The organism is Methylobacterium sp. J-070 (assembly GCF_022829385.1).
Taxonomy (GTDB): domain Bacteria; phylum Pseudomonadota; class Alphaproteobacteria; order Rhizobiales; family Beijerinckiaceae; genus Methylobacterium.
On the sequence record NZ_JAKSXX010000110.1, the window covers coordinates 54474 to 111934 of the forward strand.

At 71.8% G+C, this 57461-nt stretch carries 48 protein-coding genes (2 of these 48 cut by a window edge); 23 read left to right on the forward strand and 25 right to left on the reverse strand.

Annotated elements, in window-relative coordinates; all coding sequences use genetic code 11:
* The 7 genes from MKL01_RS08410 to MKL01_RS08440 form a co-directional block, all read left to right on the forward strand.
* Positions 1-150, forward strand: partial view of a glutathione S-transferase family protein gene (locus tag MKL01_RS08410; protein ID WP_243904760.1) — the final stretch only. 507 nt of this gene lie to the left of the window's left edge; the window shows 150 of its 657 coding nt (coding positions 508-657); the start codon falls outside the window, past its left edge; its stop codon occupies positions 148-150.
* Between the two features lie 325 nt (positions 151-475).
* The gene (locus tag MKL01_RS08415; protein ID WP_243904761.1) at positions 476-949 is read left to right on the forward strand and encodes a formate dehydrogenase subunit gamma; all 474 of its coding nucleotides are present in this window, start codon (positions 476-478) and stop codon (positions 947-949) included.
* A complete protein-coding gene (locus MKL01_RS08420) occupies positions 946-2505 on the forward strand; it encodes a formate dehydrogenase beta subunit (protein ID WP_243904762.1) in 1560 nt (519 codons plus the stop codon). Before MKL01_RS08415 ends, MKL01_RS08420 begins: the two co-directional genes overlap by 4 nt.
* 10 nt (positions 2506-2515) lie before the next feature.
* Positions 2516-5389, forward strand: coding sequence for a formate dehydrogenase subunit alpha (gene fdhF / locus MKL01_RS08425; protein WP_243904763.1), 2874 nt, complete (start codon positions 2516-2518; stop codon positions 5387-5389).
* Between the two features lie 4 nt (positions 5390-5393).
* On the forward strand, positions 5394-5687 hold the full coding sequence (locus tag MKL01_RS08430; protein ID WP_243904764.1) for a formate dehydrogenase subunit delta: 294 nt from the start codon (positions 5394-5396) through the stop codon (positions 5685-5687).
* 366 nt (positions 5688-6053) lie between these two features.
* Positions 6054-7715 (forward strand): OFA family MFS transporter, encoded by a 1662-nt coding sequence (locus MKL01_RS08435; RefSeq protein ID WP_243904765.1) that lies wholly within the window; start codon positions 6054-6056, stop codon positions 7713-7715.
* A gap of 76 nt (positions 7716-7791) precedes the next feature.
* The gene (locus MKL01_RS08440) at positions 7792-8709 is read left to right on the forward strand and encodes a LysR family transcriptional regulator (RefSeq protein ID WP_243904766.1); all 918 of its coding nucleotides are present in this window, start codon (positions 7792-7794) and stop codon (positions 8707-8709) included.
* A gap of 22 nt (positions 8710-8731) precedes the next feature.
* Here the strand turns inward: MKL01_RS08440 and MKL01_RS08445 are convergent, their stop codons facing one another.
* Positions 8732-8908, reverse strand: coding sequence for a hypothetical protein (locus tag MKL01_RS08445; RefSeq protein WP_243904767.1), 177 nt, complete (start codon positions 8906-8908; stop codon positions 8732-8734).
* Positions 8909-9251: 343 nt separating this feature from the next.
* On the opposite strand from MKL01_RS08445, the gene MKL01_RS08450 reads away from it, so the two are divergent.
* A complete protein-coding gene (locus MKL01_RS08450) occupies positions 9252-9596 on the forward strand; it encodes a response regulator (RefSeq protein ID WP_243904768.1) in 345 nt (114 codons plus the stop codon).
* Positions 9597-9654: 58 nt separating this feature from the next.
* Here the strand turns inward: MKL01_RS08450 and MKL01_RS08455 are convergent, their stop codons facing one another.
* The 9 genes from MKL01_RS08455 to MKL01_RS08495 form a co-directional block, all read right to left on the reverse strand.
* Positions 9655-10902, reverse strand: coding sequence for a hypothetical protein (locus MKL01_RS08455; RefSeq protein WP_243904769.1), 1248 nt, complete (start codon positions 10900-10902; stop codon positions 9655-9657).
* 87 nt (positions 10903-10989) lie between these two features.
* Positions 10990-12513, reverse strand: a complete 1524-nt coding sequence (locus MKL01_RS08460) for a lipopolysaccharide biosynthesis protein (protein WP_243904770.1) — start codon at positions 12511-12513, stop codon at positions 10990-10992.
* A complete protein-coding gene (locus MKL01_RS08465) occupies positions 12510-13733 on the reverse strand; it encodes a glycosyltransferase family 4 protein (protein ID WP_313901444.1) in 1224 nt (407 codons plus the stop codon). The genes MKL01_RS08460 and MKL01_RS08465 overlap by 4 nt, the downstream gene beginning before the upstream one ends.
* A 110-nt stretch (positions 13734-13843) precedes the next feature.
* Positions 13844-15091 (reverse strand): glycosyltransferase family 4 protein, encoded by a 1248-nt coding sequence (locus tag MKL01_RS08470; protein WP_243904772.1) that lies wholly within the window; start codon positions 15089-15091, stop codon positions 13844-13846.
* Positions 15072-16208, reverse strand: coding sequence for a glycosyltransferase family 4 protein (locus MKL01_RS08475; RefSeq protein WP_243904773.1), 1137 nt, complete (start codon positions 16206-16208; stop codon positions 15072-15074). The genes MKL01_RS08470 and MKL01_RS08475 overlap by 20 nt, the downstream gene beginning before the upstream one ends.
* A gap of 73 nt (positions 16209-16281) precedes the next feature.
* Positions 16282-17508 (reverse strand): glycosyltransferase, encoded by a 1227-nt coding sequence (locus tag MKL01_RS08480; protein WP_243904774.1) that lies wholly within the window; start codon positions 17506-17508, stop codon positions 16282-16284.
* Positions 17505-19715, reverse strand: coding sequence for a GumC family protein (locus MKL01_RS08485; RefSeq protein ID WP_243904775.1), 2211 nt, complete (start codon positions 19713-19715; stop codon positions 17505-17507). Before MKL01_RS08485 ends, MKL01_RS08480 begins: the two co-directional genes overlap by 4 nt.
* Positions 19716-19726: 11 nt before the next feature.
* Entirely contained in the window at positions 19727-20896 is a 1170-nt protein-coding gene (locus tag MKL01_RS08490; RefSeq protein WP_243904776.1) for a glycosyltransferase, read from the reverse strand.
* Between the two features lie 367 nt (positions 20897-21263).
* On the reverse strand, positions 21264-22352 hold the full coding sequence (locus tag MKL01_RS08495; RefSeq protein ID WP_243904777.1) for an acyltransferase family protein: 1089 nt from the start codon (positions 22350-22352) through the stop codon (positions 21264-21266).
* Between the two features lie 387 nt (positions 22353-22739).
* Between MKL01_RS08495 and MKL01_RS08500 the strand changes: the two genes are divergently transcribed.
* The 7 genes from MKL01_RS08500 (at position 22740) to MKL01_RS08530 (ending at position 31271) form a co-directional block, all read left to right on the forward strand.
* Positions 22740-22994 carry an acyl carrier protein gene (locus tag MKL01_RS08500; RefSeq protein ID WP_243904778.1) on the forward strand — a complete coding sequence of 85 codons (255 nt, stop codon included), beginning with the start codon at positions 22740-22742 and terminating at the stop codon, positions 22992-22994.
* The gene (locus MKL01_RS08505; protein ID WP_243904779.1) at positions 22991-24154 is read left to right on the forward strand and encodes an acyl-CoA dehydrogenase family protein; all 1164 of its coding nucleotides are present in this window, start codon (positions 22991-22993) and stop codon (positions 24152-24154) included. The genes MKL01_RS08500 and MKL01_RS08505 overlap by 4 nt, the downstream gene beginning before the upstream one ends.
* A complete protein-coding gene (locus tag MKL01_RS08510) occupies positions 24154-25110 on the forward strand; it encodes an amino acid--[acyl-carrier-protein] ligase (RefSeq protein WP_243904780.1) in 957 nt (318 codons plus the stop codon). Before MKL01_RS08505 ends, MKL01_RS08510 begins: the two co-directional genes overlap by 1 nt.
* Before the next feature lie 4 nt (positions 25111-25114).
* Positions 25115-26086: a DUF1839 family protein gene (locus MKL01_RS08515; RefSeq protein ID WP_243904781.1), complete on the forward strand. Its 972-nt coding sequence runs from the start codon at positions 25115-25117 to the stop codon at positions 26084-26086.
* A gap of 8 nt (positions 26087-26094) precedes the next feature.
* Positions 26095-28530 (forward strand): glycosyl hydrolase 2 galactose-binding domain-containing protein, encoded by a 2436-nt coding sequence (locus MKL01_RS08520; protein ID WP_243904782.1) that lies wholly within the window; start codon positions 26095-26097, stop codon positions 28528-28530.
* Positions 28520-30310 (forward strand): alpha/beta fold hydrolase, encoded by a 1791-nt coding sequence (locus tag MKL01_RS08525; RefSeq protein ID WP_243904783.1) that lies wholly within the window; start codon positions 28520-28522, stop codon positions 30308-30310. Before MKL01_RS08520 ends, MKL01_RS08525 begins: the two co-directional genes overlap by 11 nt.
* 136 nt (positions 30311-30446) lie before the next feature.
* Entirely contained in the window at positions 30447-31271 is an 825-nt protein-coding gene (locus MKL01_RS08530; protein WP_243904784.1) for an alpha/beta hydrolase, read from the forward strand.
* A 291-nt stretch (positions 31272-31562) separates the two neighbouring features.
* Here MKL01_RS08530 and rpmG read toward each other — a convergent pair whose 3' ends face one another.
* The 6 genes from rpmG to MKL01_RS08560 all read right to left on the reverse strand — a co-directional run bounded on the left by rpmG (position 31563) and on the right by MKL01_RS08560 (position 37004).
* On the reverse strand, positions 31563-31730 hold the full coding sequence (gene rpmG, locus MKL01_RS08535; protein ID WP_020092568.1) for a 50S ribosomal protein L33: 168 nt from the start codon (positions 31728-31730) through the stop codon (positions 31563-31565).
* Between the two features lie 106 nt (positions 31731-31836).
* Positions 31837-33024, reverse strand: a complete 1188-nt coding sequence (locus MKL01_RS08540; protein WP_409566219.1) for an MFS transporter — start codon at positions 33022-33024, stop codon at positions 31837-31839.
* The gene (locus MKL01_RS08545) at positions 33021-33764 is read right to left on the reverse strand and encodes an NUDIX hydrolase (RefSeq protein ID WP_243904785.1); all 744 of its coding nucleotides are present in this window, start codon (positions 33762-33764) and stop codon (positions 33021-33023) included. The genes MKL01_RS08540 and MKL01_RS08545 overlap by 4 nt, the downstream gene beginning before the upstream one ends.
* Positions 33721-34185, reverse strand: a complete 465-nt coding sequence (locus MKL01_RS08550; RefSeq protein ID WP_243904786.1) for a DUF983 domain-containing protein — start codon at positions 34183-34185, stop codon at positions 33721-33723. Before MKL01_RS08550 ends, MKL01_RS08545 begins: the two co-directional genes overlap by 44 nt.
* 23 nt (positions 34186-34208) lie before the next feature.
* Entirely contained in the window at positions 34209-36530 is a 2322-nt protein-coding gene (rnr, locus tag MKL01_RS08555; protein WP_243904787.1) for a ribonuclease R, read from the reverse strand.
* A gap of 135 nt (positions 36531-36665) precedes the next feature.
* Positions 36666-37004, reverse strand: a complete 339-nt coding sequence (locus MKL01_RS08560) for a hypothetical protein (RefSeq protein WP_243904788.1) — start codon at positions 37002-37004, stop codon at positions 36666-36668.
* 162 nt (positions 37005-37166) lie between these two features.
* Here MKL01_RS08560 and MKL01_RS08565 point away from each other — a divergent pair, with 162 nt between their 5' ends.
* From MKL01_RS08565 to MKL01_RS08575, 3 genes are all read left to right on the forward strand, one after another.
* The gene (locus MKL01_RS08565; protein ID WP_243904789.1) at positions 37167-40235 is read left to right on the forward strand and encodes an FAD-binding and (Fe-S)-binding domain-containing protein; all 3069 of its coding nucleotides are present in this window, start codon (positions 37167-37169) and stop codon (positions 40233-40235) included.
* 11 nt (positions 40236-40246) lie between these two features.
* Positions 40247-41155 carry a ketopantoate reductase family protein gene (locus MKL01_RS08570; protein WP_243904845.1) on the forward strand — a complete coding sequence of 303 codons (909 nt, stop codon included), beginning with the start codon at positions 40247-40249 and terminating at the stop codon, positions 41153-41155.
* 389 nt (positions 41156-41544) lie between these two features.
* Positions 41545-42861, forward strand: coding sequence for an APC family permease (locus MKL01_RS08575; protein WP_313901442.1), 1317 nt, complete (start codon positions 41545-41547; stop codon positions 42859-42861).
* Here MKL01_RS08575 and MKL01_RS08580 read toward each other — a convergent pair whose 3' ends face one another.
* From MKL01_RS08580 to MKL01_RS08600, 5 genes are all read right to left on the reverse strand, one after another.
* Positions 42862-43425 (reverse strand): SAM-dependent methyltransferase, encoded by a 564-nt coding sequence (locus MKL01_RS08580; protein ID WP_243904847.1) that lies wholly within the window; start codon positions 43423-43425, stop codon positions 42862-42864.
* Between the two features lie 394 nt (positions 43426-43819).
* Positions 43820-44134 carry a plasmid stabilization protein gene (locus MKL01_RS08585; RefSeq protein ID WP_243904790.1) on the reverse strand — a complete coding sequence of 105 codons (315 nt, stop codon included), beginning with the start codon at positions 44132-44134 and terminating at the stop codon, positions 43820-43822.
* Between the two features lie 17 nt (positions 44135-44151).
* On the reverse strand, positions 44152-45768 hold the full coding sequence (locus MKL01_RS08590; RefSeq protein WP_243904791.1) for a hybrid sensor histidine kinase/response regulator: 1617 nt from the start codon (positions 45766-45768) through the stop codon (positions 44152-44154).
* A gap of 345 nt (positions 45769-46113) precedes the next feature.
* Entirely contained in the window at positions 46114-48087 is a 1974-nt protein-coding gene (locus tag MKL01_RS08595) for an AI-2E family transporter (RefSeq protein ID WP_243904792.1), read from the reverse strand.
* A gap of 78 nt (positions 48088-48165) precedes the next feature.
* The gene (locus MKL01_RS08600) at positions 48166-48546 is read right to left on the reverse strand and encodes a response regulator (protein WP_243904793.1); all 381 of its coding nucleotides are present in this window, start codon (positions 48544-48546) and stop codon (positions 48166-48168) included.
* A gap of 185 nt (positions 48547-48731) precedes the next feature.
* Here MKL01_RS08600 and MKL01_RS08605 point away from each other — a divergent pair, with 185 nt between their 5' ends.
* On the forward strand, positions 48732-49391 hold the full coding sequence (locus MKL01_RS08605) for a glutathione S-transferase family protein (RefSeq protein ID WP_243904794.1): 660 nt from the start codon (positions 48732-48734) through the stop codon (positions 49389-49391).
* Positions 49392-49398: 7 nt separating this feature from the next.
* Here MKL01_RS08605 and MKL01_RS08610 read toward each other — a convergent pair whose 3' ends face one another.
* Positions 49399-50316, reverse strand: a complete 918-nt coding sequence (locus tag MKL01_RS08610; protein ID WP_243904795.1) for a pyridoxamine 5'-phosphate oxidase family protein — start codon at positions 50314-50316, stop codon at positions 49399-49401.
* An 8-nt stretch (positions 50317-50324) separates the two neighbouring features.
* A complete protein-coding gene (locus MKL01_RS08615; RefSeq protein WP_243904796.1) occupies positions 50325-50951 on the reverse strand; it encodes a glutathione S-transferase family protein in 627 nt (208 codons plus the stop codon).
* A gap of 98 nt (positions 50952-51049) precedes the next feature.
* Here MKL01_RS08615 and MKL01_RS08620 point away from each other — a divergent pair, with 98 nt between their 5' ends.
* From MKL01_RS08620 to MKL01_RS08630, 3 genes are all read left to right on the forward strand, one after another.
* Entirely contained in the window at positions 51050-51946 is an 897-nt protein-coding gene (locus tag MKL01_RS08620; protein WP_243904797.1) for a LysR family transcriptional regulator, read from the forward strand.
* Between the two features lie 193 nt (positions 51947-52139).
* Entirely contained in the window at positions 52140-53057 is a 918-nt protein-coding gene (locus tag MKL01_RS08625; RefSeq protein WP_243904798.1) for an amino acid ABC transporter substrate-binding protein, read from the forward strand.
* Positions 53058-53139: 82 nt separating this feature from the next.
* Positions 53140-54381, forward strand: coding sequence for an MFS transporter (locus tag MKL01_RS08630; RefSeq protein ID WP_243904799.1), 1242 nt, complete (start codon positions 53140-53142; stop codon positions 54379-54381).
* Between the two features lie 8 nt (positions 54382-54389).
* Here the strand turns inward: MKL01_RS08630 and MKL01_RS08635 are convergent, their stop codons facing one another.
* Together MKL01_RS08635 and MKL01_RS08640 are read right to left on the reverse strand one after the other, a co-directional pair.
* Entirely contained in the window at positions 54390-55631 is a 1242-nt protein-coding gene (locus MKL01_RS08635; RefSeq protein ID WP_243904800.1) for an NAD(P)/FAD-dependent oxidoreductase, read from the reverse strand.
* Positions 55628-56575, reverse strand: a complete 948-nt coding sequence (locus tag MKL01_RS08640; RefSeq protein ID WP_243904801.1) for a LysR family transcriptional regulator — start codon at positions 56573-56575, stop codon at positions 55628-55630. Before MKL01_RS08640 ends, MKL01_RS08635 begins: the two co-directional genes overlap by 4 nt.
* Positions 56576-56756: 181 nt before the next feature.
* On the opposite strand from MKL01_RS08640, the gene MKL01_RS08645 reads away from it, so the two are divergent.
* A protein-coding gene (locus MKL01_RS08645) for a class 1 fructose-bisphosphatase (protein ID WP_243904802.1) crosses the window boundary here: on the forward strand, positions 56757-57461 show its 5' portion. Its footprint extends 351 nt past the window's final position; 705 of the gene's 1056 nt are visible here — the first part of the coding sequence; the start codon lies at positions 56757-56759; its stop codon lies off the right edge, out of view.

Genomic DNA, 57461 nt, shown 5'->3' on the forward strand with positions numbered 1-57461 from the left:
TGCACCCGCTTCCGCACCTACGATGTCGCGCTGCCGCCCCGGGCCGCCGCCTATCGCGACACGATCCTGCACTGGCCGCTGATGATCGAGTGGGCCGAGGCCGCCGCCGACGAGCCGGACGAGATCGAAGAGCTGGAAATGGAGTTCTGATCCGTCCGAGGACCGTGGGATCGCGCCCCGTCGATGGCAGCGGGGCGACGCGACGACGGTGCGGTTGCACCATCAGCCGACGGACAGACATGCAATTTCTTGCAGGGCACAAATTTATGTTGCGGCGCACACAAGAAAATACGAGCGCTGCGGTGAGCTGAAAACGCAAGCCCGGACAATATCTTAACGGCTCGCCTTCGAGCCCATGATCTCCGGTGACAGATCGACAGACGTCCTTTGTCGAGCAACCGGACTGCGCGATTGAAGCCAACCGGCATTTCTGTTCCTCTTCGCATTAGAACAGGAACAGACTGGGCTGGAAACCATGGCGCGTCACGAGCCCTGGAGCGCCGACCGCGCTACCGGGATCATCGCCGAACACACCCATCTCGAAGGGGCCACGCTGCCGATCCTGCATGCCCTGCAGGAGACGTTCGGCTACGTGGATTCCGGCGCGGTCCCGCTGATCGCGGACGCGCTGAACCTGTCGCGCGCCGAGGTGCACGGCTGCATCACCTTCTACCACGACTTCCGCGCCCACCCCGCGGGCCGCCATGAGGTGAAGCTGTGCCGGGCCGAGGCCTGCCAGGCCATGGGCTCGGACAAGCTCCACCGGGAGATCCTCGGCCGCCTCGGCTGCGGCTGGCACGAGACAACCGCCGACGGCAACGCCACGGTGGAGCCGGTCTACTGCCTCGGCCTCTGCGCCAACGGCCCCGCCGCGCTGGTGGACGGTGAGCCCGTCGCGCACCTGACCGCCGACGCCCTCGAAGCTGCCCTCACGGAGGTGCGCCAGTGAGCGTCACGCTCTACGTTCCCCGCGACGCCGTCGCGATCGGGCTCGGCGCCAACAAGGTCGCCCGCGCCCTGTTCGCCGGCGCCGAGCGCCGCGGCCTCGACGTCACCATCGTGCGCACCGGCTCCCGCGGCCTGACCTGGCTGGAGCCGATGGTCGAGGTCGGCACGCCCGAGGGGCGCATCGCCTACGGCCCGGTGAAGCTGGAGGACGTCGACGCCCTGCTGGAGGCCGACCTCGCCACCGGCGGCGACCATCCCCTGCGCCTCGGCGACCCCGAGAAGATCCCCTACCTCGCCCGGCAGCAGCGCCTGACCTTCCACCGCTGCGGCGTGATCGACCCGGTCTCCGTCGCGGATTACCGGGCCCATGGCGGCTACCGCGGCCTGGAGGCGGCGCTGAAGCTCGATGCCGAGGGTATCGTCGCGGCGGTGCGCGATTCCGGTCTGCGCGGCCGGGGCGGTGCCGGCTTCCCGGCCGGCATCAAGTGGAACACCGTGATGCTCGCCAAGGCGGACCAGAAGTACGTGGTCTGCAACGCCGACGAGGGCGATTCCGGCACCTTCGCCGACCGGATGATGATGGAGGGCGATCCCTTCAACCTCATCGAGGGCATGACCATCGCGGCCGTGGCGACCGGCGCCACCCGCGGCTACATCTACCTGCGCTCCGAGTATCCGCAGGCGTTTGCGATCCTCAAGGAGGCCATCGCCAACGGCATCGAGGCCGGCGTGCTCGGCGACGACATCCTGGGCTCGGGCAAGAGCTTTCACCTTGAAGTGCGGCTGGGCGCCGGCGCCTATATCTGCGGCGAGGAGACCTCGTTGCTGGAGAGTCTGGAAGGCAAGCGGGGCATCGTGCGCGCCAAGCCGCCGATCCCGGCGCTGAAGGGCTTCCTCGGCAAGCCGACACTGGTCAACAACGTCATGACCTTCACGGCCGTGCCGTGGATCCTGGAGAACGGCGCCAAGGCCTACGCCGATTACGGCATGGGCCGCTCCCTCGGCACCCTGCCGATCCAGCTCGCCGGCAACATCAAGCATGGCGGCCTGATCGAGATCGCCTTCGGCATCACCCTGCGGCAGGTGATCGAGGATTTCGGCGGCGGCACCCGTTCGGGGCGGCCGGTCCGGGCCGTGCAGGTCGGCGGGCCGCTCGGGGCCTACTTCCCCGATCACATGCTCGACACGCCGCTGGATTACGAAGCGATGGCGGCCAAGAAGGGCCTCGTCGGCCACGGCGGCATCGTGGTGTTCGACGACACCGTCGACATGGCCGCCCAGGCCCGGTTCGCCTTCGAGTTCTGCGCGACCGAATCGTGCGGCAAGTGCACCCCGTGCCGGATCGGCGCGACGCGGGGCGTCGAGACGATGGACAAGGTGATCGCCGGCATCCGGCCGGAGGCGAACCTGAAGCTGGTCGAGGACCTCTGCGAGGTCATGACCGACGGGTCGCTCTGCGCCATGGGCGGGCTCACGCCGATGCCCGTGATGAGCGCGATCACCCACTTTCCCGAGGATTTCAGGCGCGCCGGCGATCTGCCGGCCGCGGCCGAGTGAGGAGGCGTCGATGGGCCTGATCAAGGAGATCGACTACGGCACGCCGATCCGCGTGGCGGAGCAGACCGTCACCCTGACGATCGACGGCATGGAGGTCACGGTTCCGGCCGGCACCTCGGTGATGGCGGCGGCGATGCACGCCGGCACCCAGATCCCGAAGCTCTGCGCCACGGATTCGCTGGAGCCCTTCGGCTCCTGCCGGCTGTGCCTCGTGGAGATCGAGGGACGGCGCGGCACACCCGCGTCCTGCACGACCCCGGCCGAGAACGGCATGGTGGTGCACACGCAGAACGACAGGCTCCACAAGCTCCGCAAGGGCGTGATGGAGCTCTACATCTCCGACCACCCGCTGACCTGCCTGACCTGCGCGGCCAACGGCGATTGCGAGCTGCAGGACATGGCCGGCGTCGTCGGCCTGCGCGACGTGCGCTACGGCTACGACGGCGACAACCACGTCGCGCCGAGTGCCGAGAAGTACCTGCCGAAGGACGAGTCGAACCCGTACTTCACCTACGACCCGTCGAAGTGCATCGTCTGCAACCGCTGCGTCCGCGCCTGCGAGGAGGTGCAGGGCACCTTCGCGCTGACCATCGCGGGCCGCGGCTTCGACAGCCGCGTGGCGGCCGGCCCGACCAACTTCTTCGAGTCGGAGTGCGTGTCCTGCGGCGCCTGCGTGCAGGCCTGCCCGACCGCGACCCTCCAGGAGAAGTCGATCCACGAGTTCGGCCAGCCCGAGCACGCGGAGGTGACGACCTGCGCGTATTGCGGCGTCGGCTGCTCGTTCAAGGCCGAGATGCAGGGCGAGCGCGTCGTCCGCATGGTCCCCTACAAGGGCGGCAAGGCCAACGAGGGCCATAGCTGCGTGAAGGGCCGCTTCGCCTACGGCTACGCCACCCACAAGGACCGCATCACCAAGCCGATGATCCGCGAGAAGATCACGGATCCGTGGCGCGAGGTCTCCTGGGAGGAGGCGATCGACCGCGCGGCCTCCGAGTTCAAGCGCATCCAGGCGCAATACGGAAAAGACTCGGTCGGGGGCATCACCTCGTCGCGCTGCACCAACGAGGAGGCCTACCTCGTCCAGAAGCTGGTGCGTGCCGCCTTCGGCAACAACAACGTCGACACCTGCGCCCGGGTCTGCCATTCGCCCACCGGCTACGGCCTGATGTCGACGCTCGGCACCTCGGCCGGCACCCAGGACTTCAAGTCGGTCGAGCAGTCCGACGTGATCCTGGTGATCGGCGCCAACCCGACCGACGGCCACCCGGTCTTCGGGTCGCGGATGAAGCGGCGCCTCCGCGAGGGTGCGAAGCTCATCGTGGCGGATCCGCGCAAGATCGATTTGGTGAAATCGCCCCACATCAAGGCCGACTATCACCTGCCGCTGAAGCCCGGCTCTAACGTCGCCTTCATCAACTCGCTGGCGCACGTGATCGTCACCGAGGGGCTGGTCGACGAGGCCTATGTCCGCGAGCGCTGCGACCTCGCCGAGTTCGAGTCCTGGGCCCGGTTCATCGCCGAGGACCGGCACTCCCCGGAGAACCAGCAGCAATTCACCGGCCTCGACCCGGCGGAGGTCCGCGCGGCGGCCCGCCTCTACGCCACGGGCGGCGCGGCCGGCATCTATTACGGGCTGGGCGTCACCGAGCACAGCCAGGGCTCGACCATGGTCATGGGCATGGCCAACATCGCCATGGCCACCGGCAACATCGGCAAGCTCGGGGCCGGCGTGAACCCGCTGCGCGGCCAGAACAACGTCCAGGGCTCTTGCGACATGGGCTCGTTCCCGCACGAGCTCACCGGCTACCGCCACGTCTCGGACGATGCCACCCGCGAGAGCTTCGAGGCCCTCTGGGGCGCCAAGCTGGACGGCGCGCCGGGCCTGCGCATCACCAACATGCTCGACGAGGCCGTCGAGGGCGGCTTCAAGGGCATGTACATCCAGGGCGAGGACATCGCCCAGTCCGACCCCGACACGCACCACGTCACCTCGGGCCTGATGGCGATGGAGTGCATCGTCATCCAGGATCTGTTCCTCAACGAGACCGCCAAGTACGCCCACGTCTTCCTGCCGGGCGCCTCGTTCCTGGAGAAGGACGGGACCTTCACCAACGCCGAGCGCCGGATCTCGCGGGTCCGCAAGGTCATGGCGCCGCTCGGCGGCTACGGCGACTGGGAAGGTACGGTGCTGCTCTCGAACGCGCTGGGCTACAAGATGGAGTACAGCCACCCGTCCGAGATCATGGACGAGATCGCGTCGCTGACGCCGAGCTTCACCGGCGTCTCCTACGCCAAGCTCGACGAGCTGGGCTCGGTGCAGTGGCCCTGCAACGAGAAGGCGCCGCTCGGCACGCCGATGATGCACGTGGACCGCTTCGTCCGCGGCAAGGGCCGGTTCATGATCACCGAGTTCGTCGCCACCGAGGAGCGCACGGGGGCGAAGTTCCCGCTGATCCTGACCACGGGCCGGATCCTGTCCCAGTACAATGTCGGCGCGCAGACGCGGCGCACCGAGAACTCGCGCTGGCACGAGGAGGACGTGCTGGAGATCCACCCGTTCGACGCGGAGCTGCGCGGCATCGTCGACGGCGACCTCGTCTCGCTGGAGAGCCGCTCGGGCGACATCGCCCTGAAGGCCAGGGTCTCGGAGCGGATGCAGCCCGGCGTGGTCTACACCACCTTCCACCACGCCAAGACCGGCGCCAACGTCATCACCACCGACTACTCGGACTGGGCGACCAACTGCCCCGAGTACAAGGTGACGGCGGTGCAGGTCCGGCGGACCAACCGGCCCTCCGACTGGCAGGCGAAGTTCTACGAGGAGGATTTCTCGCTGACGCGCATCGCCAATTCCCAGGATACCGCGCTCGACGCGGCGGAGTGAGGCGATGAGCGCTGTCAGACAGGAGGACAAGCTCCTCCGCATGGCCAACCAGATCGCGAGCTTCTTCCGGTCCTATCCGGAGGAGGAGGCGGTGGCGGGGGTGCACAAGCACATCGTGGCGTTCTGGACGCCCAAGATGGTCTCGAAGCTCGAGGCCGCCTTGCCCGAGATGGGCGACCGGGCCGACATCCTGGTGCAGCGGGCGATGCTCGGCGCCGAACCGCAGGCCGAGAGTCCGGTGCGTCCGGCGACCCGCGATCCGCAGAAGCTCGGCGAGGGCGCGAGCGACGCGGGCTGACGGGCTACGTTCCGGTTCGGGAGGACCCGAAGCCGCCTGCACCGTGATTCCGGGGCGCCAGAGCCGAAGCCGGCGGAAAACGTCGCTAGTGCAAAGGCTTGGCCTATCCATGCGCTGGGATCCCGGCTGCCGCCGCGAAGCCCCCGAGATGACGGGCTGGCTGGCAGGGCGCTAGCAAGCGACTTGTCCGCGCGGATGGCCGGCGTCGGGGATGAGACCACATCTATCCCAGAAGCGTATGCAGAATGCGCAGGACGGGATTAAATGTGTCCACGTCTCGATCTGCGCGCTGGCACACTGCACACAAATCGCGCATCTTCCCCGGCCGAGTGGCCCGCGTACGTGGCCGCCGTGGAGGAGTTCATCATGGGAGCCGGAGTCGCGGGCGCGGTCGCGCCTGATGTGAAGCCGAATGTGTTGTCGCGCGAGCGGATCATCGCCAAGCCGGGCTTCAACCGATGGCTGGTGCCGCCCGCGGCGCTCGCGATCCATCTCTGCATCGGCATGGCCTACGGCCTGTCGGTGTTCTGGCTGCCGCTGAGCCGGGCGCTCTCGGTCGGCCAGCCCGCCCCCGCCGCCTGCCCCGACATGGGCGTGATGACGGCCCTGTTCACCACCACCTGCGACTGGCGCGTCAGCGACCTCGTCACGATCTTCTCGATCGGCATCGTCGTGCTCGGCCTGTCGGCCGCCCTGTTCGGCGGCTGGCTGGAGCGCGCCGGGCCGCGCAAGGCCGGCATCGCCGCCGCCCTGTGCTGGGGGGGCGGCTTCCTGATCGGCGCGTTCGGCGTCTACCTTCACCAGCTCTGGCTGGTCTGGCTCGGCCTGGGCCTGATCGGCGGCATCGGCCTCGGCCTCGGCTACATCTCGCCGGTCTCGACGCTGATCAAGTGGTTTCCCGACCGCCGCGGCATGGCCACCGGCATGGCGATCATGGGTTTCGGCGGCGGCGCGATGATCGGCTCGCCCCTCGCCGACGGCCTGATCAAGACGTTCCGGAGCGCCGACTCGGCCGGCGTCTGGCAGACGCTCGCGGTGATGGGCGTGGGCTATCTCGTGTTCATGCTGGGCGGCGCCTTCGGTTACCGGGTCCCCCCCGCGGGCTGGCGCCCGGACGGATGGACGGCGCCCGCCGCCAAGAACGCCATGATCGCCTCGGGGCACGTCCACCTGCGCGATGCGCACAAGACCTTCCAGTTCTGGATGATCTGGCTCGTCCTCTGCCTCAACGTGTCGGCCGGGATCGGCGTGCTGGCGCTGGCCTCGCCGATGCTCCAGGAGATCTTCGGCGGATCGCTGATCGGGTTGCCGGGCACCGGCTTCGCCGCCCTCGATGGCGGCCAGAAGGCGCAGGTCGCGGCGATCGCGGCGGGCTTCGTCGGCCTGCTGTCGCTGTTCAACATCCTGGGCCGGTTCTTCTGGGCCTCGATGTCGGACCGGATCGGCCGCAAGCTCACCTACGCGACCTTCTTCGCGCTGGGCGGCCTGCTCTACGCGGCCGCGCCCTGGGCGGCGGGGATCGGCTCGCAGGCGCTGTTCGTCGGGATCTTCTGCGTGATCCTGTCGATGTACGGCGGCGGCTTCGCGACGATCCCGGCCTACCTCGCCGACGTGTTCGGCACGCAGTTCGTGGGGGCCATCCACGGGCGCCTGCTCACCGCGTGGTCGACCGCCGGCATCGTCGGGCCCTTCGTGGTCACCAAGATCCGCGAGGCCCAGGCGGCAGCCGGAGTCCAGGGCGCCGATCTCTACGGCCGGACCATGTACGTGCTCGCGGGGTTCCTGGCGGTCGGGTTCGTCTGCAACCTGCTGGTCCGGCCGCTGGCCAGCCGCTGGTTCATGTCGGATTCCGAGCGCGCCGCCCTCGACGTCCGGGCGGGCGCCACGGCCTCGGGTCCGTCGGGCTCCTTCGGCATCGGCCGCGGCGGGTTCGACCTCGGTGCCGCCCTGGCCTGGGCGGTGGTCGGCATCCCGATCGTCTGGGGCATCGGCATCACCCTGTCGAAGGCCTTCATCCTGTTCCGGTGAGACGGGACGGCCGGTTGTGGGCGGCACGGCGGGTCGCTAGGTTTTCCGAGCCTCGCCGTGCCGGGAGCCCTCCGTCGTGATCGACAAGCTGGACTTCCTGCTCGCGCTGGCCCGCGAGCAGCATTTCGGCCACGCCGCCGAGACCTGCGGGGTGACCCAGCAGACGCTCTCGGCGGGCGTGAAGCAGCTCGAGAACCGCTTCGGCGTGCAGCTCGTGCTGCGCGGCTCGCGCTTCCAGGGCTTCACCCCGGAGGGCGAGCGGGTGCTGGAATGGGCCCGGCGCATCGTGGCCGACGCCCGGGCGATGCACGAGGAGGTCACCGGCCTGCGCCGCGGCCTGACCGGCCACCTGCGCATCGCCGCGATCCCCACGGCGCTGCCGATGATCGTGCACCTGACCACGCCGTACCGCGAGCGCCATCCGGACGTGCGGCTCTCCGTGGAATCCGCGACCTCGACGGACATCTTCTCGCTGATCGAGAACCTTGAGGCGGATGCCGGCCTCACCTACCTCGACAACGAGCCGCTGGGGCGGGTGGTGTCGGTGCCGCTCTACCGGGAGCGCTACCGGCTGGTGACGGCCATCGGCGGCCCGTTCGACGGACGCGCCAGCGTCACCTGGGCCGAGACCTGCAGCCTGCCGCTCTGCCTGCTCACGCCGAACATGCAGAACCGGCGGATCATCGACCAGCAGATCCGGGAGGCGGGGGCGGATCCCGCCGCCACCCTCGAATCCAACTCGATGATCGTGCTGCTGACCCACGTGCGCACCCTGCGCTGGGCCTCGATCATGCCGGAGATCCTGGTCGACGCCCTCGGGCCCATGGAGGGCGTACGCGCCATCCCGATCACCGCCCCGGACCTGGAGCACACGATCGGCCTCGTCGCCCCCCGCCGGGAGCCGTCCACGCCCATCGTCACCGCCCTGGTGGCGATCGCCCGGTCGCTCGCGCGGACCCTGGATCCTGCATTGCCCGGCTCGGGAACGGCCTGACGGCGGGCATGGGTCGATCGCGTCAGGGGCGCAGGAGATCGGGTTCCGACACCGGCGGCATGTTTCGCCTGGAAGACCAGACGAGGCCGCCCGCGACGGCGTCGGTGAGGATGCCCACCCCGGGGACGTCCGCCAGGAACGTGCCCATGGCGCGGCTGGCGACCTCGATCGCCTCATTGACGCTGGAAGCCTCGATCATCTGCGAGGCGAGATCGACGCTCCCCTGTGCCCGGCTCCGGGCTATGCGCAACCTATATTGCATTCGACGCAACAACTCAAGTTAAAAACTCTGAGTTCTTCGAGCGGAAGCTGTATAAAAATCACAGTTCCGTCAAAAACACAATAGCCGCAGCGCCTTACTCCACCGGACGGCAGCCGAATGCGATCCAAAGATGTATTGATTGGAAATTTGCAACCAATAGTAGCTTGATCGAAGCAGGAGTTTCATAGTTCATGGGCTGCAAAGCGGTCCCGGCTGGGAAATTTCGGCCATGCATCCAGTCTCACATTCGCCGGTTCGGCGGAAGCCGACCGTACTGATCGTGGAAGATGAAGTCATCGAGCGTATGGCAGCCGTCGAGTTGCTGGAGGTTGCCGGATATGACGCCGTGGATGTCTGCAACGCTGCAGATGCCGTGTGTGCCCTGGAGAATATCGACAATATCCGCGTCGTGATCACGGATATCGATCTGCGCAGCGGGTTCGACGGGATCGTCCTGGCGGCCTGCGTCGACCGGCGCTGGCCGGGCGTGGGCATCATCATGACGTCCGGCAGGATCGAGCCGATGCCCGGCGACGTGCCGAGCCGCGCCTGCTTCCTGCGCAAGCCCTACGCCCGGGCGCGGATGCTCGACGCCGTCCGGGGTATCATCGCGCAGGACGCCTAGTGACTGCGCTGAATACGGCCCCCGTCGCCGCGGGGCCGGGTGCGAAGCCCTGCCGGCCTCAGCGCGGCCCGGCACCGTCCGCGACAGCGCGCGGGATCGCCAGCGAGGCGATGACCAGCGCCATGGAGAACAGGACGTACTGATTGACCGAGAGTTCCTCGAACATCAGCGACGGGATGAGGAACAGGGCGGTGTAGGTCAGCAGGGGGCCCGCGGCACCGGGCGCCAGGAGGATCCGGACCAGCCCGGCGACGAGGAGCACGAGGATCGCGACGCCGCTCTGCAGGGCCAGGGAGACGAAGCCGTTGTGCGGTGTCACGAGGCCGGTGAGCGCCTGGAGCTCCTCGCGCCGGGCGACCTCGCCGACGCCGAACGGATAGGTGACGACGAGCTGGAGGGCGGAGACCCCCGACAGGAACCGCTCGTCGACGTTGCTGGAGACGTTGGTGTCCTCGGCGAAGCGCCGCTCGATCGCCTGCGCCAGGGTCCCGGGCAGGGGAATCTCGCCGGTCATCGACCACGCGATGAGCAGGCCCCCCAGGATGCCCAGCCCCGTCAGGACCGCGGGCGCGGTCAGGTTCCGCCGCATCAGCACGGCCAGGAACAGAAGCGGCATGAACAGGCCGGCGCGGTTGTTGGTCAGCGGGAAACTCGCCAGCAGGGCGACGAAATAGACGAGATAGATCGCCTTCATGCGGTAGCGCAGGCTCAGCAGCAGCGCGGCGACCCCGGCCAGGGCGAAGACGTGGCCGGTCTCGTTGCCGGAGATCCAGAGGCCGCCCAGCTTGTCCTGGAAGAAGAGCTTCAGCTCTTCGTCGAGGCCGTCCGTGGGCACCGCGAGGCCGAACCGCTCCAGGTCGACGCCCGTCGAGGCCAGCAGCAGGACCGCCAGGGAGCCGAGGAAGCCGGCGAGCAGGCCGATGCAGAACGCGTTCTCGAGGCGCCGGTCGCGGAACATCACCAGCAGGATGAACGCCTGGACGACGTAGAGCAGCAGGACGAGCGTCAGGTAGATGTCACCCGCCAGCGTCTGCGCCTTCAGCACCAGGGAGGCGGCGATCAGGCCGACAATCGCGCCGAGCGGCGCGACGTTGCGCAGGGCTTCCGCCACGACGGCGCGGCGCAGTCCGAACCAGGGAATGAGGAGGAAGGGCAGGAGATCGGACAGCCGCTGGAACGGCAGCCCGAAGCTCGACGTCAGCACGTTGAACTGCAGGGCGGCACCGAGCAGGAACACCGTCGCGCCGTCGGCCGCGACGGACGGCGCCCGCACCCGCTCCCCCGTCGCCATCGTCTGTCCCGTCATGGTCCCGATCCGTTCGAACGCGTGCGGTGCCGTCGCAGCGGGCTGCCGCCTCCATCCTGGCGCGCAAAGGTTGGCGGAGGGTGCAGATCAGGCGGAGCGGCGCAGGAAGAAGCCGAGGGCGGTGCGGAGCGTATCCCGCATCAGGACCTGGGCCAGCCCGGCATAGGCGAGGACGCCGATCGCCACCGCGGCGAACAGGCCGAGCCGGTCTCCGAGGACGTCGTGGATCGGTCCCTGGATCAGCAGGACGAGGCCGGCCATCACCGCCGCGCAGGCCGTCACCGGCAGCAGCACGCGGGCGAGGTGCCGGTTGCCGACCGGGACGAGGCCTCCGACCTTGGCCACGATCACGGGCGAGAACAGGTAGGCCCGCACCACGTGCCCGACCGCCAGCGTCGCCAGCCCCAGCGGCGCGGTCAGGACGGCCGCCACCGCGCCGAGGGCGAATTGCACACCCGCCAGACGCAGGGCCGTGCCGGTCTGCCCGAGCGCCGTGAAGATCATCCACAGCATCGATGTGGCGACGAACTCGGGCGCCAGGAACGCCAGCATCCGCAGCACCGGCGCCGCGTCGTGCCACTGGTCGCCGAACAGGAACGGGATCAGCGTCGGGGCGACGGCCGCCATGCCGAAGAAGGCGGGGACCGCCAGGAACGCCGAGGCCGCGGTGAAGTCGTAGAAGGTGGCCGCGAGCTCCGCCGGCTGGTCCTGGAGCCGTGCATAGGTGGTCAGGCCGACCGTCGTCAGCGGGATGACCGCAACTTGGCTCACGAGGTCGATGCAGCGCCATGCGAGGCGCAGGTAGCCGACATCGGCGGCCGACAGGAAATAGGCGGCGATCACCTCCTGGCTGCGGATCGACGCCACGAGCAGCAGGTAGGTGCAGAACACCCGCGAGCCGAAGGCGATCTGCGTGCGCGCGGCCGCGAGGTCCAGGCGCCGGGCCGGGATCCAGCGGGACGCCGCCCAGGTGAGGAGCGTGGTCGCCGTGGCGGCGACGAGGCGCTGCACCACGAGGCTCCAGACGCCGTAGCCGGAGGTCGCCAGCGCCAGGGCGGCCGCGCCGCCGAGGATGTTGGCGCCCAGCGCCCGCAGGGCGAGCTTGCGGAAGCCGAAGCTGCGCTGGAGGCGGGCCTCGTGGATGGCCCCCGCGGCGGTGATCACGAAGCAGGCGGAGAGGGCGCACAGGACCGGGCGCAGTTCCGGCAGATCGAACATCCAGGCGATCGGGCCCGAGAGGGCGATCAGCGCGGCGGCCCAGAGGGTGCCGGCCGCCAGCATCACCCAGAAGGCGGTGGCGGCGAAGGCCTCGTCGTAGTCGGCCCGCTGCACCACCGCGTCCGGCAGGCCGCAGCGCGCGACGATCTGCAGGATGTCGATGAAGACGGCGGCGATCGCCACCATCCCGAACTCCGCGGGTCCGATCAGACGGGCGAGCACGAGGAAAACCCCGAAGCTCAGGACGACGTTGCCCACGGAGGCGAGCGCGACCCAGCGCGCCGCGTCGAAGGAGCGGCCCGCCACGTCCGCGCCCAACGCCAGGCCGGGGGTGATCTCGGAGGCATCCGCCGCCGCCGCGGCCTCGGTCAGGATCGGTGCGCCGACGCTCACGGACGGGCCGCCCGGCGCTCGGCGACGAGCTCGGCGTAGAGGTCCAGATACTTCTCGGCGACGCGCTCGGAGGTCGATTCGCGGATGACGTGCTGGAAGGCGCGCTCGTCCGGCAGGTCGCCGCGGCCCCGGGCGATCACCGCCTGCAGGCGCGCGGCGAGGTCGGCATCGTCGCCCGGCGTGAACAGCCAGTCGGCGTTGTCCTCGCCGATCAGCTCGGGGATCCCCCCCGACGCCGCGCCGATCACCGGGACCCCCATCGTGTAGGCCTCGTAGATCGTCCGCGGCGAGGGCTCGGCCCAGAACGAGGGCACGACGAGGACATCGATCTCGCTCAGGAAGTCGACAGGCTTGGCCCAGCCGACGAATTCGATCGGCAGGCCCTGGGCCTGCGCCGTGAAGCGCTCGATCGAGTCGTCCATCGCGTTGCCGGCGACGAGGCAGCGCCAGTCGCCGGGGCCGATCCGCCGGAATGCGTCGACCAGCGTGCCGACCCCCTTCTCGGTGTTGATCCGGCCGAGATAGCCGAAGGTCATGGGCTTGCCGGTCCGGTCGATCCGCCGCCGCGCCTCCGGGTCGCCCCCCGGGACCGTGCACGAATAGTAGATCACCCGGCGCCGCTCCGGCGCGAGGTGGGTGAACAGGCCGTGGGCGACGTGGGTCTTCAGGATCTCGGTGCCGACGCTGACGACCGCGTCCACCGACCGGTTGGTGATCTGCTTGCCCGCGTTGACGACCTTGCAGCCCAGGTGCCAGCGCTCGCACGGCTTGCCGTCCCGGAACATCGCGGCGTTGCCGCAGATCAGGTCGTACTCGCAGACCGTGTGGACGATGGGGATCCCGCGCTTGGCCGCCTCGCGCCAGACCAGGGTCGAGACGTCGAGGAGCGAGTGCGTGTTGACGATGTCGGGCCGGAAATCGTCGAGGACGCGGCCGAACTCGGCCGCGATGGCGAAGTTCCACTGCTGCTTGAGCTTCGCCCAGGCTCGTCCGAACCGGGTCGCCTTGGGCCAGTCCTCCAGCCAGAAGTCGTTGTGGTGCGCCATGCGGTAGACGGTGACGCCGCCGCGCACGGATTTCGGCTCCGGCTCCCGCGCGATGCAGGCCGCCGCCACCGTGTGGCCCGCCGCCGCCAGCTCCTCGGCGAGGTGCTCCACCGAGCGCTCGGCGCCGCCGACGATGTAGGGCGGGTAGAGGGCGCTGAGGTGCAGGATCCGCAGGGGCGTCGTGGATGCGCGCAGGGCGGCCGCGTCGGCCGGCGCGGCGCGCGCCGCCGGGGCCGGCGCCCCGGGCAGGAGGCGGGCATAGGCCTGGGGCAGGGAAGGGGCGATCATGGGCGGCACTCGCTGAGGTGCTGGCGCGCCGGGCGCGCAGGGACGGGGTCCGGACAGGCCGCGCCGCGGGTCGCGGCGTAGAGGTCGAGATAGGCGGCCGCGACCGCGGCCGGATCGGTTTCCGCGCGGATCACGGCGGCCCGGTCGAGCCCCTCCGCGAGCCGGCCGGGTTCGGCGACGATCCGGGCCATGGCGGCCGCGAGCGCGGGGGCGTCGCCGGGCGGCACGAGCCAGGGGCCGTATCCGACCTGCTCGCCGATCCCGCCGACGGCCGTGCCGATCACCGGCACGCCCCGGCCATAGGCTTCCGCCACCGTCCGGCCGAAGGGCTCCGGCCAGACCGGGGGGACCACGAGACAGTCGATGCCGTCCAGGAAGGCGTCGCGCTCGGCGTAGCCCACGAAGGACACCGGCAGCCCATCTGCCAGGGCGCGGTAGCGGTCGAGTCCGTCCACGGCCCGGCCGGCGACGGCGAGCCGCCAGCCCTGCGCCGGCAGCCTCCGGCAGGCGTCGAGCAGCACGTCGCTGCCCTTGGAAGGCTCGATGCGGCCGAGATACCCGAACGTCACCGGCGCGCCGGGCGCGCGCGGAGGTCGGTTCGGCGGCGGCCCCGGGGGGATCGGGTTCCAGATCACCCGGCGCAGCGCCGCCGGGACCGTGCCGAAGAAGCCGGCGTCGACGTGGCGGTCCAGGATGTCGGTGCCCACCGCGGCGACCGCCGTCACCGCCCGCTGGCAGTGCCGGTGCGGCCCCGCATAGACCCGGCACTTCAGGTGCTGCCCGGCGCAGGCCTCGCCGTGGCGCGCCATCGCGCCGTTGGTGCAGAGGCTGGTGAAGTCGTGCAGCGTATGCACCACCGGCACCCCGAGCCGCCGGAGCATCGGCCACACCCCCGGCGACAGCTCGGAGATCGAGTGCGTGTTCACGAGGTCGGGGGCGAAGTCCTTGACCGCGTCCGCCATCCGGGCGAGCGTGGACCGGTTCCACTGCGTCGCGAGCTTGTAGCGGAGGCGGTCGAGGCGCCCGCGCTCCGGCCAGTCGAGGATGTGGAACGGCGTCCCGTAGCCGCTCCGATAGACCGTGACGCCGTCCTGCAGGCGCGGCGCTTCGGCCTGGCGCGACGCGCAGGCGACCGCGACGGCGTGGCCGAGGCCGGCCTGGCTCCGCGCCAGGGTCTCGACCATCAGCTCGGCGCCGCCGACCTGCTCGGGCGGATAGAGCGAGCTAAGGTGCAGGATGCGCATGCGGCACCTCCCGGGCGTCGTTCGCGCCCGCGGCATCCCGGAGGGCGCCGAGGAGCAGGGCCTCGTAGCGGCGGGCGGTCTCGGCCCAGTCGTACCGGCGGGCATTGTCGTGACCGCGGGCGATCAACGCGCCCCGCAGGCCGGGCTCGTCGAGGAGGCGGCGCAGGCACGCGGCCAGGGCCGCGGCGTCGTCGGGATCGAAGGTCAGGGCGCCCGCGCCGGCGATCTCGGGGGTCGCCGACCGGTCCGAACAGACCACCGGGCAGCCGAGCGCCTGCGCCTCCAGCACCGGCAGGCAGAACCCCTCGGCGAAGGACGGCACGCACAGGCACAGGGCGCCCCGGTAGAGGTCGGCGAGCCGGCCGTCGCCGATCCGCGACAGGCGGGTCAGCCGGACCGGCGCGTCGCCGAGGGCGGCGGCGATCGCCTCGTCCGGGTCCTCGCCCACGTGAACGATGCCGAGCCCGGGACGCGCCAGCGTGGCCACGGCCCGGGCCAGCGTGGCGAAATTCTTGTTGTAGAGGGCGTTGCCGACCGCCAGCACGTAGGGCCCGGCGGGGAGCTCGGATCCGGGATCGGTCGCCGCGGGGTCGAGCATCGCCGCGGACGGCACGGTCTGAGTCCGATCCCGGAGGGAGGGATAGAAGCGGCCGAGGTCGTGCCGCGTCGTCTCCGAGACCGCGATGATCCGGGCGCTCTTCCCGAGGACCAGCCGGAAGATCGGATCCGTGGTCAGGGCCTCGCGGGTGCGAGCCCGGCCGGGCATCGTTCGGAAGTAGAGATCGTGGACCACGCTGACCCGCACGCGGCCGCCGAAGGCCGCGCCGTAGGGATCGACGTTCAGCACCACGTCGATGGCCAGGGCCCGGCACAGCCGTGGGACGGTGATGGCCTGCCGCAGGACGTCGAGGAGCATGACCCGCGGACGCGGCACCGTGACGACCGCGATCCGGTCGCGGATCGACGCGGGCAGCTGTTCACGGGTCCAGGGCGAGCGCAGAACCACCGAGACCGTGCCGCGCTCGATCAGCCCGGCCATGACCCGGAAGGCGACGAGGGCGACCCCCGAGGGCCGGCCGGCATGCTGGCTGGGCATGTTCACGAGGACGCGCGGCATGGCGACTCTGACGGCTCCGATCGTTGCGCGGGACCGCTCGGCGAGCGATCGGTCGGGAGGGATCGCCGGCCCGTCAGGCGCGGGCGGCGACGTGGTTGATGAGCGTGGCGAGATCGCGCTGCATCCGGGCCGCCCCGTAGCGGGACAGCGCCCGGTCCCGGGCGAGGCGGGTGCGCGCGGCGACCGCGCCCGGCTTCGCGAGCAGCTCCGCGAGGGCGGCGGCGAGGCGATCCGGCTGCCGCGGCGGCACGAGGGTGCCGGCCGCGCCGCCGTCGAGGATCTCCGCGGAGGCCCCCGCATCGGTGGCGACCACCGGCACGCCGGCCAGCATCGCCTCGACGAGGGTCCGGCCGAACGGCTCGGGGTCGATCGAGGGGTGCACCACCGCGTCCACCGCCTGCATCAGCCTGGGCACGTCCCCGCGCTGGCCGAGGAACAGCACCCGGTCCGCCACGCCGCGCGCGGCTGCGAGGTCCCGCAGGTGCGCCGCGTACGCGTCCTCGCCGAAAAGCGGCGCGCCGACCACGATGCAGCGGACATCGGGCAGCCGCGCCAGTGCCTCGATCACCACATCCTGCCCCTTCCAGGGCGCGAGGCGACTGAACACGCCGATGAGCGGCCCGGCGGGTAGGCCGAGCTCCGCCCGCAACGCTTCGGGCGTGCGGGGATCGCGGTCGAGGTCGAGGCCGTTCGGCACGAGCGTCACCAGGGACGGCCGCCCGCCGGCCTGCCAGAACGCGTCCGCGGCGGCCTGCGACGGCACGATCACCCGGGCCGCGCAGAGGTTGGCGAGGCGCGCCTGCAGCGTGCGCTGGGCCCAGCCGAAATGCGCGCCGTCGAGGATGTCGTGGAGGTGCCAGATGATCGGGCGCCCGACGATCCGTGCGGGGATCGCCGCCAGCAGGAACGCCTTCTGCGAGTTGGCGTAGACGACGTCGCAGGCGCGGGCGGCGCGCGCCAGCTCGAGGGCCAGGCCGCCGAGCCGGCCGAGCATCGGAAGGGCACGCAGGGGCGACGCGTCCCGGCGCAGGCCCGACAGTCCGGTGCCCCGGCGCGCCAGGCGGATCTCCAGGCCCAGGCCCCGCAGGACGTCGGTGAAGGCGCCATCCTCGAACAGGAAGGCGGTCGAGCCGGGCCAGGGGCGGACCGCGTCGCGCAGGACGAGTTCCGCCCCCGACATCGTGCCGGTGTGGCTCACGAACAGGACGCGGGGACGGGCGCCGTGCCCGGGCCGAGCGACGCGGCTTCCGTCCACGGTTGCCCGCTCGGAGAGCGCCTCGGCCGGCAGAACGCCGGTCATCGGACCGCCTCGGCGCGGCGGGGCTCGGGAAGCGGCATCACGTCGTAGGTCGATTGCCGGCCCGGCCTGACCATCGTCATGGCGATGCCGAGCACGACGCCGCCCGCCCGGCGCAGGTTCGCCACGGTCTCGACGATGTCCGAGAGCTGCGAGCGGCCGTAGCGCGCGCAGCAGAGCACGCCGTCCACGTGGCGGGCGAGCAGCGAGGCGTCCATCAGAAGGCTCGTCGGCGGCGTGTCGAACAGGACGAGGTCGTAGCGGCGGCTCCAGGCGATGAAGTCGACCATGCGGTCGCTCATCAGCAGCTCGGTCGAATCCGCGGTCGGCGTCCCGGCCGGGATCACGTCGAAGCGGCCGGCCGAGACGACGGCCTCCGCCGGGCCGACTTCCCCGCGGAGCACCCCGCCAAGTCCCGGGCTCCGCCCGAGGCCGAGGGACGCCTCGAAGTTCGGCCGGCGCAGGTCGCACTCGACCAGGAGCACGCGGCGTCCGTTGGCGGCGCCGATGCCGGCCATCGCGAAGGCCGTGAAGGACTTGCCCTCGCGGGGCTTCGACGAGGTGACCAGGATGGCCCGGGAGGCGCTTCCCCCCGCCAGGACGAGATGGGCGTGCAGGTTGCGCAGCACCGTCTGCATCGTCGGGTCGACCCGTGCCCGCGCCAGGGCCTCGGACAGCCGGAGTTCCCGCGGGCGATCGGCGAGCCGGCCGACGAGCCCCGGAGCTTCCAGGCACGGCAGCTGGGCGAAGACCGGGGCGCCGGTGCCGGCCATCAGCTGCGCCGAGGTGCGGACCCGCCGGTCGGTGACGTCGCGCAGCAGCGCCGCCGCCGCCGCCAGCACCCCCGCGAGGACGATCCCGCCGCCGATGAACGGTACCGCCTTGGGCGAGAACGGCTCCTGCGGCAGCTCGGCGAGGCTGACCAGCCGCGTGCTTCCGGTGAGGATGCGCCGCTCGGTCTCCAGCTCGCCCGTCCGCTTCACCAGATCGGCGTAGCGGTTGCGCTTGATCTCGGCGTTGCGCACCATGCCCTCGATCGAGGCCTCGTCGTCCATGGCGGCCGCCGCCTCGGTCTTGGCGGTCTCGAGCTGCGCGCGCAGCGCCTTGGCGAGCGTGCTCGACGCCTCGAAGGTTTTCCGAAGGCCCTGCGCGACGTTGCCGATCTCCTGCTCGATGCGCGCGCGCAGGCTCGCCCGCTCGGTCATCAGCGCCTTGATCGCCGGGTGGTTGGCGCCGAGAAGGGTGCTCTGGTTGGCGAGCTGCGCGCTGACGCCGCTGAGCTGCTGCTTGAGCGCCCCGATGGTCGGGCTGGCGAGCACCGCGGGGGCGCTCTCGTAGCCGCCGGCCCCCTTGTTCTCGATCTCGCCCAGGCGTGCGGCGGCGTCCGCCTTCGCGGCCTCGGCGTTGGCGAGCTGATGGCTGATGTTGGTGAGGCGCTCGGCGCTGATCGGCGCGCTGGCGCCCTTCAGCAGCCCCTTGCGCCGCCGGAAGGTCTGGATCCGGGTCTCGTCCGCGCGGATCGACTCGTCGAGCTGGTTGATCTCGGTGTGCAGCCAATCGGCCGCGGCCTTACGGCTCGAGGCCTGGGCCTCGCGCTGGTCCTCCAGGAAGGCGTTGATCAGCGCGTTGGCCATCGTCTGCGCCGTCTCGGGCAGGGGCGACCTGTAGCCGATGGTGATGATGCGCGACCGGCCGGAGCTGGTGACCGCGTAGCGCTTCTGCAGATACTCCACGAGGGCGTCGCGGTCCGTCGTGAGCTTCACGCAGGCCGCGGCCTTCTTCTCGGTGATCCGCTCGGGTCGGCCGCCCGTGGCGGCATAGCGGCACTCGGCCAGCACGTGGGCGGCGAGGCCGTCCTCGATCGCGAGGCGCAGCAGCCGGGGGGAGCGGATCACCAGGATCTGGCTCTCGATGTCGGCGGGGTCGCCGATCTTCTGGATCCAGGCCATCGAGGCGTTGTGGGCGCCGGGTTCGGCCTCCGCCACGATCACCGAGCCGCTCGCCACGTATTGCGGCGGGATCAGCATCAGCGCGGTGACCGCGAGGCCGAGGACCAGCGCGAACACCGCGGCGAACAGGGTGCGGCGGCGCCAGATCCGGGCAAGGGGCGCGGCGAAGACCCCGCCGCGCTCCTTGTCCTGGGGGGCGGCTTGGTGCGGCACAACGCGGGCCGGCGACCGGTCGGCCAGATCGACAGTCACGAGCGACATGGACATGGTCCTCAGCCCACAGCTTCGAGGCGGGGAAGGATGCGCGGCCGGGTCTCGCAGGCGGCCCGGTGCAGGGCCATCTGCTCCTCCACGAAGCGCGAGAACCGCAGCCGGAACGTCTCGGCCGAGAACATCTCGGCCTGCGCCCGGCAGGCCTCGCGGGTGAAGTGGCCCTCCTGCTGGATGAACCGCCGCACGCAGGTCGCCACGGCCTCGGGCTCGGGCGCGTCGAAGAACATCCCGGTGCGCTGCGGTCCCCGCACCTGGACCGTCTCCCGCGCCCCTCCGCGGCCGAGCGCGAGCACCGGCGTGCCCTCCGAGGAGGCCTCCAGCACGATGATGCCGAAATCCTCCTCCGCGGCGAAGATGAAGGCGCGGGCGGTGGCCATGAGGTGGCGCAGCCCGTCGTCGGAGACGAAGCCGGCGAACGACACGTTGGGGCCGGCGATCTCCCGCAGATGCGTGGCGTCCGGACCGGTGCCGGCCACGACGAGCTGAAGGTCCGGAAGCAGCGCGAAGGCGCGCACCACCGCCTCGACGTTCTTGTAGGGAACGAGCCGGCTCGCGACGAGGAAGTGGTTCCCCCGCGGCCCGTCGAAGCGTTCGCTCGACAGCGTGATCGGCGGATGGATCACCTCCGAGCTGCGGCCGTAGACCTTCTTGATGCGCCGGGCCACGAAGGCCGAGTTGGCCACGATGGCGTTCGGTCCGGCCGCCGTGCGGAAGTCCCACACGCGCATCCGGTGCAGGACCAGGCGGGCGAGCACGCTCTTGATCCCGGCGTCGCAGCCGCTCTCCCGGAGGTAGGTGTGCTGCATGTCCCAGGCGTAGCGCATGGGCGAGTGGACGTAGGAGATGTGCAGCTGGTCGGGCCCGGTGAGGACACCCTTGGCCACCGCGTAGCTGCTGGAGATCACGAGGTCGTAGGCCGACAGGTCGAACTGCTCGATGGCGAGCGGCATCAGCGGCAGGTAGCTGCGGTGCCGCGTCCGCGCGAAGGGCATGCGCTGGAGGAAGCTGGTCTGGGCGTGCGCGTAGCCGAGGCGCACCCGATCCGCCTCCGGCAGGAAGTCGAACAGCGCGAACACGTCCGCGCCGGGATAGATCCTGAGCAACTGCTCCAGGACCCGCTCGGCGCCTCCGACCACATACAACCAGTCGTGTACAATCGCGACACGCATCGCAGCTTCCTCGTCGGTGCGCAGGGCCCGGTCGATCGCAGTTCGCCCTGCCGGTCTGACGTCGGCGGTGAGTGCACTACCCACTCGGCGACAGTAGAGCTCGCACACATAAAAAAGACGTCAATACGTAAGATGCAGTGCAGCGATAATATCCGGAAGTCGGGAAAAGCGCTTAGATAGAATTAATTCAATCTCAATGTTAACCTTAACTTCAATGCGTTCCGGCCCCGGCAACGCCTTGCCGGAGCCCGCGGCCCGGGGCGTGCGTTCGCGCAACTGGCCTCCGCGCCCGGCCGTGGAGAAACGCCCCCGTCCCGCGCGGCCGCGCCGATACGGGTCCGCGGCGCTGACCAGCTCAGGGTCGTTACTATCGCGTCAGAGCACCCGGTACGGGCGCCGCCGCCGGCCGCCGATCGAGGCGGCGGCGTAGAGCGGCGCTCAGCGGCGCCTCCACCTGCCGGTGGAGCAGGTCCCCGATCCATGCCGAGGCCGCGAACGCGGCCACTAGGATCAGCGCGAGCCGAACGGGGCCCGGAACCGGCAGCGACGAGGCCACCTTCGCGGTGGTGTGCAGCAGCAGATTGTGGACCAGATAGAACGCGTAGCTGGCATTGCCCTGCGCGAGCAGCCAGCGCGAGCGCAGCGTGAGGCCGGCCCGCTCCAGCAGCAGCATCGCGCCGACGATCAGGGCCGCGGCCGAACCCCAGACCAGGGGCCGGACAAAGCCGGCCGGTTCGGCCGCGACGTCGTAGAGATCGGCGGCAGCCTGGCCGCCGAGGACGAGCAGGCCGGCTGCCGCGACAGCCGCCCCCGCCACGCGCCGGGTCGGAAAGTCGGGGCCCGGGGCGGGGAGGCGCAGATAGGCGTAGCCGAGCCCGATGCCGGCGGCGAACTCAAGCACGATCGGTTTCGTGTAGAACGCCCAGTAGAGGCCTGGCAGGGGCAAAAGCCCGAGAAGCGCCAGCCCGAGGAAGATCGCCCCGGCGGCCAGCGCCCTCTGGGCCAGCGTCGGCACCAGCATCAGCCCGGCGAAGATAGTGTAGAAGAACATCTCGTAGTTGAGCGTCCAGCCGACCGAGACCAGCGGCTCGACGTAGCCGCCCCGCGAGAACGGCAGGAACAGCAACGACTGCACCAAGTATTCCGGCCGTAGTTCGACGATGCCGATGGGCTTCAGGCCGGTCATCGCGATGAGGGCGAGACCGACGGTGACGAGCCAGTAGACCGGCACCACGCGCACCGCCCGCCGCAGCAGGAACGCGCCGGCGCTCTCGCCGCGTCCTCGGGTGCTCACGAACATGATGAAGCCGGACAGGACGAAGAAGACGTCCACGCCAAAGGCGCCGAAGGTCAGGATATCCGGTTTCGGCAGGACCGGCCCCGCGTACTGGCCGAAATGCGTCAGGAATACGAGGTAGGCCGCGAGGGCACGCAGGATCTGCAGATTGTAAATCATGGCGCGCCGGCCGCTCGCGGGACATCGCCCGCCCGGTCCGGGCGAGGCGGGGCCACCATGGCGGATCCGGATCCGCCGAGTCACGAAATCTCGGGAATCTTCCTAAATGCAGTGTCCTCGCGGAGCCTGGATACCAGGCGATATCCCTCGGAGACGATCGATGTTCTCCACAAGTCCGGGCTGAAACAATCCGAATTTCTGATTGGAAAGTCATTGGAAAGGTACTGTCGCCCAATATGGGCTGGCTGGCGCGGTGCGGAGCGTCGCCCCTGGACCGTCATTCCAGCGGCGGGCACGGCCGGCGGATTTACTATTAACAAATAGACTATTTGACCTCCGGCTGCCCGGCTCAATAGTGTACGGATGACTGAACGTAGGAGTTCCGCCTTGGACATCACACAGGACATCCGCGAGGTTCTCGGATCGAATGAAGCTTTCGCCGGAAAAGCCGATCGGCTCTCCGAGGATGACAGCCTCTTCGACATGGGACTGGACTCCTTCGGCTCGGTGCAGCTGATGCTGGCGCTCGAGGAGCGGTTCGACGTCGAATTCCCCGACAGCCTCCTGAACCGCAAGTCGTTCGCGACGATCCGGGCGATCCGCGAGGCCGTCTCCACCCTGATCTGTCGGGACGCCGCATGACCACCCTGGCCGCGCGCGCCGATCGGGCGGCGGCGGTGGCGGCGTGCCACGCCGACGCCGTCGATCGCGAGGGCCGCTTCCCCGCGGAGGCGGTCGCCGCCCTGAAGGCCGAGCGCCTTCTGGGCCTTCAGATCCCGGGCCAGTTCGGCGGCGAGGGAGCCGGGCTGTCGCAGATCGCGGAGGTCTGCAGCACGCTCGGCCAGGCCTGCAGCGCGGCCGCGATGGTCTTCGCGATGCACCACATCAAGGTGTCGAGCCTCGTCACCCACGGCCTCGACAGCGCCTGGCACTGCCGGCTGATGGAGCGGATCGCCCGCGAGCAGCTGCTCGTGGCGTCCTCGACCACGGAAGCCGGCATCGGCGGCGACCTGCGCAACAGCCTCTGCGCGGTGGAGACCAGCGGCGAGGTCTTCGCCCTCGGCAAGGACGCGTCGGTGATCTCCTACGGCGCACAGGCCGACCTGATCCTCGCGACCGCCCGGCGCCACCCGGAGGCGGCGACGTCCGATCAGGTGCTCGTGGCGCTCATGGCCGACCAGATCTCGCTGGTCCGCACGGGCGACTGGGACACGCTGGGCATGCGGGGCACGTGCAGCGACGGTTTCCGGCTGGAAGCCCGGGACGTGCCCGTCGAGCAGATCCTGCCGAAGCCCTTCGCGGAGATCGCGGCCCAGTCGATGCTGGCCTCGTCCCACCTGCTGTGGAGCAGCGTCTGGTACGGGATCGCGAGCTACGCCGTCGACCGCGCCCGCGCCTTCGTGCAGGCCGAGGCGCGCCGCCGGCCCGGCCAGGTCCCGCCCACGGCCCTGCGCCTGGCCGAGGTCTCCAACGCTCACCAGGCGATGCGCGGCACGATCGTGGCGGCGCTGCGCCGCTTCGAGGACGCGCACGGCGACGCCGACACGATCGGCTCCCTCGGCTTCTGCGTGATGCTCAACAACCTGAAGGTCACCGTCTCCGACATGGCCGTCGACATCGTGCGGCGCGCGCTGTCGATCGTCGGGCTCGCCGGATACAAGAACGACACGCCCTTCAGCCTGGGCCGACCGCTGCGCGACGTCCTCTCGGCGCCGCTGATGATCGGCAACGACCGCATCCTCGCCAACACCGCCAAGCTCCTGCTCGTGCAGAAGAGCAGCGGCCAGCTCATGAGCGCGTGATGGAATCCTTCTCCTCCCCCACCGTCGAAGTCCTGCCCGACGAGGAGCCGGCCGGTGGTCCGACCTTCCTGGACCGGCTGTTCGACCACGGTCTGCTGATCCGCACCGGGGTCGACGGCCTCTACGGCCGCAGCGGTGCGTTCGAGAGCGTCGTCGAGGCCCTCGACCGGCTGATCACCCGCCTGGGCGCGGCGGACGGCGCCGAGGTGATGCGCTTCCCGCCCGGCATGAGCCGACCGGCCTTCGAGCGGAGCGGCTACCTCAAGGGCTTCCCGAACCTCGCGGGCACCGTCCACAGCTTCTGCGGTGATTCCGCGGGCCATGCCGAGATCCTCGCCTGCGTCGAGGCCGGGCGCGACTGGACGGGCCAGCAGGAGGCCACCGACGTCGTCTTGACGCCGGCCGCGTGCTACCCCCTCTATCCCGTCGCCGCCGCCCGCGGCGCGCTCCCCGCCGGGGGCCGGCTGTTCGACCTGCAATCCTACTGCTTCCGGCGCGAGCCCTCCCTCGAGCCGACCCGGATGCAGCTCTTCCGGATGCGCGAGTACGTCCGCATGGGCAGCCCCGAGCAGGTGCTGGCGTTCCGCGAATCCTGGCTCGAACGCGGCACGGCCATGATGCGCGACCTCGGCCTGCCGGTCGCCATCGACGCCGCCAACGACCCGTTCTTCGGGCGGGCCGGTCGGATGCTCGCCAACAACCAGCGGGCGCAAGGGCTCAAGTTCGAGCTGAACGTCCCGGTCAACAGCGTCGAGAAGCCGACCGCCTGCCTCAGCTTCAACTACCACCAGGACCATTTCGGCAGCACCTGGGAGCTGCGTCAGGCCGACGGCGAGGTCGCCCACACGGCCTGCGTGGGCTTCGGACTGGAGCGGATCACCCTGGCGCTGCTGCGCCACCACGGACTCGACCTCGCCGCCTGGCCCGAGGCCGTGCGCGCCGCGCTGTGGGGCTGAGGCGGTGACCGCCGCCCTCCGCCTTCCGCCGGGACTCGGGGCCGCGGGGGTCCACGTCCCGCATCGGCTCCACGATCCCGACCGGGATTGGCCGGAGACGAACTGCTACGTGGATCTCTGGATCGAGCTGCTGCACGGCCGCGGCCTCGCGCCGGAGGCCATGCTGGGCTTCACCCTGCGCCAGGATTTCGAGGGCGACCAGTTCACCTTCTTCAAGCCGCCGCCGGGCGACATCGAGCGTCTCTACGGCCTGGAGGTGCTGGAGCTGGCGGTCTATGCGGGGATCGAGGCGCAGGCCCTGATCCAGGCGAAGGCGGGCCGGCCCGTGCTGGTCGAGGTCGACGCCATCCACCTGCCCGACACGCACGGGACGACCTACGGCCGGGAGCACGCCAAGACGACGATCGGCATCCTGGCCCTCGATCCGGCTTCCGGCGAGCTCGACTACCTCCACAATGCGGGCCGCTTCCGGCTCTCGGGGGCCGATTATGCCGGGATCTTCGGCCCGTCGACGCTGCCTCCCTACGCCGAGTTCGTGAAGGCGGTGGCGCCGCCCCTGAGCCCGGCCGACCTGCCGGGCGCCGCCCGCGAGCTGCTGGTGCGGCACCGCGCCCGGGCGCCGCGGCGCAACCCGGTGCTGGCCTTCCGCGACGCCCTCGCGGCGACCGCCGGCGGTTTGGTCGTCCAGCCGCTCAGCGTGTTCCACGCCTACGCGTTCAACACGACGCGCCAGCTCGGTGCGAATTTCGAGATGCTGGCGAGCCACCTCGCCTGGCTCGAGGCGCAGGGCGCCGGCACCTTCGCGGCCGTCGCCGAGGTCGCCGCCGACCTGAGCCGGGAGGCGAAGGCCTTCCAGTTCCAGCTCGCCCGCGCCTTCCATCGCCGCAATGCCGACGGGTTGGCGCCCCGCCTCGACCGCTTGGCCGCGACCTACGAGCGCGTCTTCGCGTCGCTCGACCGGGCGCTGGTGCCCTAGGTCGAGCGATGGCCCGCATCCGCAGCGTCGAAGGCCGGGTGCCGCAGGCCCCGCCGGGGCCCTGGTGCCTGGCGATGACGCAGCCCGGGGCCTGCGCGGGCCCCGGCGACCTCGACCGGGTGACCGGCTGGATCCCGGCCTCCGTGCCCGGCACTGCCGCATCGGCCCTGCGTGCGGCCGGCCGCTGGACCGAGACGGCCCCCGAGCCGATCCACGACCGCGACGTCTGGTATCGGACCCGCCTCGCCGGCCCCGGACGGTTCCGCCTGCGCTTCGAGGGCCTGGCGACCCTGGCCGAAATCTGGCTCGACGGCGTGCCGGTCCTGACCTCCCGCTCGATGTTCGAGCCGCAGACCGTGGAGGCCGACCTCGGCGCGGAGGCCGATCTCGCCCTCTGCTTCCGGTCCCTGCGTGCGGAACTCGACCGCCCGGCCCGGCGCGGACGCTGGCGCCCGCGCATGATCACCCCCGGATCGCTGCGCCACGTGCGCACCAGCCTTCTCGGGTTCATGCCGGGCTGGTGCCCGGAGATCGATCTCGTCGGCCCCTACGGGCCTGTGACGCTGGAGGCCGTCCGTCCCGGACCCGCGGCGGCCGACCTGCGCGCCTCCCTCGACGGGGAGACCGGCCGTCTGGCTGCGCGCCTGCGGATCGACGGGGGCGCCTCCGCCGTCGTGCTCGTCTGCGGCGGGCGCGAAGCGCCGCTCGCCGAGATCGAGCCCGGTCTATTTTCGGGCGAACTGGCCCTCCCGGGCATCGCACCTTGGTGGCCGCACACCCATGGGACGCCGCATCTCCACCCGGTGTCGGCGCGCGTCGACGGCGCGCCGGTCGATCTCGGCCGGGTCGGTTTCCGGACCGTATCGCTGGCGCGGCCCTTCGAGGACGGCCTGTCGCTGGCGGTCAACGGCGTGCCGGTCTTCTGCCGCGGCGCCATCTGGACGCCGCCGGACCTCGTCGGGCTCGGTGCCGACGACACAAGTGCGCGGCTCGCCCGCGCCCGCGAGGCCGGGATGAACATGCTGCGCGTGCCCGGAACCACGCTCTACCCGGCGTCGGACGTCTTCGACCTGTGCGACGAACTCGGCATCCTGGTCTGGCAGGACCTGATGCTGGCGAATTTCGACTACCCGCACGACGATCCCGACTTCGCCGGCCGCCTGAGCCGCGAGGTGACGGCGTTCCTCGACCGCACGCAGACCGCGCCGTCGCTCAGCGTCCTCTGCGGCGGCAGCGAGGTCTGGCAGCAGGCCGCGATGCTCGGCGCCCCGCGCGCCGTCTGGGCCGATGCCTTCTGCGCGACGACGCTGCCGACGCTGGCGGCGGCGCTGCGCCCCGACCTCGTGGTGGTGCCCAATTCGCCGTCCGGCGGCGCGATGCCGTTCGGGCCCCGCGAGGGCTGCACCCATTACTTCGGCGTCGGCGCCTATCGCCGCCCCCTCGCGGATGCCCGCCGGGCGGAGGTGGGATTTGCCAGCGAGTGCCTCGCCTTCGCCAACCCGCCCGAGCCCGGGACCGCCGGTCCCGCGGGGCCGGGCGATCCGCGCTGGGCCGCCGGCATCCCCCGCGACCGGGGCGCCGAGTGGGATTTCGAGGACGTGCGCGACCACTATGTCGGCCTGCTCTACGGGGTCGATCCGGCCGCGCTGCGCGCCGGCGATCCGGAGCGCTACCTCGAACTCGGGCGCGCGGCCGTGGCCGAGGTGATGGAGGCGACCTTCGCGGAGTGGCGCAGGCCGCGTTCGCCGACGGCGGGGGGACTGGTCCTGTCCCTGAGCGACCTCGCGCCGGGGGCGGGCTGGGGCGTCCTCGACTGGACCGGGCGTCCGAAATCGGCCTGGTACGCCCTCAGGCGCGCGTTCCGCCCCGTGCAGCTCGCCATCACCGACGAGGGCCTCGACGGGCTGCACCTTCACGTCCTCAACGAGACGGACGCGGTCCGGGCGCTGACCCTGGAACTGACCCTGTGCGATGCCGGCGGCCGGGTCGCGGCCCGGGCCGAGCGGGGCCTCGTGCTCGACCCCCGGTCCGGTCTGACGCTGTCGTCCGCCGCGCTGCTCGGCCGGTTCCTCGACGCCGCCGACAGCTACCGGTTCGGACCGCGCATCCACGACGTCGCCCACGCCCGGCTGACCGGCCCGGACGGGGCAGTCGTCGCCGAGAGCTTCCACTTTCCCGGGGACGGCCCGATCGCCCGGGAGGCGGTGGGCCTGCGCGCCGAGGCCGTGGTGACGGCCGCCGGCCCCGGGCTGCGGATCGCTACGGAACGCCTCGCGCGCGGGGTGCAGGTAAACGTCCCCCAAGCGCAGCCCGACGACAATTACCTGCACCTCGCGCCGGGGACGACGCGGGTCATCGCCTTCCCGGGCTGTGCCCGGCTCCCGCGCGGCAGCGTCCGCGCGATCAACAGCAACGAGATCGTGGATTTCGGTCATGACGCGTGAGGTGAGACCCGAGACCCGGCGGTCCGGAAAGCCGTTCGAGCCCGCCCCGGTGACGTTCGACGGCCTGTTCGGCTGGTTCCATCCGGCGGTGGGGCGGCGCGGCGTGGTCCTCTGCGGGGCGCACGGATTCGAGCAGATGGCGGCCCACCGGCCCTGGCGGGCGCTGGCCGGCCAACTCGCGGCCGCGGGCTGCCCGACGCTGCGCTTCGACTACCCCGGGGAGGGCGACTCGGCCGATCCCGGAGCGGCGCGGGTCGGCGACTGCGTCGCGGCGATCCGCCGAGCCGTCCGCTGGCTGCGCGAGACGGCCGGGGTCGTCGAGGTCGTCCTCGTCGGCCTTCGCCTCGGTGCCACCTTCGCGGCGCTGGCGGCCGAGGCGGAACCGGTGGACCGCCTGGTCCTGCTGGCGCCGGTCGCCAGCGGCCGCGCCTACCTGCGCGAGATGCGGCTGCGCGCCCGGACGATCGACCGTCTGCCGGACGGCTCGGTCCCGCCGCAGGCGGCGGATCGTCTCGAAGTCGGCGGGTTTTGCCTGGAAGCCGCCTTCCTCGCCGACCTCGCCGACCTGAACCTCACGCGGATCGAGCGGCCTCCCGCGTCCCGCGTCCTGCTCCTCGCCCCCGACACCAAGGCGCTGGCCGCCCGCCTCGGCGCCCTCGGCTGCGCCGTGACCGCGGGACCGTTCCCGGGCCTCGCCCAGCTCGTCGGCGATCCGATCTTCGCGAGCGTCCCGGAGGCGGATTTCGGCCGCGTCGCGGCCTTCGCGGCGAAGGACATGGCGATGTCCGCGGCCTTCCCGCCGGTCCTGCCTCCGGCACGGCTGGCGGGATCCGACTGGGTGGAGGATTCGGTCCAGTCCGTCCCGGGCCTGTTCGGGATCCGGTGCGGGCCGCTCCGGCCGGGCTCCGCGGCCCCCGCGGTGCTCTTCGTGTCGACCGGCATGACGGTGCATTCCGGCTGGGGACGCCAGACCACGACCCTCGCCCGCAGCCTCGCGGCCGAAGGCGTCGTCTCCTTCCGCTTCGATCTGCGGGGAATCGGCGACAGCGAGGACCGGCCGGACGACCGCAGGCCGCTCTTCGCGCCGGACGGATACGCCGACATCGTCGCGCTCGTCGACCACGTCGCCGAGACGGGCGGTCCGCTCGTGCTGGTCGGCGGCTGCAGCGGCGCCTACGCGGCGTTCCACGCCCTCTGCCGGGACCCCCGCATCGACGGGGCACTCCTGATCAATCTCTACTGCTTCGATTGGGACCCGGATCAGGACCTCGACCGCGTCATCCGCCAGACCTTCGGAAGCGCCCACACCTACGCGGCGCTCCTCAAGCAGGGCGCGACGTGGCGACGCCTGCTGTCCGGGAAGATCGCCGTGCGGGCGATCGCCGGCGTCCTGGCCCGACGGGGCGCGGTTTCGGCGCTCCGGCGCGTCCGCCGGGTGTGGCAGCCCGGAGCCCGGGCCGGGTCCGTCGCCCGGCGCATCGCGGCACTCCGGCGCCGGGGTGCCGAGATCCGCCTGCTCTATAGCGCTGGCGATCCCGGCCTGGTCGCCGTGCGCCGGCATCTCGGACGCTTTCCCGGCCGGGCCGACGAACGCCTCGGCGCGCCGGTGATCGTGGTGCCGGGTGCCGATCACAACCTCGGCTCACCCGAGACGCAGGAACCCCTCGCGCGCGCCCTGCGCGACCTCCTCCACGCCGTGCGGCGCGCACCGGCGGCGCTGCCGGACGGGGCGCATCCCCTCGGCTCCGGGATCATGCTCGCCGCGGCGGGCTGGATGTGAGGCACGGCCTCCGCCGGGTGGGCCTCGCCCGGCCCGAGCGGAATCCGGTCAGGAGGCGGGCCGGCCGACGCGACCGCGGCACTGCCGACCCGCGCTCGCGCCCGGCCGGGCGTCGAAGACCGGAGAGGAAAGGCCCATGTTGAGCTATCTGTCGGACAGGCTGGTCGGCGCGACCCTGGCGATCCTGAACCTGCTCGCCCCCGTCGAGGTCCGCGTGCAGAAGGACCTCGTCTACGCCCCCGGCAGCCCGCATCGGGCCGACGTCTATCGGCCGGCCGCGGACGGGCCCCGCCCCATGGTGGTCTTCCTGTACGGCGGCGGATGGCGGTACGGGACCAAGGACGCGTTCGCCTATGTCGGCGCCGCCCTGGCGCGCAGGGGCTTCGTCACGGTCATCCCGGACTATCGTCACTTCCCGACCGCGGGCCTGTCGGACATCCTGTCCGACAGCGCCGCCGCGGTCTCCTGGGCCATCGCGAACGCCGGGGCCTTCGGGGCCGATCCCCACCGCGTCGTGGTGGCGGGACATTCGTCCGGCGCCTGGGCCGCCGCGATGCTGGGGCTGGACGGGACGTGGCTCGAGCAGGCCGGATCCAGCCCGGTCGCGCTTTCCGGTATCGTCGGCTTGTCGGGACCCTATGCGGTTTCGGCGCTGACCGACCCGTTGGACAAGGCTGTCTTCGCCGGCAGCGATCCCGCCCTGCAGCCGATCAACCATGCCGCAGGCGGACATCCCGCCATGCTGCTGCTCACGGGTGCGGCCGATCTGGACGTCAAGCCGTCCGGCACGGTGGCGCTGGCCGACCGACTGCGGGCTGCCCAGAACGACCCGGAGATGCACATCTACCCGGGCCTGGGTCACGCGCAGGTCGCGTGGTCGATCAGCTTCCCGTTCAGCCTGCAGGCCCCGGTCGCGGACGACATCGCGCGGTTCGTCGACGGTGCGCCCCCCGGACGATAGGGCATTCTCGGTTTGAATGGGATCACGCGCCTGACGGTCTGGGCGCGAATCCCCACCCAGCAAGGGGGAGGAGCGCGCGTCGCGCTTCGTGATCCGCAACGGATAGAAAACGCTCACGAGAGCGCCGTCCCGGAAAGCTTCCCGGCGACGGCTTCGGTGCGCGGCGCCCGACGTCCCGCTACTCACCGCCGGGGCGCCGCGCCCGGTCTCCGCGCGAGGGGCCTCGAACGAGAAAAGCCGCCTCGGCGAAGGCGGCTTCCACGATCGTGTCGGACCCTGTGGGGCCGGCGGTTACTTGATCTTGGTTTCCTTGAAGTCGACGTGCTTGCGCGCGACCGGGTCGTACTTGCGCATCGTCAGCTTCTCGGTCTGCGTGCGGGAGTTCTTCTTCGTGACGTAGAAGTAGCCGGTGTCGGCGGTGGAGACGAGCTTGATCTTGACGGTGACGGCCTTGGCCATGGCGCGGCGCTCCTGCAGGGTGCGGCATTCCGCGTGAGCGAAACGCAAATGGCCGGGAGGGCCCGGCCGAATACGGGCGGGTGAATGCCCGATCGGGCCGGGCAGGTCAAGAGCGGGCGCCCGCCCGTTCCGTGACGGCGAGCCACCCGGCGAAGGCCAGGAACAGGGCGAGCAGCGCCAGCGCGAAGCCGTGCGGCGGCACGAGGTCGAGCCCGCCGCCGATCACCGGCGGCCCCAGCATCAGGCCGACGTTGTAGAGCACCACGAAGGCCGCGTTGGCGCCCGCGAGGTCGCTCGGCCGCGTCCGGTCGCCCAGCATCGTGAGGCCGACCGTGTAGAGGGTGCCGGTGATGCCGCCCCAGACGAGGAGCAGCAGGCCGAACGCCACCGGGCTGCCGGCCGCCAGGGGGATCAGGGCCGAGCCGGCGGCGCCCGCCAGGCCCGCGCCGAGCAGCACCGCGCCGCGGTCGAGCCGGTCGGCGAGCCAGCCGAACGGGATCTGGAACAGCACGTTGCCGAGCGCGACCAGGCTGACGAGGCCGGCCGCGCCCTGGGCGTCGTAGCCGAGGCGCAGGCCGTAGAGCGGCAGGATCGCGAAGATGCCGGTCTCCACCGCCCCGTAGGCGAGGGCCGCCGCCAGCGCGCCGGGCGCCAGCCGGAGGTAGCCGCGGATGCCGAGCCCGGAGCCCGCCGCGATCGTCGGCGACAGGCCCCGCGCCATCGCGATCGGCAGCCCGCCCGCCAGCATGAGGATCGCCCCCGTGGCGTAGGGCGCCAGCCCCGTGGTCCCGACCAGCGCCAGGAGGAGCGGCCCGACCGCGAAACCCGCCGCCAGCACGGTGGCGTAGATGCCCATCACGAGACCGCGGCGCTCCGGCGGGGCGGCGGCGTTGATCCAGTACTCGGAGAGCACGAACAGCGCCCCGAGCGTCATCGAGAAGACGAAGCGCAGGGGGAACCACAGGGCGATGCCGGGCAGGAGCGGGAACAGCGCGAGGCTGATCGCTCCGACGACGAGCGCCAGACCGAGCAGCGGCGCGACGCCGATCCGCGCGGCGAGACGCGGCACGAACGGCACCGTGGCGATGCTGGCGATGCCCGCCACCGCGGTGTTCAGCCCGATCAGCGTGCTCGACGCGCCGCGTCGCTCCAGCTCGATCGACAGCAGGGGGATCGACAGGCTCAGCCCGATTCCCACCACGGTGACGCAGGTGATGGCGGCCGAGATCGCCGCCACATCCTCCGACCGGATCCCCCGCCGCGCGTCCCGCCCCAGTTCCTCCAGACGACTCACAGGGGGATTCGCTCGCGGCGGCCGTAGCGCTCGAAGTGAAAGGGGATCATCCGGTGGGGGGCGAAATCGGCGGCGATCTGCGCCTCCAGGTCGTCCAGGACGGCGCGGGTGATGTAGGGCAGGTCGAGCGCCCGCGCGGCGTCGAGCCGGACCCAGGCGAGTTCGGTGAACTCGGCGTCGGCGCTGACCCGCCCCGGCTCCTCGGCCGCCACCAGGCGCCGGTCGACGGCGAAGAAGCGCGTGTCGAAGCGGCGCACGCGCTTGGGCGGCGTGATCGCCCGGGCCACGAGATGGAGCGCTTCCAGATCCGGCAGGACACCGTGCCGGGCGAAGCCCTCCCAGCCCGCCGGAGCGTCCTCGGGGGCGCCGTGCTCGCGCGTGCCGAGCAGAAGGCCGGTCTCCTCGTAGGTCTCGCGGATGGCGGCGAGCGCGAGCGCCCGGCCGAGATGGTGCGGCGGCCGGGAGACCTGCCGGGTGAGCGCCGCCTCCGCGTAGTCGGGGAGCGCCCCGGCCACCGGCATGTGGCGGTCCCCGAGCTCGATCCGGCCGCCCGGAAAGACGAACTTCCCCGGCATGAAGGCGAGGTTGGGGTTGCGCCGGCCCATCAGCACCTTCGGGGCGCCCTTTCCGCGCCGGTCGAGCAGGATCAGGGTGGCGGCGTCCCGGGGGCGCAGGCGCGCCGCGGCGGGCTTCCGCTCAGGGGTGATCGCGATCTCCGATTCCTGCTGCGGCTCCGGCAAGGCGGGTCTCCTCCGGCCCCGGGACGGGGCGGGCCCCCGGTAACGTGGCGAAGCCTTGCATGCCAAGGGCGTATTGCAGCCCGACGACCGCGCCCTTCACCGGCTGGAGCAGCGCCAGGGCCATCGCCAGCGTGACCACCGGCCACACGCCCATCTCGACCCAGAGGGGTACCTCGTAGGCGTTCTCGGTCTCGAGGATCAGGTAGCCGACGATGTGGCCGACGATGAAGATCACCGCGTAGGGCGGCAGGTCGTCGGCCCGGTGGTGGTGCAGTTCCAGGCCGCAGACCTCGCAATCCGGCCGGACCTTGAGGAAGCGCCCAAAGATCCGGCCCTGCCCGCAATGCGGGCAGTGGCCGATGAAGCCCCGGGCCATCGCGGGAACGAGGCGGGTGCGCTGGGGGATCGCGTCGGCGGCCATGTCCAGGCTCTACACCGCTTGGTTCAGCGGCGCGAGCCGCGGTGACGCGACCCGGCGTTGCGAATGCCGGCGGGGCGACCGGGCGGCGCGGCCTTGAAGGGCCGGCCTTCGGACTTCGGACCCGGGCCGGTCCTCCGGGCGCCGGAGCGGGTCTTGCCCTCGCTGAGCAGCTCGAACCGGAGCGCGCCCGCCACCGGGGCGGCCTCGACCAGGCGGACCTCGACCCGGTCGCCGAGCCGGAACGTCTCGCCCGTCCGTTCGCCCACGAGGGCGTGGCGGCCCTCCTCGTGGCGGAAATAGTCGGCTCCGAGCTGCGAGATCGGCACGAACCCGTCGGCCCCGGTCCCGTCGAGCTTGATGAACAGGCCGGCCCGGGTCACGCCCGCGATCTGGCCCGCGAAGGTCGCCCCGACCTGGTCGGCGAGGTGGTGGGCGATCAGCCGGTCGATCGTCTCGCGCTCGGCCGCCATGGCGCGGCGCTCGGCCGCCGAGATCTGCTCGCCGATCTGCCCGAGTTCGCCGGCCGATATGTCGGGGCTGAGCCCGTCGGTGCCGAGCTTGCAGGCGGTGATCAGCGCCCGGTGGACGATCAGGTCGGCGTAGCGACGGATCGGCGAGGTGAAGTGGGCGTAGCGGCGCAGGTTCAGGCCGAAATGCCCGAGGTTGTCGGCGGCGTAGACGGCCTGCGCCTGGCTGCGCAGGATCACCTCGTTGAGGAAGACGCCGTGCTCGGTCTCGGCCGCCATGGCGAGGATGCGGTTGAACAGGGCCGGGCGCAGCGCCCCTTCCTTCGGCAGCTTGATGCCCACCGAGGCCAGGACCTCGCCCAGCGCCCGCATCTTCTCCTGGGCGGGCTCGTCGTGAACCCGGTAGATCAGCGGCTGGCGGGCCTGTTCGAGGGTCTCGGCGGAGGCGACGTTCGCCTGGATCATGAACTCCTCGATCAGCCGGTGCGCGTCGAGGCGCTCCGGCACGATCACCCGGTCCACCGCGCCCTCCGGGCTCAGGAGGACCTTGCGCTCGGGCAGGTCGAGGGCGAGGGGCCCGCGGCGGTCCCGGGCCGTGCGCAGGGCCGCGTAGGCCGCCCAGAGCGGGCGGAGCGCCGCCTCCAGAAGCGGCCCGGTGGTGGTGTCCGGCTGCCCGTCGATGGCGGCCTGCGCCTGCGCGTAGGCGAGCTTGGCGCGGGAGCGCATCATCACCCGGTGGAAGCCGTGGCGGCGCTTCTCGCCGTCCGCAGAGATGACCATGCGCACCGCGAGCGCCGGCCGGTCCTCGCCCTCGCGGAGCGAGCACAGGTCGTTCGAGATCCGCTCCGGCAGCATCGGCACCACCCGATCGGGGAAGTAGACCGAGTTGCCCCGCTCCAAGGCCTCGCGGTCGAGGCTCGAACCGGGGCGGACGTAGGCGGCCACGTCCGCGATGGCGACGGTGAGGATGAAGCCGCCCGGATTGGCCGGGTCGGGATCGGCCTCGGCCATGACGGCGTCGTCGTGGTCCTTGGCGTCCGGCGGGTCGATGGTCAGGAGCGGCCGGTCGCGCCAATCCTCCCGGCCCGCCAGGGCGGCCGCCTCGGCGGCATCCGCCTCGGCCAGGGTCGCCTCCGAGAAGACGTGCGGGATGTTGTGCAGGTGAAGCGCGATCAGGCTCACCGCCTTCTCGGAGCCCAGGGCGCCGAGCCGCTCCTTGATCCGGCCCCGCGGCAGGCCGAAGCGGGTCTCGCGCTCCAGGGAGACGCTGACGAGGTCGCCGTCGCGGGCCTGACCCTCCTCGCCGGGCGGGATCAGGATCTCGCGGCCCTGGGAGCGCTTCTCCACCGGCACGATCCGGCCGCCCTGCGCGCCGGTCCGGTAGACGCCGATCACCTCGGCCTTGTTCTTGCCGATGACCTTGACGACCCGTCCCGTATAGCCGCCCTCGACGTCGCGTTCGACGCGGATCAGGGCGCGGTCGCCGATCCCGGCGGCCGGGCGGCTGCCCTTGCGCGGGCCCCGCGGCTGGCCGAGCACGATGGCGGGCGGCTTGCCCGAGCCGGTCCATTCCACCGGAACCGCGAGGAAATCGCCGTGGCGGTCCCGGGAGCGGATGTCGGCCAGGACCACCGGGGGCAGATGGCCCGCCGGCGCGAGCCCGCCGCGCCCGCGGTCGAGGGCGCCCTCCGCCTCGATCTCCTTGAGGATGCGCTTCAGGTCGATCTTGGCGGCGCCCGTGATGCCGAACGCCTTGGCGATCTCCCGCTTGCCGACGCGCTCCTTCGATTCGGCCACGAAGGCGAGGATCTGCTCACGGGTGGGGAGGGGCGGGGGAGCGGCGGGTTCGGCCGCCTCTGCGCTGCTGCGTCGTGCCAAAAGGGGGTGCCGGAGGGTTCTCGGAGCGATGTGCGACCGCGCGGGCGCCGGACCGCTGATTCGGTTCCGAACCGCGAAGATGGGGTTCCGCCCGCCCCGCGGCAACGGCGCGGCGGGCGTCCTCAACAGGTGCGATCAGCCGGTGGAGGCCGATTTCCGGATGCGGTCGACCGCCAGATCCACGTCGAACCCGGTGGCCAGGATCTCGTCGAGGCCGAACGGGCTGGCGCGCGGCAGCGTCAGGTTCACCTGGCCTTCCTCGGGCGCCAGCTCCGGCGTCTCGGCCTCCTGGATCGCCAGCGTCCAGGCCCCGTCCATGCGCAGGCTCCCGGCCTCGGGCGGGTCGGCCGCCAGCGCGGCGAGCTTGTCCCGACCCGCCTCCCGGCAGGCGAGGCTCCTGTCGTCGTCGGAGATGAGGGCCGCCTTGATCAGTTCGGCCAGGGCATCCCTGACCCGTTCGACGCTCGCGTTCATGGGCATCCGTTCCCGCTATCGCCGCCGCGTGGCAAGCCGGATGCCAGTGCGCAGTGGGGCGCGTCGTCACCGGCGCCCATCAGGTCGACGGAGGGTGAGGTGCGACCGTCTCACCGGAACCGCCGATCTTCCCTCGCCATCCGTGCGGTGTAGAAGGCGTGAATGATCCCGGTCCTGACCCGCCACACCGAGGCCGTACCGCTCTACGAGGCGGCCATCGCCGAGCTGCGCGTGCGCGGTTTCGAGGGTGACTTGAGCGCGTCGGAGGCCGACCGCACCGTCTTCGCCACCGACAACTCGATCTACCAGGTCGAGCCGGGGGCCGTGGCGTTCCCGCGGACCCGCGACGACCTCGTGCGGATCGCCAAGCTCCTGGACGATCCGCGCTTCGCCGAGATCGTGATCCGCCCCCGCGGCGGGGCCACCGGCACCAACGGCCAGTCGCTCGGCCACGGCCTCGTGGTCGACACCTCGCGGCACATGAACCGCATCCTGGAGATCGACGTCGCGGGCCGCACCGTCCGGGTCGAGCCGGGCGTGGTGAAGGACCAGCTCAACCGGGCGCTGGCCGCCCACGGCCTGTTCTTCGCGCCCGAGCTCTCGACCTCGAACCGCGCCACGATCGGGGGCATGATCTCCACCGATGCGTGCGGGCAGGGCTCCTGCCTCTACGGCAAGACCCGGGACCACGTCCTGGCGCTGACCTGCGTCCTCGCCGACGGCACGGTCTGGACCGCGGAGCCCCTCGACGCGGCCGGCCTCGAGGCCGCCAAGGGACGCAACGACCGGGTCGGAGAGATCCACCGCACCGTCGAAGCCGTCGTCACCGAGAACGCCGCGCTGATCGCCGAGCGCTTCCCCAAGCTCAACCGCTGCCTGACCGGCTACGACCTCGCGCACCTGCGCGACGAAGCCGGCCGGTTCGATCTCAAGAGCGTGCTCTGCGGCTCGGAGGGGACGCTGGCGCTGATCGCCGAGGCGCGGCTCGCCGTGCTGCCGGTCCCGAAGGCCTCCGTGCTGGTGGCGCTCTCCTATGTCGACTTCGACGCGGCGCTCCGCGATGCGCAGGCCCTGCTGCCGTTCGGCGCCGCCTCGGTGGAGACCATCGATTCCACCGTCCTGGCGCTCGCCCGCCAGGATCCGATCTGGGCCGAGGTGCGGGCGTTCTTCCCCGAGGATCCGGTCGGGCGCCCGGTGGACGGGATCAACCTGGTGGAGTTCGTCGGCGACGATGCCGGCGACGTGGAGGCCGCCCTCGGACGGCTCACCGCGATGCTGGAGGCCGAGCGCGGCACCGACACCAGACGCCTCGGCTTCACCATCGCCCGGGGCGCGGCGATCGAGACGCTCTGGACCATGCGCAAGAAGGCGGTCGGCCTGCTCGGCGCCGCCAAGGGCGATGCCCGGCCGATCCCGTTCGTGGAGGACACGGCGGTGCCGCCGGAGCGGCTCGCCGACTTCATCGCCGAGTTCCGGGCGCTCCTCGACGCCAAGGGGCTGCGCTACGGCATGTTCGGCCACGTCGACGCCGGCGTGCTCCATGTCCGCCCGGCCATCGATCTGAAGGATCCGGACCAGGACCGCCTGATCCGCGAGGTCACGGAGGGCGTGGTCGCGCTCACCGCCCGATACGGCGGCCTGCTCTGGGGCGAGCACGGCAAGGGCTTCCGCTCCGAATTCGTGCCCGCGACCTTCGGGCCGCTGATGCCGGCGCTGGAGGCGGTCAAGCGCGCCTTCGACCCGGGCGACCGGATGAACCCGGGCAAGATCGCCTCGGCCCGGGGCGGCGCGCTCACCCGGATCGACGGGGTGCCGCGCCGGGGCGCGCAGGACCGCTCGATCCCGGCGCCGGTCCGGCAGGATTTCGACGCGGCGCTGCACTGCAACGGCAACGGCGCCTGCTTCAGCTTCGACACGGACGAGGCCATGTGCCCGTCCTGGAAGGCGACCCGGGAGCGGCGGCACTCGCCCAAGGGCCGCGCCTCGCTGATGCGCGAGTGGCTGCGCCGCGCGGCCGCGGAGGGCGTCGACCCGAGCGCCGCGCTGAGGCGCCAGCGCGCCGGATGGTTCCGCGACCTCGCCGCGACGCTGCGGAGCGGCCTCCGGCCGCGCTCCCGGACCGAGGACTTCTCCCATGCCGTGAAGGAGGCGATGGACGGCTGCCTCGCCTGCAAGTCCTGCACGGGGTCCTGCCCGATCAAGGTCGACGTGCCGGCGTTCCGGGCGAAGTTCCTGGCGCTCTACCACATGCGCTACGCGCGGCCCCTGAAGGACCATTTGGTGGCGGCGCTCGAACCGCTGCTGCCCCTGGCCGCCCGGATGCCGCGCCTGAGCAACCTGTGCCTGACCAATCCGCTGGCCCGCCTGCTCCTGGCCAAGGCCGGACTGGTCGAGATCCCGGCCCTGTCGGAGGTCGATCTCAAGGCGCGGCTGGCGGGTCTCGGCGTCGCCGTGGCGACGCCCGAGGTCCTGGCGCGGCTGGACCCGCAGGCGCGCGAGGCGGCGGTGCTGGTGGTGCAGGATGCCTTCACCAGCCACTTCGACGCGGAGGTGGTGGCCGATAGCTGCGCGCTCCTGATCGCCCTCGGCTTCAGGCCCTGGCTGGTGCCCTACCGGCCGAACGGCAAGCCGTTGCACGTGCACGGGTTCCTCGCCCGGTTCACCGCGGCGGCCCGGTCCAACGCCGCGATGCTGCGGGACCTGGGCCGACAGGGACTGCCCCTGGTCGGGATCGATCCGTCGATGACGCTGACCTACCGCGCGGAATACGCCGAGGTGCTCGGGGAGGATCTGCCGAAGGTCCATCTCCTGCAGGAATGGCTGGCGGCCCGGCTCGACCGGATCACGCCCCGGCAGGGCGGGGGGACCATGCGGCTGCTGCCGCACTGCACCGAGCGAACCAACGCGCCCGGCGCCGTGCGGGACTGGCAGGCCGTGTTCGCCCATCTCGGCCTGCGCCTCGACGTGCCGGCGGCCGGCTGCTGCGGCATGGCCGGGACCTACGGCCACGAGGCGCGCCACCGCGGCACCTCCGAGGCGATCTACGGCCTGAGTTGGGCCCGCCACGTCGCCCAATCGCCCGGCTGCACCCTCCTGGCCGACGGCTATTCCTGCCGGTCCCAGGCCAAGCTCGTGGACGGCGTGCGGCTCCGCCACCCGGCCCAGGCGCTCCTCGACCATGTCGGGGCGGCCCCGTTCCGTCCCGAGCGCGCGGCGGCGGCGCCGCGATGAGCGCAGCCACCTTGAACGTCGCGGTGGTGGGGGCCGGCGCGGTCGGCTGCTATTACGGGTTCCTCCTGGCGCGAGCCGGCCACGCGGTGACGCTGATCGGGCGTCCCGCCCTGGTCGCGGCCGTCCGGTCGGCCGGGCTGGTGCTGGACAGCGCGGCCGGGACCGACGCGCTCCCCGTGCGGGCGACGACGGAGGGAAGCGGGGTCGCCGGCGCCGATCTGGTGCTGGTCTGCGTCAAGTCGGGCGATACCGAAACGGCCGGCGCGCTGATGGCGCCGCATCTTGGCCGGCACGCGACGATCCTCAGCCTGCAGAACGGCGTCGACAACGCCGAGCGCCTCGCGGCCGTCCTGGAGCGGCCGGTCGTGCCGGTGGCGGTCTACGTCGCCACCGCGATGGCCGGGCCGGGCCATGTCCGGCACAACGGCCGGGGCGACCTGATCCTCGGCGCATCCGAGGCGAGCGACCGGATCGCCGCCGCGTTCGCGGCGGCCGGCATCCCCACCACGGTCTCGGCGCGCGCCCTGGACGCGCTCTGGGGCAAGCTGATCCTCAATTGCGCCTACAACGCCCTCTCGGCGCTGACCCAGCTTCCCTACGGCCGTCTGGTGCAGGGCGAGGGCGTGGTCGCGTCGATGACCGACGTGGTGCAGGAATGCGTCGCGGTGGCGGAAGCCTCGGGGGTGACCGTCCCGGACGACATCCTCGCCACGGTGCTGAGCCTGAGCGTCAGCATGGCCGATCAGCGCTCGTCCACCGCCCAGGACCTCGCGCGGGGCCGACCGAGCGAGATCGACCATCTCAACGGCTATGTGGTGCGCCGGGGGGCGGCTCTGGGCATCCCGACCCCAGCGAACCGGATGCTGCACACGCTGGTCAAGCTGGTCGAGGGACGGGCGGGGGGCGCGGTGCAGGGTTGAGAGCTGGCACAGCGTGCCGGCTATTGGCGATCCGCCCAGCCGTGGCGACCGGGTGGCAGCATCCGCAGATCGCGCACGAGAGATAGGTAGCCGGCCTTCGGCCGGGTCCCGCTTTCCGTCCGAATACACCGCCTTCTTCAAGCGATGTCTTTCGCGGAAGCGGGCATCGATCTTTACCGGCACCCAGAACCGTCGGCAGCTTCGTCTCAAGCTTGACTGTCCGGTCGACGCCCTCTGCCGATCCACGGACCTGTTCTGGTGCCTGGCGGCCCTTGGTCGCGCGTTGAGAGCACGAGAAGCCGGAACAGAGTCGTGTTCTCCCGAGTAGCGTCACGATCGAGGCTTTCGGGCGTGCCGTCGGGCGTCCCGGGCCCCAGACACAGGCAAGGGTGGATAGAGTCACGACCGACCCCGCGATCAAGGGTGTGGCGACGCCGGCGGCGACGGCCCTCGTGGTGGCCGACATGATCGGCGTCGGGGTGTTCACCAGCTTGGGGTTCCAGGTGACCGACATCCGGTCGGGCTTCGGGCTGCTGCTGCTCTGGAGCATCGGTGGGCTGGTCGCCCTCTGCGGAGCCTTCAGCTACGCCGAACTCGCCACGATGTTTCCCCGATCGAGCGGCGAGTACAACTTCCTCACGCGCGCCTACGGTCCGGCCCTCGGCTTCATGGCGGGCTGGCTCTCGGCCACCGTGGGCTTCGCGGCGCCGGTGGCGCTGGCCGCGATGGCGTTCGGACAATACGCCAAGGCCTTCCACCCGGCGGCCCCGCCGTTCCCGCTCGGGCTGGCGCTCATCTGGAGCGTCACCGCCATCCGCCTGAGGGGCGGCCGCCTGGGGGAGACGTTCCAGGTCGGCGCGACGCTGCTGAAGCTTTTGCTCATCGTGGCCTTCATCGCCGCCGGCCTCGCCACCGGGGGCGGGCCGCCCATCAGCTTCGCGCCGAGCGCCTTCGATCCGGCACAGGTCTTCACCGCCGGCTTCGCCGTGAGCCTCGTCTTCGTGATGTACGCCTATTCGGGCTGGAACGCCGCGACCTACATCGCCGGCGACCTGGCCGATCCGCGCTACAGCCTGCCCCGGGCCCTGCTGCTCGGGACGGGCCTCGTGATCGTGCTCTATGTCGGGCTGAACGCGGTGTTCCTCTACACCACGCCGCTCGACGAACTCGCCGGACGGATCGATGTCGCCATGATCAGCGGGCGGCACGTCTTCGGCGCGGAGGGCGGCCGTGTCGTCGGCGCGATGATCTGCGTCGGCCTGATCCCGAGCGTCGGCGCGATGATGTGGATCGGCCCGAGCGTCACCGCCACGATGGGCGAGGATGTGCCGCTCCTGCGCCTGTTCGCCCGACGCACCCGCGGCGGGGTGCCCAGGGCCGCGATCCTCCTGCAGTGTGGCGTGGCCAGCCTCCTGCTCCTCACGCAGAGCTACGAGGCGGTCCTGGAATTCATCCAGTTCGGCCTGATCCTGTGCTCGTTCCTGGCGGTGCTCGGGCTGATCAAGCTGCGGATCACGCGGCCGGACCTGCCGCGGCCCTATCGCGCCTGGGGCTACCCCGTCACGCCGACGATCTTCCTCGGCGTCACCCTGTTCATGCTGGCCTACCTGGTCGCCGCGCGCCCCATCCAGTCGCTCGGCGGTCTCGGGGTGCTGCTCCTCGGCCTGGCGCTGTACGCCGTCTCCCGCACCCACGGGCGGAGGTGATCACCGGCCGGACGACGAGGCCGGCTGGGTCACGCGCAGCACGTCGAGGCGATATTCGGCGGTTCTCGACTGGGCCTGCACCCGGGCGAAGCCGCGTGCGCCCGCGATGAAGCCCTCGGCCGCATCGTCGCCGGAGAGCGGGTAGTGCGTGACGCCAAGCCAGTGGACGAGCACGATGTCCGCCTCCGGCAGGACGGCGCCCTCGACCCGCGCGACGAGGCGCGCCAAGTCGGCGCGGTCGAGGTAGTAGGCCACCTCCGAGATCACGACGAGGTCGAACCGCCCCTCCGGCCACGTGCCGGGAACGGCCGCCAGCATGAAGTGCGCGTTCGGACAATCGGCGCAGCGCGCCCGCGCGGCGTCCAGCACGGAGGGAACCACGTCGAGCCCGATCAGCGCGTCGCAGCGCGGGCAGAGCTGATGGGTGAAAACGCCGATGGAGCATCCCACGTCCAGAGCGGACGCGTAGTGGGCGCGCGGCAGGGCGGCCAGCGTCGCCGCGTACTTGTCGCGCTCGTAGGGGCTCGTGGCGAATTTCCAGGGATCGGACTCGGTGGCGTACATGCCCTTGAAGTAATCGGGATCGAGGGTGGTCGGGCGCCGGCCGCTCGGGGCGGCGACCGGCCTGTCGGAGGTCGTCTCCACGCCTGCGGCGCCTCCGACCCCGAACACGGTGCCGGCGGCGGCAACGCCTCCGGACTGGAGCAACTGACGGCGTGAGACAGGCCCGCGGTCGCGCACGATGCACCTCAGGGCGCCGATCGCCCTAGGAGCGGGGAACCGCCCGTAACCGGGACAGTTCCGGGCCACGCGCCGAGGCTCTGCACGGGCGCGGCTTGGCGGGGCTCTGCCGCGACGTCCGCCGCGCGGCCATTCCGACCCGAATGCCGCCCCTCGCGACGCCAACCCCTTCCAGACCCGGGAAACCGGTGGAAGACGTCCAGCGGTATCTCACCGCTCACGCGCGCGCCGCGGCATTCGCCTTCCGGGTCGCCGCGGCCTTCCTGGCGGAGGCCGAGCGCGCCTCCGCGGTCCGGCCGGCGGAGGCCTTGCCCCCGGTCGCCCCGCCCTTGTGGGCCGCCGGATGCCCGGTGGTCTTGCCCCGGCCCGAGCCGCCGGGCTTCTTTCCCCCGCCGTCGTCCTTGTTGACCGTGGCCCAGGCCCGGGCCTCGGCCTCCTGCTCCGGCACACCCCGCGCCTCGTAGGACTCGGCGATGTGCTCCGCCTTGCGCTTCTGCTTGTCGGTGTATTTCGACTTGTCGCCCTGCGACATCGCCGGTCTCCCGTGGTTCAGCCCGCCCCGGTCGGCCCGTCGAGGATGGCCCGCACGCGGCGGACCAGCTCCGTGCGCCGGTAGGGCTTGTTCAGGAGATCAAACTCCGAGCCGCCGATATCGGTTCGCTCCAGGCTCGCCTCCGCGTAGCCGGTGGCCAGCAGGACCTTCAGCCCGGGCCGGCGGCGGCGGGCCTCGCGGGCGAGCAGCACGCCGTTCATGCCCCCCGGCATGATCATGTCGGTGAACAGCAGGTCGACCCGCCCGGTCGAATCCAGGATCTCCAGGGCCTCGCGGCCGTTGCCGGCCGTCAGCGTGGTGTAGCCGAAATCCCGCAGGATGGTGCGGGCCAGCTCGGCCACGTCCTCGCGGTCGTCGACGATCAGGACCGTCTCGGTCCCGTGCCGGTCCACGGCCCGGGGCTGGGCCTTGGCGGGGGCCCTGACGTCGCCGTCGGTGGCCGGGAAGGACAGGCGCACGGTCGTGCCCGCACCCACCGTCGACGCGATCTGCGCGGCGCCGCCCGACTGCTTGGCGAAGCCGTAGACCATCGACAGGCCGAGGCCGGTCCCCTTGCCCTCCTCCTTGGTGGTGAAGAACGGATCCATCACCCGGGCCAGCACGGCGGGCGGCATCCCGCTGCCGGAATCCCGGATGGCGATGCTGACGTAGCGGCCGTCGCGCAGCGGGCCGATCTCCCGGTCGGCGGCGACCTCGCTGTTCTCGGTGATGATCCGCACGGTGCCGCCCTCCGGCATGGCGTCGCGGGCGTTGATCAGCACGTTCAGGATCGCGACCTCGGCCTGGGTCGGGTCCACGCGGCAGTTCCAGAGGTCCTCGGCGAGATCGAGTTCGACCTTCACGGCCTCGCCCACGGAGCGGGCGACCATCTCGCCCATGCCCTTCACAAGGGCGTTGAGATTGACGGCACGCCCCTCCAGCCGCTGCTTGCGGGCGAAGGCCAGCAGCTGCTGCGTCAGCGTCGTCGCGCGCTCCGCGGCCTGCCGGATGTTCTCGGTGGCGCGCCCGAGCCGGGCGCGGTCGGCATCCGGCTTCTCCAGCCCGGCGGCCAGGATGTCGACGTAGCCGACGATCACCTGCAGCAGGTTGTTGAAATCGTGCGCGATGCCGCCGGTGAGCTGGCCGAGCGCCTCCATCTTCTGGGCCTGACCGAGGGCGTCCTCGGCGTCGCGCCGACGGGAGACGTCGAGCTGGGAGCTGAAATAATACACGACGTCGCCGTCGGCATTGTAGACCGGGGCGACGAACAGGGCGTTCCAGAAGGTCGAGCCGTTCTTTCGGTAGTTCAGGATCTCGGTGGCGAAGTCCCGCTTCTCGGCGATCGCCGCGCGGACCTGCGCCACCGTCCCGCGGTCGGTATCGGGGCCCTGCAGGAAGCGGCAGTTGCGGCCGATCAGCTCCTCGGGCGCGTAGCCGGTCATCGCCAGGAAGGCCCGGTTGGCGAAGATGATCGGGTTGTCCGGCTGGCGCGGATCGGTGACGATCATCGGCATCCGCGTCGTCTCGACGGCGGCGAAGAAGATGTCGCTCTTGCGGTCGGTGATGTCGCTCGGCGCGCCGTCCCTGACCTGCGGACCCGGACCGACCGGCGGGGTTTCTGGAGTCTCAGGCATACGAGGCGGTCTTCACCGTCCAGGCCGCGGAAGCTCTCGACGCGCGGCCGCGCCCGTCCGGCGCGCGCGAAGGGTGGCGGACTTGCGTCGGCAGGCCGACGCGTCCTCCGCCCAAGCCATCGATGAACATCGGGTCACCGCGCAGGCGCCGGGGGCCGCCTTCGGCAAACCCGCGCGGAGCCGGTCCCGGCGGCACCGCCCCGGGAAACGGACCCCGGCCTTCGTGCCGACGCGCGCGCCTGTGCCGGACCGGCACCCGGTTCGGTCGAGCGCCACTCAGCGACCGGAGCCGCGCGGTCGCGCGGCCGGCGGGCCTGCCGGCCACCTCGGGGAGCGTCGACGGCATCATGCAGCCGCCGTCTGAACCGGACCGGGAAGCGCGGCGGTCGGCGCCGGGAGATGCCGCGCCGGAGACGGCTCGCGGCAGGCGTTCAGGACCGCCGAGAGCGCCTCGTTGAGCGAAGTCACCAGGATGTCTGCGGACGTCGCCCGGCGCAGGCGGTCCAGGGTCGCCGGGTCGCGCTCCCGCCAGAAGCCGACGAGGATCTGCACGCCCGGCACCGCCGCCCGGGCCTGCCGGACCGTGAAGCGGATCTGCGACAGGCTCACCGGCTCCAGGTAGGAGAAGCAGATCAGCGCGAGCCCCTCCGGATGCTCGGGACGCTCGCCGGCCCGGATCGCCGCCATCGACAGGATCTGCGAGGCGAGGCCGTGCCGGGCGAGGATCTGGCTCAGCATCAGCGTCGCCGCCTCGTCGAACGGGCCGCGGCTCGATACGCACAGGACCGGCGTCTCGCTCCGCCAGCTCGGCGCGAGGTCGTCGCGGCCGAGGACGATGCCCGCCACCTGCCGGTCGGGCCCGATGGCCGCCAGGGCGGCGGCGGTCTCGGTGTCGGGTCCGCGGCCGGACCCCCGCCGGCTCCGCCGCGCGACCGGCGCGGTGCCGAGATGGTCCACCACCGTGCGGATCGCGGTGCCGACCTCCTCCTGACGGTCCCGGTCCAGGGTGCCGCGCGAGAGATCCTCCTGGGCAAGGAGCAGGCCGGCCAGGGCGACCTCGTCGTAGTAGGTGACGAGGGCGCGCTCCTTCAGGAACTGCCACCCCTGGTCGACGGCCTCGATGGGGTCGCCCGCGAGCATGCGCTGATAGAAGATCTCCGGAGGCGACAGGGCGGGCTGGTCGCCCAGCAGGACGTCGAGATACCAGAGCCGCTCCACGTGCCGCCCGAGGACCACGAGGCAGACGGTGAGCGGTGTGGCGAGCACGAGGCCGATCGGGCCCCACAGGAACGTCCAGATCGTCGCCGCCAGGATGACGGCGATCGGCGAGAGGCCGGTGGAGTGGCCGTAAAGCAGCGGCTCGATCACGTGCCCGCAGATCGGCTCGACCACCAGGAACAGGGCCGCGGTGGCGATCACCATGCTCCAGCCGGGATCGACCGCGGCGGCGAGGATCAGCGGCAGCAACGCGCTGATCGCGGCCCCGATATACGGCACAAAGCGCAGGATCGCCGCCAGGACGCCGAACAGGGTCGGGCTGGGCACGCCGATGATCCAGAGGCCGAGGCCGATCACGAGGCCGAAGGCGATGTTGAGGGCGAGCTGCGCCAGGAAGAAGCGGCTGAGCCGGCTGGTGGCATCGTCGATCGCCGCGGTGGTGCGGCGCAGGTCGCCCGAGCCGCCGGCCAGCTTGATCGCCCGGTTCCGCAGGTCCTCGCGCTGGAGCAGGATGAAGATCGTGAAGATCAGGATCAGGCCGGTGGTCGCCAGGGGGTGAAGCAGCGGCCCCGCGAAGGTCTGCAGCGTGTCGACCACGCTCGCGCGGGCGGGCGTGAGTTCCACGGTGAGCGGGTGCGTGCGCGAGCCCGGCTCGCCCCGGACCTCCGCGGCCGGAGGCGGCTGCAGGGTCGCGCTGAGGTCCTGCACCATGTCGACGATGCGCGAGAGCGTGCCGGTCCCGGCCGTCGCCCCCCGCAGGTCCTTGATCTTCGAGCGCATCACCTGGGTGTAGCGCGGCAGGTCTGAGGCGAGCTGGGACGCCTCGTTGGCGATGAGGCTGCCGATCCCGAACAGGGCACCGAACACGATCACCACCACCAGCAGCACCGCCGGGGCCCGGGGCACCCGGAGCCGGCGGAGCATTCGGACCGCCGGCACCAGGACGAAGCTGAGAAGGATCGCCAGCGTCACCGGCACCAGGATCTCGCGCCCGAGATACAGGGCCGCCATCGTCGACACGACCAGGAGGAGCGAGGCCAGCGCGACGAAGACCGGCAGGCCCTCCCGCAGGCGCTGGGCTGTGACGGGATCCTCGCTCAACGAGACGCTCCACTCGGCTGGGATCTGGCGGTGGCCGCTCGCGCGGCGTGGGAAGGGGCGGCGGAGGCGTCCGGCATGTCAGCTGGCCTGCGCGGTCTCGCCCAGGGCGGCGCTGATCTGGCTGAGCAGCTTCGAGAAGTCGACCGGCTTCGGGTGGTAGTCGTCGCAGCCGGCCTGGATCGCCTTGTCCCGGTCCCCGGACATCGCGTGGGCGGTGAGCGCGATGATCGGGATCGCCCGGGTGTCGGGACCGGATTTCAGCGTACGGGCCACCGACCAGCCGTCGAGGATCGGGAGGTTCATGTCGAGCAGGATGACGTCGGGCTGGCCCGACCGGGCCTGACGGACGCCGGCCTCGCCGTCATGCGCCAGGATCACCTCGTAGCCGCGCCGCTTGAGGCGGCGGGAGAGGAAATCCCAGATCTCCTCGTGATCCTCGACCAACAGAATCTTCGCCATCGGAAACTCGCACTCCGGCTCGCGTCGCGCTGGCCGGGACCCCAACGCGCGGCAACGCACAATCGCCCAACGCGCCTGCCGCGATTCCGGTCCGTGGGGCCGGGATCGGCGGGACGGCGGTTGACCCGGCCACCGCGCGGTATGAGCGTGCCGCGGCGCGAATCGGCAATACTGGTGAGGACAGTATGGCGAACAAAACCGATATCGAGTTTTATCATTCACCCAACACGCGCTCGTCGGGGGTGCGCGTGCTGCTCGAGGAGCTGGGTGTCCCCTACCGCCTGCACGCGCTCAACATGCGCGCCGGCGAGCATCTCCAGGATGCCTACCGCGCCATCAACCCGATGGCGAAGGTGCCGGCGATCCGCCACGGCGAGGCCGTGGTGACCGAGCAGGCCGCGGTCTATCTCTACCTCGCCGACCTGTTCCCGGAGGCCGGCCTCGCCCCGGCGCCGACCGATCCCGCCCGCGCTGCCTACCTGCGCTGGATGGTGTTCTACGGGTCCTGCTACGAGCCGGCGGTGATCGACCGCTACCTGAAGCGGGAGCCGGGCCCGCGCGGCATGTCGGCCTATGCCGACTACGACAGCGTGATCGCCCGGGTGACCGAGGCGCTGACCCCGGGCCCGTACCTGCTCGGCGAGCGCTTCAGCGCCGCCGACGTCCTGTGGGGCGGCGCCCTCGGCTGGACCATGGGCTTCGGCCTCGTCGATCCCGCGCCGGTCCTGACGGCCTATGTCGAGCGCATCCGGTCCCGACCCGCCTCCCGGACGGTCGCGGCCGCGGATGCGCAGCTCGCCGCGGCGCACGAGGCCGCGGCGGCGGCCCAGGCCGGGCCGGCCTGAGCGGCGCTCAGCCGTCCCCGTCCCAGACGCCCGTCCGGGCGAGCTGCGGGGCCGGCTCCGGGCTGCTCCAGAGCAGGGCGACGGCGGCCCGCCGTCGCCAGCCCCCCTCCACCGTGAACGACCACGTGCGCTGCGCCCCCGCCAGGCCGGTCGCGTCCAGGCCGGACCAGTCGATGGCGGCGCGGCCCCGCAGGACCAGGAGATCGCCGCGCGCGAAATCGAGGAACAGCAGCGCCGCCCGGGGCTCCCCGATCAGGTTGCCCAGCGTGTTGAAGTAGCGGTTGCCGGAAAAGTCCGGGATCGTCAGCACGTCGCCCCGGAGCCGGACGAAGCCCGGGCGGCCGCCGCGGTGCGAGATGTCGGCGCCCCCGTCCGCAAGCCCGTCCCGGGCGCGGCTCGCCACGAACAGGGTGTCGGCGCCGCGGATCAGCGTCGCCGCGTCCGGGTCGAGCCCCGTGAGGGGTTCGATCATGCCCGGCGGTCGCTGGAGGGGCTCGGCGGTGCGCCGCTGGATATATTGCGGGCAGTTGCCGAAGCTCTGGGCCACCGCGACGGTCAGGCCGGCCGAATCGCGGCGCACGACGCGGCCGTTGGCCCGGTTGCGCCGCCGGGTCGCGAAGTCGATGCCCAGGATCCCGACCTCGGCGCCCGGCCGGAGGGCTTGATCCACCGGATCCGCGGGGTCCGGCGCCGCCGCGATGGCGAGGTGGGTCGCGTCGGGGGCCTGCACGAAGCCGGGTTGTCCCGTCAGCATCGTCGCGACGGGGGCTCCGGCCTCGTCCACGGCGCCCACCAGGAGATACGGCAGCCCCGCGAAGAACGTGCGGTGCTGCTCGGGCATGAAGGGACGGATCGCAGGCGTGTCGCCGAGGACGTGACCGGCGCGGCCTTGGGCGGCGATCTCGTCGGTGTGGAAGCTGGCCATGACGAACCTCACGCCTGTTCGGGACTGGGGGGCGCCGGCATCGGGGTGAAGCCCGGGAGCGCCTGGACCCGCGCGATCCAGGCCCGCACGGCCGGATAGGGTTCGAGCGGGACGCCGCCCTCGGGGGCGTGCGCCACGTAGGAATAGCAGGCGATGTCGGCGAGCGTCGGCCGGTCGGCGGCGAGGTACGGGCGGTCGGCCAGGTGCGCATCCATGAAGGCGAGGATCCGCGCCGCCGTCGCGTGGACGGCGGACCGGTCGCCGGCCGCGCCGAACACCACCATGAGCCGGGCGTGCGCGGGGCCGGCCCGGACTTCGCCGGCCGCGATGGACAGCCAGCGCTGGACCTGCGCGGCGCCGACCGGATCGGCCGGCATCCAGCCCGCCTCCGGCGCGTAGCGCGCGGCGAGATAGACCAGGATCGCGTTGCTGTCCGGGATCACCGTTGCGCCGTCCGTCAGGACCGGGACCTGGCCGAGGGGGTTCAGGCGCCGGAACGCCGGCGCCTCCCGCTGGGCCGCGCCCGCGACCTCGACGAAGCGATAGGGCAGGCCCAGCAGCGACAGGAACAGTTCCGCGCGGTGCGAATGCCCCGACAGCCGCAGGCCGTAGAGGGTGAGATCGGGGGTGGTCATCGTGGGGATCTCCGGTTGCGACCCGAATGTCGTCCTTGCAGAACGCCGCGGAAATCCCGAAACTCTGACCGTCAGAATTTCAATGCGCGCAGCAATCGATGGATCGGCTGGACGAACTCGCCGTCTTCGTGGCGATCATCGATGCCGGAAGTCTCGCCGGTGCCGCCCGCCGGATGCGCCGCTCCGCCGCCGCTGCGACGCGGGCCCTCGCGAGCCTGGAGGGGCGGGCCGGCGCGCGCCTCGTCGAGCGGACGACCCGGCGGCTCGCGCCCACGCCCGCCGGCCTGGAGTTGGCCGAGCGGGCCCGCTCCCTGCTCACCGGCTACGACGCGGCCGTCTCGGGGGCGTCGGGCGCGGGCGTGCGCGGGCTGGTGCGGGTCACCGCCCCCGTGCTGTTCGGGCGCAAGCACGTGGCGCCGGTCGTGTCGGGGTTCTTGGACACCTTTCCGGAGACGCAGGTCGAACTCGTTCTGGCGGACCGCAACCTCGACCTCGTGGACGAGGGCATCGACGTCGCCCTCCGGATCGGGCAGCTCGCGGAATCGCGCCTCGTGGCGCGCCGGGTCGGACAGGTCCGCCAGATCGTGGTGGCGAGCCCCGCCTATCTCGCCGCCCGGGGCACGCCGGGTTCGCCGGCCGAGCTCGCCGAGCACGACACGATCCTGGGCATCGTCCGCTCGGGCATCCGGGAATGGCGCTTCGGCGCGAACCGCGTGCGCCTCGCGCCGCGCCTGATCGTCAACGAGGTGGAGGCGTCGCTGGTCGCCGCCCGGGCCGGACACGGCATCGCGCGGGTCCTGTCTTATCAGGCGGCCGACGACATCGCGGCGGGCCGTCTCGTGCGCCTGCTCGCCGCCCACGAGCCGCCGCCCGTGCCGGTCCAGCTCGTCACCCCGAGCCAGGGCTTCCGGCCGCCCCGGGTCGGCGCCTTCCTCGACTATGCGGCCGACGCACTCAAGGCGCTGCCGGTGCTCCGTCCCGACGCATCGCGGTGAGACTTGCAAAGAACCGCGGTCCGACTGGGCAAACGGTTGAAACGGCAGAGGTATTGGATGCCGTTCGCATGACCGGCGCTTTCGCGGCCGGACTCTTGCTGGGGGCGTCGCGGAGCCTGGTCCCAGCGCGCTCGGGCCCCGCCGGACCCGTCCGGCCGACTGCGTCGGCGCGCCGATCGGATCAAGCCAGCCCATGCGTCTGCTCACCCCGCTCCTTGCCGTGCTCGCGCTCACGCTGCCCCTCGGCGCACCGGCCGAAGCCGACGCGCTGACCGGCACGCTCAAGAAGGTCAGGGACAACAACAGGCTTGTCCTGGGCGTGCGCGATACCGCGACCCCGTTCAGCTATCTCGACGAGAACCAGAAGGTCGTCGGCTTCGCGGTCGACATCTGCCTGAAGATCGCCGACGCGGTGAAGCGCGAATTGCAGATGCCCGGCCTCGCGGTCGGGATGGAGTTCGTCAATTCGTCCTCCCGCATCCCGCTGATGACCAACGGGACGATCGATCTCGAATGCGGGACGACCACCAACAATGCCGACCGCAAGAAGCAGGTCGACTTCACCAACACCCACTTCCTGACGGCGACCCGCTTCGTCTCGAAGAAGGACCAGAGCATCGCCGGCCTGGACGATCTGCGCGGCAAGACCGTCTCGTCGGTGGCCGGCTCGACCAACATCCTGATGCTGATCAAGGCCAACAACGAGCGCAAGCTCGGCATCACGGTGATCGCCGCGAAGGACGTGCCGGAGGGCTTCCTGCTCGTGGAGACCGGCCGGGCGACGGCCTTCGTCATGGACGACGTGCAGCTCAGCGTCGTGGCGGCCCAGTCCAAGGATCCCGCCGCCTACGTGGTCAGCCAGGAGACCCTGTCGAACCCGGAGCCCTACGGGATCATGCTGCGCAAGGACGACCCGGCCTTCAAGGCGGTGGTCGACCGGGCGACCGCCGACCTCTATCGGAGCCCCGAGATCATGACGATCTACGACCGCTGGTTCCTGAAGCCGGTGCCGCCGCGCGGCCTGACCTACAACGTGCCGCTCTCCTCCGCCCTGCGCTGGGCGTTCGCCCACCCGAGCGACAACCCGGACCCCGCGTTCTACGCGCACTGATCTGTCGCCCGGCGGGGTTCCGCTCCGGCCGCGGAGATGCGATGCCGCAGGACCGATCCGTCCGCGTCGCGAAGCGTCCTCCATGACCGACAGCACAGAGCCGGCTCTCGCGCCCGCGGCTGCCATCGCCGGACCGCCGGCCCCGTCGATCCCGCGCCTGATCGTCGTGCTGGCCTGCGCGGGGTTCGGCAGCACCTTCGCGCTCCGCTCGGTCGAGCCCCTCGTCGGCGTCCTCGCCCGGGACCTCGGGAGCGACGCCCACACGGTAGCTCTCCTCTCCACCGCCTTCGCGCTGCCCTACGCGTTCATCCAGCCCGTCCTCGGGCCGGTCGGCGACGCGCTGGGCAAGGAGCGGGTGATGAGCACCTGCCTCGCGGTGCTCGCCGCCGCGCTCACGCTGTGCAGCATGGCCCCCGATATCGGCAGCCTGTTCGGCCTGCGGATGGTGGCGGGCGCGGCGGCGGGTGGCTGCATCCCGCTCTCCCTGGCGCTGCTCGGCGACCGGGTGCCGATGGACCGGCGCCAGGTGGCGATCGGGCGGTTCCTGGTCGCGGTGATCCTGGGCCAGCTCTCGGGCTCGACCTTCGCGGGCCTGATCGAAGCCGCGATCGGCTGGCGCGGCGTCTTCGCCGTCACCGCGGCGGTGGCGGCCTGCGCCTGCGCGGCGACCGTGTTCGGCTTCGACCGCGCCGGCCGGGCCCCCGCCCGCCGCCCGGCCTTCGGCGAGGCCATGACGCGCTATCGGACGATCCTGGCCAATCCCCGGGCGCGGGTGCTGTTCTCGGCGGTGTTCATCGAGGCCATCGCGATCTTCGGCGTGTTCCCGCACCTCGCCCCGCTGATCGAGGCGCGCGGGGAGGGCGGCCCGCGCGAGGCGGGCCTCGTGCTGGCGGGCTTCGCGGTCGGCGGCCTGCTCTACTCGGCCCTGGTGGGTCTGCTGGTGCGCCTGCTCGGCCTGCCGCGCATGCTCGTGGGCGGCGGCCTGATCTGCGGCGTGTCGCTCACCGTGGTCGGGCTCGCGGGCTCGTGGCAGGTCGACTGCGCCGCGCTCACCACCATGGGCCTCGGCTTCTACATGCTGCACAACACCTATCAGACCCAGGTCACCGAGGTGGCGCCCACCGCCCGCGCCTCCGCGGTGGCGCTCCACGCCTTCTCGTTCTTCTGCGGGCAGGCCCTCGGCGTCGCGGTGCTGGGGCAGGCCCTGATCCGGCTCGGCCAGTTCGGTGCGCTCGCCGCCTGCGCCGTCACCATCCTGGCGCTCGGGATCGGCACCGCCCTCGCCCTGCGGCAGAAGCCGACGCCGGTCGCGTTCCCGGGCTGAGCGGACGCTCAGGGCCGCTGCAGCGCCAGCGCCTTGAGATCGAAATCGGGATCGGCCGCCTGACCCGGCGTCAGCGGCGTTCCGGCGGCGAGCAGGCGCCGGGCGATCATGTGGTCGCCCGCCCGGTCGACGGATTCCACGGCGCTCAAGGCGCCGTCACGGAAACGGAAGACCGAGAAGGCCTGGCCGGAGCCGCGGACCACGCCGGCGTCGCCGGGTCCCGACAGGCCGGCGATCTGCAGCTTGTGCGGGCCCTGGTCGCTCCAGAACCAGGGAAGCGCGCCGTAGGCCGCGGGCTTCCCGTTGAGGCGCGCGGCGAGGCAGCGGCCCTGGTCGATGGCGTTCTGCACGGACTCGATCCGCACCGTGCCGTCGGCCGTGAGCCCGCGGGCGAAGGGGCTCGGGAACCTGGCACAGTCGCCGATCGCCGAGACGGCCGGATCGGGGGTCGCCAGGAACGCGTCGACCCGCACCCCGTCCCCCGCCGGCAGGCCCGCCTCCACGGCGAGTTCCCGGTTCGGCAGCACGCCGATACCGACGAGGACGAGGTCGGCGGGCAGCTCCCGTCCATCGGCCAGGGCGACGCCGGCGGCGCGGCCGTCGCGCCCGAGGACCGCCGTCACGCCGGCCCCGAAGGCGAAGCGCACGCCCATCGCCTCCTGGGCGCCGCGGAAGTAGTCCCCCATCTCCGGCGAGACCGCCCGGGCCATGGGCCGCTCGGCGGCCTCGATCACCGTCACCGGCAGACCGCGCCCGGCCGCGACGGCGGCGAATTCGAGCCCGATGAAGCCGGCCCCCACCACGACGATCGCCCGGGCGGCGGCGAGGTCGGCCCTGAGCGCATCGGCGTCCGCAAGGCCGCGCAACTGGCGCACGCCCGCGAGGTCGGCGCCGGGGACCGGCAGCGGTCGGTTGCGGGCACCGGTGGCGATGACGAGGTGGTCGTAGGCGAGGTCTTGACCGTCCGAGAGGCGCAGACACCGTCCGGCCCGGTCGATCGCCACCGCGCGGATCCCAGGCCGGTGCGTGATGGCGTGCTCGGCGAAGAAGCCGGGCTGGCGCAGGAACAGGCCGTCCTGCTCGGCCTTGCCGGCGAGGTAGGCCTTCGACAACGGCGGCCGCTGATAGGGCAGGGCGGCCTCGTCGCCCACCAGGGTGATCGGGTCCCTGAAGCCGCCCTCGCGCAGGGAGGCGGCGAGCTGGAAGCCGGCCTGACCGGCGCCCGCGACGACGATCCCGGCGGGGGTCACGGCTTGGCCCCCGGCAGGACGAGCCGGCTCTGCGCGACGCCCGGCAGGCTGCGGGCGCCCTCGGACATCAGGTAGGACCAGACCGCGGAGGCCGCCGGCCCCAGCACCTTGTCGGCGCGCCGGACCGCGTACCAGTCGCGCCGGATCGGCAGGCCCTTGACGTCGAGGAGCACGAGACGGCCCCCGTCCAGCTCGGCCGCGACCGAATGGACCGACAGCAGGGCGATGCCCAGCCCGGCCATCACCGCCTGCTTGATGGTCTCGTTCGAGCCGGTGTCGATCTCCAGCGGCGCCCGCTTCACCAGCACGCCGCTCATGAACTCCTCGAACACCATCCGGGTGCCCGAGCCCTCCTCGCGCAGGAAGAACGGCTGGTCGGCCAGGTCCTCGCGGTCGAGGTTCTGCCGCCCCGCCAGGGGATGGTCCGGGGCCGCGATCAGCACGATCGGGTGCGGGCCGAAGGTGGCGGCCTCGATCGGGAAGTCCCGCGGCGGGCGGCCCATCAGGGCGAAGTCGATCTCGTAGCCGCGCAGGGCCTCGACCGTCTGGCCGCGGTTGCGCACCGACAGGCTGATCTCGACGCCCGGATGCTTCTTGACGAAGCCGGCGATCACCTGCGGGGCGAAATACTTGGCGGTGGAGACGACGCCGAGCGCCACCCGGCCGCCCTCGGCGCCGCGCAGGGTCCGCAGCCGGTCGGTGCAGGTCTCCAGCACGGTGTTGATGCTGTCGATCGCCCAGAGCATCTCGCGCCCGGCATCGGTCGGCTTGAGACCCCCCGGCGTCCGGTCGAACAGCAGCAGCCCCGCCTCCTCCTCGAGCTGGCGGATGCGCGCGTAGAGCGCGGCCGAGGTGACGTTCAGCTCCTGCGCGGCCCGGGTCATGGTGCCGAGGCGGGCCACCGCCGCCACCGCCTGAAGCTGCTTGAGGGAGAGGTTGCGCATGGCGGAGGTCTCGTTTTTCTGTCCTATGGCACAAGATCCGGCAGAAATCTTGAGCGTGGCGTCTCGGGTTCCTGTCGACCGGGGGGCGCGGCCCGCTATCATGGTCGCCGAGAGGCCGCTACAGACCCGGCGCGGAACGCGCGATCCCGGCGGGCGGGATCCGAGCAGGAGAGACAGGCCGATGGCAAATTCAGCGGCGATCGGGACGCCTCTCGACACCTGCCTGGCTCAGGCCGTGGAGTCCGACCCGGCGCTGAAGGACGCCGCCGCGGTGATCGCCGCGGTGGCGCGCTCGGCGGTGGAGATCAGCGAGCGGATCGGGCGCGGCGCGCTCGGCGGCGACCTCGCGGCGGCGGGCGAGCACAACAGCGACGGCGACGTCCAGAAGGCGCTGGACGTGATCGCCCACGAGAGCGTCACCGCGGCCCTGCGGGGCGCACCCGTCGCCGAAGTGGCCTCCGAGGAGGCCGAGGAGGTGATGCGGCTGAACCCGGACGCGCCCCTCGCGGTCGCCATCGACCCGCTCGACGGCTCGTCCAACATCGGCGTGAACATGGCGGTGGGGATGATCTTCGGCATCCGGCCGTCGATCAAGGATCCGGGCAACCCGCTCGCCTCGTTCACGACGCCCGGCTCGACGCAGATCGCCGCGGGCTTCGTGACCTACGGCCCGGCCACCGCGCTGATCCTGACGCTCGGGCAGGGCACCCAATCCTACGTGCTGGATAGGGCCGAGGGCCGGTTCCGGCTGACGGGCCAGGCCATGGCGGTGCCGGCCGCCACCAAGGAATTCGCCATCAACGCCTCGAACGCCCGCCACTGGGATGCGCCGGTGAAGGCCTACATCGAGGATTGCCAGCGCGGCACCGAGGGGCCCCGGGACAAG

What these genes read in the sequence shown, in the direction of transcription:
- MKL01_RS08530 (WP_243904784.1), top strand. Translation starts at nt 30,447, where the DNA reads ATGTTGAGCTATCTGTCGGACAGGCTGGTCGGCGCGACCCTGGCGATC.
- MKL01_RS08485 (WP_243904775.1), bottom strand. Translation starts at nt 19,715, where the DNA reads ATGTCGCTCGTGACTGTCGATCTGGCCGACCGGTCGCCGGCCCGCGTT.
- MKL01_RS08470 (WP_243904772.1), bottom strand. Translation starts at nt 15,091, where the DNA reads ATGCGCATCCTGCACCTTAGCTCGCTCTATCCGCCCGAGCAGGTCGGC.
- rpmG (WP_020092568.1), bottom strand. Translation starts at nt 31,730, where the DNA reads ATGGCCAAGGCCGTCACCGTCAAGATCAAGCTCGTCTCCACCGCCGAC.
- MKL01_RS08640 (WP_243904801.1), bottom strand. Translation starts at nt 56,575, where the DNA reads ATGCGCAACCTCTCCCTCAAGCAGCTTCAGGCGGTGGCGGCGGTGGCC.
- MKL01_RS08490 (WP_243904776.1), bottom strand. Translation starts at nt 20,896, where the DNA reads ATGCGTGTCGCGATTGTACACGACTGGTTGTATGTGGTCGGAGGCGCC.
- MKL01_RS08620 (WP_243904797.1), top strand. Translation starts at nt 51,050, where the DNA reads ATGGATCGGCTGGACGAACTCGCCGTCTTCGTGGCGATCATCGATGCC.
- MKL01_RS08585 (WP_243904790.1), bottom strand. Translation starts at nt 44,134, where the DNA reads ATGTCGCAGGGCGACAAGTCGAAATACACCGACAAGCAGAAGCGCAAG.
- MKL01_RS08560 (WP_243904788.1), bottom strand. Translation starts at nt 37,004, where the DNA reads ATGAACGCGAGCGTCGAACGGGTCAGGGATGCCCTGGCCGAACTGATC.
- MKL01_RS08475 (WP_243904773.1), bottom strand. Translation starts at nt 16,208, where the DNA reads ATGCCGCGCGTCCTCGTGAACATGCCCAGCCAGCATGCCGGCCGGCCC.
- MKL01_RS08505 (WP_243904779.1), top strand. Translation starts at nt 22,991, where the DNA reads ATGACCACCCTGGCCGCGCGCGCCGATCGGGCGGCGGCGGTGGCGGCG.
- MKL01_RS08510 (WP_243904780.1), top strand. Translation starts at nt 24,154, where the DNA reads ATGGAATCCTTCTCCTCCCCCACCGTCGAAGTCCTGCCCGACGAGGAG.
- MKL01_RS08435 (WP_243904765.1), top strand. Translation starts at nt 6,054, where the DNA reads ATGGGAGCCGGAGTCGCGGGCGCGGTCGCGCCTGATGTGAAGCCGAAT.
- MKL01_RS08605 (WP_243904794.1), top strand. Translation starts at nt 48,732, where the DNA reads ATGGCGAACAAAACCGATATCGAGTTTTATCATTCACCCAACACGCGC.
- MKL01_RS08615 (WP_243904796.1), bottom strand. Translation starts at nt 50,951, where the DNA reads ATGACCACCCCCGATCTCACCCTCTACGGCCTGCGGCTGTCGGGGCAT.
- MKL01_RS08630 (WP_243904799.1), top strand. Translation starts at nt 53,140, where the DNA reads ATGACCGACAGCACAGAGCCGGCTCTCGCGCCCGCGGCTGCCATCGCC.
- MKL01_RS08455 (WP_243904769.1), bottom strand. Translation starts at nt 10,902, where the DNA reads ATGACGGGACAGACGATGGCGACGGGGGAGCGGGTGCGGGCGCCGTCC.
- MKL01_RS08495 (WP_243904777.1), bottom strand. Translation starts at nt 22,352, where the DNA reads ATGATTTACAATCTGCAGATCCTGCGTGCCCTCGCGGCCTACCTCGTA.
- MKL01_RS08565 (WP_243904789.1), top strand. Translation starts at nt 37,167, where the DNA reads ATGATCCCGGTCCTGACCCGCCACACCGAGGCCGTACCGCTCTACGAG.
- MKL01_RS08580 (WP_243904847.1), bottom strand. Translation starts at nt 43,425, where the DNA reads ATGTACGCCACCGAGTCCGATCCCTGGAAATTCGCCACGAGCCCCTAC.
- MKL01_RS08415 (WP_243904761.1), top strand. Translation starts at nt 476, where the DNA reads ATGGCGCGTCACGAGCCCTGGAGCGCCGACCGCGCTACCGGGATCATC.
- fdhF (WP_243904763.1), top strand. Translation starts at nt 2,516, where the DNA reads ATGGGCCTGATCAAGGAGATCGACTACGGCACGCCGATCCGCGTGGCG.
- MKL01_RS08550 (WP_243904786.1), bottom strand. Translation starts at nt 34,185, where the DNA reads ATGGCCGCCGACGCGATCCCCCAGCGCACCCGCCTCGTTCCCGCGATG.
- MKL01_RS08430 (WP_243904764.1), top strand. Translation starts at nt 5,394, where the DNA reads ATGAGCGCTGTCAGACAGGAGGACAAGCTCCTCCGCATGGCCAACCAG.
- MKL01_RS08625 (WP_243904798.1), top strand. Translation starts at nt 52,140, where the DNA reads ATGCGTCTGCTCACCCCGCTCCTTGCCGTGCTCGCGCTCACGCTGCCC.
- MKL01_RS08520 (WP_243904782.1), top strand. Translation starts at nt 26,095, where the DNA reads ATGGCCCGCATCCGCAGCGTCGAAGGCCGGGTGCCGCAGGCCCCGCCG.
- MKL01_RS08445 (WP_243904767.1), bottom strand. Translation starts at nt 8,908, where the DNA reads ATGATCGAGGCTTCCAGCGTCAATGAGGCGATCGAGGTCGCCAGCCGC.
- MKL01_RS08480 (WP_243904774.1), bottom strand. Translation starts at nt 17,508, where the DNA reads ATGACCGGCGTTCTGCCGGCCGAGGCGCTCTCCGAGCGGGCAACCGTG.
- MKL01_RS08600 (WP_243904793.1), bottom strand. Translation starts at nt 48,546, where the DNA reads ATGGCGAAGATTCTGTTGGTCGAGGATCACGAGGAGATCTGGGATTTC.
- MKL01_RS08525 (WP_243904783.1), top strand. Translation starts at nt 28,520, where the DNA reads ATGACGCGTGAGGTGAGACCCGAGACCCGGCGGTCCGGAAAGCCGTTC.
- MKL01_RS08610 (WP_243904795.1), bottom strand. Translation starts at nt 50,316, where the DNA reads ATGGCCAGCTTCCACACCGACGAGATCGCCGCCCAAGGCCGCGCCGGT.
- MKL01_RS08590 (WP_243904791.1), bottom strand. Translation starts at nt 45,768, where the DNA reads ATGCCTGAGACTCCAGAAACCCCGCCGGTCGGTCCGGGTCCGCAGGTC.